Raw genomic sequence first — 57,671 nt, 5'->3', positions numbered from 1 at the left:
TATCCCTAATTACAATGAGTTGTGTGACAAGCATAACATTACAGGTAGTTTTTCTCAAGAATATGAGAATATCTTTGCCCATAGAGATGAATTTACTCTAAAGAATCACAATGATGAACTTCTTGAAGAATTTGAAAAATTTGCAAAGCTTAATCATGCTATAGGTAACTTTGTACTTGGACCTAAGGGTGTAAATGCCGGTGATACATATTCAAAGGCAAGCAGATACATAAGAACATGGGAAAAGTTCGACAGAATGGATTTGTTTTTACAAAGAGTAGCTGATAATGATATGTATGACAGTTGGGTAAAAATCTATGAAGATAACTTTGATGATTTTTATCTTGAATCTTATTATGAAAATGTTGTTAGAAATGAGAACGGTACAGTCGATTTCGGTAAGTCAAAGTTAAAGTCACTTGATACAGATACATTGACAGAAAGGGTTAAGTTGACAAAACAAATCATTATTGACAGAGGTCAAAAAATGGTTGCTGACTTACAGCAGTTCGTAGAAAGTTTATAAGAAAATCAAATCATAGGAGGAAATAAGTATGGCTAAATTAACTGAAAAGCAACTTGAAGATTTAACATTTGAAGTTATTGAGTTCCTTCAAAAGTGGGGCTTATGGGATGGTAATTTTTATAGAGAAGATAGTGATGTTTGTATCTATGTAAATAACAAAAGATATTCATCCTGTAAAAAAGAGGGCAGTGAATTGATTGATTTTCGTGGACTAAAGAATGTCTATTTTAAGGATAATTTTGATCCACAAAGTATCACTTATTTCCGTACTAAGTATAACTGGAATTTTGAAACTGAAATTTGTTTTGAGCCCTTGTTTGGTGATAACAAAATTTTTAATATGGAATTTGAAGATTCTCTCTCTACTACAATATACCAAGGACAATTTGCCGGTGAACTAAAACCTAATACTAAACTTTCTGATGCAGAAAAAGAATTCTTTGAAAACCATCTAGAGGACATATATTATCTTTGTCAATTAGGTCCTTATAATGAAAATGATCCTATAGATTACGAAGATTATGTAGAAAGGTATCTTCCTCAGTTTGGTGATGAGCAATTTCAGTCTTATGATGAATACCTTGAGCTTACTGATTGGTGTGATCCAAAGGATTGGAAATCCGGTGAATCCTCATGGAAAGAATGGTTACATAATAAAGTGTTTTATTGTATTAAAAGGTTTGGAATTAGTGAGAGCACTTTTAAAGAGACTGAAGAAGTTAGTCGTGCATTAGCTGGTTTAATTTATAATGAATTAGATGATATTTTCCGAAAATACGGACTATGGTTTGAATTTCAAAACGAATATGCTTTTTATTGTGAATATATTTAAAAAGGAGAGAACAATATGAGTAAAAAATTAATATCAATTCTTTTTTCTGTTGCTATGGTAGTTACAGTTTTCTCAACTTTACCGGTAGCTTCAGCTTTAGAAACAAGTAGTAATTCTACTGAAAACACAGAAACAAAGTATGTTACTAATTTAGGGGGAACTTATACAGGACCTATAAAGAATAAATCTAAAAGATATTATTTTGCTATGCCAAAAGAATGGTGTACATTTAGCAATGCAACTGCTTGTGCATATTGGTGGGATGGTGAAGATAGATGTGCTGATTGGCAAAATTCCTATGAAATGAGACCGACTACTATTAATACTGATGATGGTTCAAAAGTTTACTATATTGATATTGATGAAAATATAACTTCAATTCTATTTAATAATGGTATAGACCTAGGACAAAAATCTGAGGATGATGAATTACCACCAAATTATGGCAAAGCTTGTCAGACAAATGCAATTAACTTACAAGGTTATGATCCCGGTGAAACTATGATTTATCCGGATGGACTTGATTCAATGGATAATATGATTTATGTTTCTGATGATATTGAGTATGAATTATCAGGTTCTAAAGTTTATCGTGGTGAATGGTACTACTTGCATAGTGATGGTAAATGGGATGCAGAAAAAGGTTCTGTATATGAAACTAAAGATGTTAATGTTAAACTTAATAAAAGAAAAGATACAGTTAATATAGGTGACTCAATCCAACTAAATGCCACTTTTGAAAATTTGTCTCCTGATGCCAAAATTACTTGGAGTTCAAGCGACACTAATGTTGCTACCGTTGAAGATAATGGTACAGTATATGGTGTTGATGAAGGCACAGCTAAAATCAAGATTTCAGTACAAAATCCGGGGGAAGCTACACCTTTATGTACTTATTGTACAGTAGAAGTAAAAAGTGTGTTACTAGGTATAAAAATCACTAAATTACCTAGCATAACTACATATTATGAGGGCGAAGAACTTGACGCTGATATAATTACAAAGGGAATAGAAGTTGTGGCTATATATAGTGGTAATCGTAAAGTTGTACTTAATAGTGCTTTTTATGATGAAGATAATCATGATGGTTATATTGTAGCAGAACCTAGATATGAAGTGGGAAAGAACACTGTAACTATTAAGTATGGTGGTTTTACTGATACATTTGAAATTACTATATTGTCAAAACAAATTAAGAGAATAACTGTTTATCCACCTGAAAAATTAACTTATGTTGTAGGTGAAGAACTGGACCTTACAGGTATGGATGTAATAGCTGATTATGCAGATGGTACATTTGGCAATGTTTATGATTACTCAATAGGTGACTATGATTTTTCTACTGTCGGTGAGAAAATTATTGTGGTTACTTGTAGAGGTCAAAAAGGACATTTTATGGTTTATGTTGAACCAAAAGATATTGATGAAATTTTAGTTTCATTATCACCTGACAGAACCGATTATTATGTAGGTGATGAGATTGATTCATCAGATATTGAAGTTTTCATTCAATATGCAGATGATTCTTTAGAAGAAACAAAAGATTATTATTTAAATTATGATTTTTCTACAGCAGGTAAGAAAATTGTAACAGTATCATATCATAACTATAGAAAGAGTTTTATTGTTAATGTTAAATCAAAAACTGAACCTACCACTACAAAGCCAACAGTAAAGAAGGTTACTAAAGTTGAAGTAGGTAAGAAATCAGTTGCTTTATTAAATGGTAGAAGTACAACTGTTAAAGTTAAGGTTAGTCCAACTAATGCAACAAATAAAAAATTAAAGTGGACAACTTCTAATGCTAAAGTAGCAACAGTAAACCAAAGTGGTAAAATCACTGCAAAGGGCAGAGGTAAAGCAACAATTAAAGTAATGGCACTTGATGGTAGCAATAAATACGCTACTGTAAAGGTAACAGTAAAGCAACCTGTAACATCTGTTAAATTAAACAGAAAGTCAGCTAACCTAAAAGTAAAGGGCAAGGCTAAACAGAAAACAGTTACACTAAAAGCTACTGTTTATCCAAAAAATGCAAATAATAAGGCAGTTTCTTGGAAATCCTCAAATACAAAAATTGCAACAGTTAATAGAAAAGGTAAAGTAATTGCAAAGAAAAAAGGCACTTGCTATATTACAGCTACTGCAAAAGATGGTAGTAAAAAGTCAGCAAAGTGTAAAATTGTAGTAAAATAAATCTATAAAAATAATATCTGAAATTGTGTTGAATCCCTTGTTTTGCAAGGGATTCAATACTCTCTAAAATTAATTTAAAAAGGTGGGATTAAATGAGTACATATGTTATCGGAGATATTCACGGAGAATTTAATCAGCTTTTAGAATTATTAAATTCAATGGATTTTTCTTCTAAGGATTGGCTATATGTAATGGGTGATGTTGTGGATAAAGGTGAACATCCTATCAAATCATTGCAGTTGCTTATGGGTTTGCCTAATTGTACTTGTCTTATGGGAAATCATGAGTTAATGATGCTGAATAATAGAGATATGATATATAATCTAGATAATCTTTCTACGGAATTTATAGAAAACAATTGTTTTGATATTTTAGATTGGCTTAATAATGGTGCCGAGTCTACATTATGTGAACTTTCTGAATTGTCTTTAGATGAAAGAAATAAGATTTTGGATTATGTAGAAAAGTTTAAGCCTTATGTTGAACTGAATATTAACAGTGTTGATTATTTGTTGGTACATGGAGGACTAGGAAATTTTTCAGTTGAAAAATCTATTGCCGATTATTCATTAGAAGAATTAGTTTGGGATAGACCTGACTATAGCAAAAAATATTTCAGTAACAAGATTTTAGTAACCGGTCATACACCTACTCAGCGTATAAAAGAAAATACCTTGCCCGGTTATATTTTTATCGGCAATAATCATATTGCACTTGATTGTGGTGCTTTTTCTCCTAAAGGCAAATTAGCCGGTATTTGCCTTGAAACTATGGAAGAATTTTATTCCAGATAAATTTTTCTATAATAATTTTAAAAACTTTACTAATATTGTAATTTGAGATAATTATTATGTATATACTTGAATAAAATGTTAGAATTATGTATAATTTTATTATACGAATGGGAGGTAAATTGTTATGAAGTGTCCAAAATGCGGTTTTGAAAATGATGATAATGCATATTTTTGTGAAGGTTGTGGAAACAAGCTAAAGGATAATACCGGTGTAGAGAATAATCAAGCTGATAATGCAAAATTTGAGCTGGATAAGGATTTGGGCTTTGATAGTGATATGAATTACGGAACTATTAACAAGTCAAATTTAGAGGATAATTCAAGCTTCGATTATTATGATGATTTTAATAAAAATGTATCATATGAAAATCCACAGAATAATTATCCTAAACCACCTAAAAACAATAAAAACTTGTTAATCACAGTTATTGTGGTTAGTGCTATAGCTGTTATAGCAATATGTGTTTGCGTATTTCTAATTTTCTTTAATGACAAAGACAGTAATTCCGATACCTCTGCATCGGAAACAGTAACATCAACTGTTACCGAAACAACTGCTATAACTACTACAACTCAAACAACAGAACCTACAACAGAGGCAACAGTATCAAAGATAATGCCAAATGTTGTTGGATTGAGGAAAGAAGAGGCTAGTAGAATTTTAAGACAACAAAATATTTCTATTAGATATGAGGAGGAAAATAATAACATATATTCTGAAGGTGTTGTATCTAGCCAAAGTATTCCTAGTGGTGAAACAGTTAGAGATGGTGAAATGGTTACACTGTATGTTTCATTAGGTTCGGATGAAGATACTTATTATAATGGTGATTATATACTTCCTGACTCAGATACTGAATATATTTCAGAAAGTGAAATTGAAAATATGAGTAAGGAAGAATTAACTCTTGCATTAAATGAGATTTATGCAAGATATGGTTTAATGTTTAATACCACAAGTATTCAGCAGTATTTTAATTCTAAGGATTGGTATGTACCTTCAATAAATCCCGGTCATTTTGATGACTCACAATTTAACGATTACGAAAGACATAATGTAGATACTATCGTTAATTATATGAAAGAAAAAGGATATAGATAATCATATATGTAATAAAAATAAGGCATTTGTAAATTTTCACAGACTCAGTGATTTAATTACTGATTGCTAAAATGATTGATGAAAGTAAATTAGTCATATTAGATTAGTTTTACATTTTGAATTTCATTTAAGAAAAGGTGTATTCCAATGAAGTTGATTAAGTTATATTAAGACTTGTTTTATAAATTTGTTTTATATATTATTTTCCACAATGTAATAACCCCTAAAACAAAAGCTGACACTTTTTATAGTGCCAGCTTTTGCTTATGTAAAATTAACTTTTTATATTATTATGTAGAATTTCTAAAATTCCCGGAATATCGTATTTTATTGATATGCAACTGTTTTATGCAATTATTGCGTAAAGTTTTAAAATAATATACGCAAAAGTTGCATATTACTTTTGATATTTTTACGCAATTCTTGCATAAAATATATTACCTAATATGCATATTATAAGTTTATAAATATTGTATGATGATTAATTTACCATATACAAAAGCTGACATTACATTGTGTAGTGTCAGCTTTTAAAGTAATAATCATTATTCCTAGTTAATACTAAAAAATAGCCACTACAATTTGTAGTGACTATTTTGTATATTATATTAATTTTTTTATTCAACAATTTTCCATTTATCAACATCAAAAACACCTTTAGTAGTGATTCTAAGTGATGGGATAACAGGTAAGCTGATAAATGAAAGTGTCATAAACGGGTCAATATTTTTGCTAACACCTAAGCTATAAGCAGAGGCTTTTGCTTTTTCAAGTTTATCATTAACTACTTTTAATGGTTCTTCCGACATTAAACCGGCAATAGGTAATTCCAGTAATGCTTTGATTTCACCATTTTCAACCACAACAATACCACCGTTATTATCCTTAATTGCGTTAACTGCAATTGCAATATCAGAGTCACTACAACCTACTGTAATAATGTTGTGTGAGTCGTGAGCAATAGAAGTAGCAACTGCACCTGACTTTAAGGAATAACCCTTAACATATCCTACGCCAATGTGGTTTGTGTTTTTGTGTCGTTCAACACAAGCAATTTTTAGTATATCATTTTCAACATCAATATGGTTAGCAGTACCGAGATTTTTTGTTAGCAGTTCACCACTGATTAAACCTATCAATCCTAAATCACCTTTAATATCAAAACTTTCAGGTGTAACTTTGTCAAGGTGGAAAGTTTTGTGGCATTTCTCTACTAATCTACTTTCAATAGTAGGAGTAGGGAAGTCAATAACCTTTTTACCGTCAAATACTAGTTTACCTCTTTTATAAACTTGCTGAATGTCAAAGTCCCTAATGTTGTTTACCACTACTATATCAGCTAAGTAACCTGAGGCAATAGCACCTTTATTGTTAAGTAAAAAGTATCTTGCTGCATGATGGGTTGCAACCTTTAGTGCAATAATAGGATTAGCACCATTTCTGATTGCCTCTTTAACTATGTAGTCAATGTGGCCACCATATAATAAATCATTTGGGTGCTTGTCATCAGTAGCAAACATACACCTTGCATAGTATTTGTTATTAAGTAAAGGCATTAGTGCTTTTAGGTTGTGAGCAGCAGTACCTTCTCTAATCATAATGAATTGACCTTTTTGTAATTTCTCAAGAGCATTTTCAAAGGTTGAACATTCATGGTCAGAATATACACCTGCTGAAATATATGCATTAAGGTCATTACCGGAAAGCTCAGGTGCATGACCATCAATTTTTTTGTGGTGTGCTTGAGATGTAATAATCTTTGAAACTACTTTACTGTCACCATTTATAACACCAACATAGTTCATCATTTCAGCAAGACCAAGAACTTTTTTGTGTTCAAAATATTTATCAATGTCATTGTATTCAAGAACTGCACCACTTTCATCAATTTCAGTAGCCGGTACACAAGACGGCAACATAAAGTGAAAATCTAAAGGCAAATTACTTGTAGCCTCAATCATATATTCAATGCCATCAGTTCCCATAACATTTGCAATTTCATGTGGGTCAGTAATAACAGTAGTTGTACCGTGAGAGATAACAGCCTTTGCAAATTCGGTAGGAGATACCATTGAGCTTTCTAGGTGAATATGTGCATCAATAAATCCGGGTAATACAATTTTGCCCCTAACATCAACTTCAACTTTACCGTTATATTTTCCAATACCGGCAATTAGACCGTTAGAAACTGCAATGTCACCTACTAAAAATTCATTAGAAAATACATTTAGATATGTTGCATTTTTCAGTACAAGGTCAGCTTTTTCTCTGCCGGATGCAACTGCAATAACTTGTTGCTTAACTTTCAATTTTCTTTCAATCTTTTGTTCATATGTTTCTGCCATAATAGCACCACCTTTCAAAGATAAATCTTTAAATTAATTATATCATTGTACCTTGTATAATTAAAGTACTTTTACATTAAATAAAGTTTATATTTATGTTTTTTTCTGTACGGTATTTATAGTGATTGTATATTTTTAGCAAATTTATTACTAAATAAATTAGTTGGACATATATACTATTCGACATATCTATATTTTAATTATGATATATTGATATTTAAAACAAACAATATGGAAATGTTTTGTACAACTTTTTGATAAATAAAAGATTGCAAAATAAAAATGTACATAAATCTATAAGTGAATTGAAATAAATATAGTGTTTATTATAGAAAAGTTTATTTTTGCTCAATTTTAGTTGTAAAAAGTTCGAAAACGTACTATAATTGATTGTGAAATTTGTATAAAAACAAATTCTAAAATGTAGCAAAAGCTACAAATGGGAGGAAGAAAATTGAGAAAACAAACAATGAAAGCGTTATCTGTATTGTTATGTGTATTGATGACAGTGTCAAGTTTTTCAGTTCTAACTGCATTTGCAACTGAAAATAAAACAAATAATACACAAGCTACAGATGTCAACAAAAATTCAACAGTAGTTGATGTTGATGGTCAAAAGTTCGGTACAGGTGACCTAGGTAAAAGTGATGATGATAATGCTCCTACAATTAGTAGCGAAAATCAGTATTATTCAATTGTTGCTAAGGAAGAAGGTACAACAAAGGCTAAAGCTAAGGCTCAGGCACTTGATGGTGACAGTGATTTACCTTCAAAGGTGGATAATAGCCAAAGTAAGTATTTCCCACCAATTAAGAGCCAAGGCAGTGTAGGTTCTTGTGTTGCATGGGCAGAAACATACTATCAGTTTAGTTATACTCAAAATAAAAAACTTAACAGAACTGCTACTTATGAAAATAGCTTTTCACCTTTATGGACATATAATTTCACTAACTTTAGTGATGATATTGGTTCATATGATAGTGCTACATATAGTGTTTTAAGAAATATTGGTGCACCTACAATTAAAAATTCACCCAATATTACAGATCCTGCAAAATGGACAGTTACAAAAGAGGCTTTTGACGAAGCACAGAAATATAAGTTAAGTAGTTATAGTTATATTTCAACAGGTGATGGTGAAACACCTATTACAAATTCTAAAAGTAGCAATCTAGACACAGTTAAGACTGCACTTATTAATGGGGAAGTACTTACTTTTTCAACACATGCATCATACGGATTTACTTATGGAATAATTCAAAAGAATAGTCAAGTACCGGAAAATACAAAGTATGCCGGACAGTATATAGTACCTTATCTTGTGTCAACAAGAGGTGGTCATCGTATGACTATTGTTGGTTATGATGATGACATTTGGTATGATATTAATGAAGATGGTAAGGTACAAGAAGGCGAAAAGGGTGCTTTCAAGGTAGCAAACTCTTGGGGTGATGATTGGATGAATAACGGATATATTTGGATTTCTTATGATTCAATCAATAGAACTTCATCAGTAAATAATAGTACAGTTTTATCAAATAGAGTAAGAGCTAATTGTATTAATGATATAGCAAGAATATCTGTAAAGCCGGTATCTGATTGTTCAAATATTAATTTAGAATATACACTAAGTTCAAAGAGCCGTAATGATATAGAAATTAAAATTACTGCTAAAAACAAAAACTCTGGTGTTACTTATTCATCTTATGCTGAACCATTTGAAACATATAGTAATTATTATGTAAATAATGATTACTCCTTTGATGGTACAAAAACAGAAGCTAAGGGTACATTTACATACGATTTAAACAGTATAGTTGAAAACTTGAATTCTAATAATGTAGAGGATTATACTTGGACATTTAGTTTTCAGGACACAGATAATAATGACAGTACACTATCTGTATCAGATGTTAAGATTGTAGATAATAACAATAATAAAACATATAAGTCAGATTTAAACGGTACAGTAAAATTAAATGGTAATTCAAAAGATATTACTGTAAATGGTGGCGGTACTACTCCTGATAAGAATGCAGTAACAATTTACTACAAAGGTTACTCATCACCATATATCCATTATCAGGTAGGTGATGGTAACTGGACTACAGTACCGGGTAAAGCAATGACACCTGATACAACAGTTGATGGTTACACACATACATATACAATTGACCTAGGTACATCAGACTATGCTAATGTTTGTTTCAATGATGGTAATAATAATTGGGATAGTAAAAACGGTCAAAACTATAAGTTTAAAAAGGGCACATATACATTTAAAAATGGTGTAATTACACCAATTGAAGTTGATAATAATTTTGGCATTAAGTCATTCGATATTACTCCGGCAGATGGTAAAATTGAAGCAGGTGATTATGTTTCAATGAAAGTAACACTTAAGAATGCTACTTCCGGTGCTGTAAGTAAATTCACATATTTAGATTCAAACAATAAAGAATATACAATTTATGACTATGCGAGTGTCAGTGGTTGTTCATGGCAGTTTAACAAATCCGGTACTTATAGGGTTAGAGTTTATTCAAAAGAAAGCTATGGCTCAACTAGTTATGTAATGGCTGAAAAGACCGTATTTGTAGCAGAAAAGAAACTTAAGATTGAGTCATTTGATCTAACTCCTGAAGATGGCAACATTACTGCTGGTGACTCAGTAGAAATGAAGGTTAAACTAAAGAATGCTACTTCCGGTGCTGTAAGTAAATTCACATATTTAGATTCAAACAATAAAGAATATACAATTTATGACTATGCGAGTGTCAGTGGTTGTTCATGGCAGACTAGTGAAGCCGGTGCTTATAAAGTTAGAGTTTATTCAAAAGAAAGTTATAATGCAAAAGATTATGTAATGGCTGAAAAGACTGTTATAGTTTCACCAAAGAAAGAATTTAAAATCGATAATGCAGAAGTGTCACCTAGTGATTCAACATGTGTAAACGGTTATGTTAGTTGCTATATTACAGCATCTGGTGGTAAAACTCCATATACATATGAGTTTGGTTACACTCAAGACGGTAATACAAAGACAGAAAAAACTACTAACTCTTCTTATTACTTCTATGCAAAAAAGGGTGGTGATATCACAGTATTTGCTAAGGTAACAGATGCTGATGGTAAGACTCTAACAAAAACATTTAAGCCAATTAAGGTAAATACATTAACAATCAAAAATATTGTTACTTCACCAACTTCTCCACAGTATGTTGGTACAAAGATTAATATTAAGGCAGATATTGAATATTCTCAATCAAAGTATGGCAGATATAATTATCTGAAATATGAGATTAAGAAAGATGGAAATGTTGTAGAAACTCTGGAAGATCCATACAATGCTTCAGTAGATTGGACACCAACTGAAGCCGGTAATTATACAATCACTTGTAATATGGGTGATATGTCCGGTCAGTCTGCAACAAAGACAGTGAACTATGTTGTTAATAAGAAAGACACAACTGATAATCTAGTTGTAATTTACTATGTTGGTTATTATTCTCCATACATTCACTATCAGGTAGAAAATGGTTCTTGGACTAACGCACCGGGTTACAAAATGATTGCAACTAACGAAAAAGACGGTTATTCACATAAGTACGTAATTAACCTTGGCGATAAGAATTACGCAAATGTATGTTTCAATGACGGCAACGGTAATTGGGACAGCAACAATGGTAGAAACTATCGTTTCAACAAGGGTACATACACGTTTAAGAATGGTGTAATTACTCCGGTAGAAGATGATAAATTCGGTATTGAATCATTTGATATTACTCCGGCTGATGGAAAAATCACTGTTGGTGATTTTATAGATATGAAAGTTAAATTAAAAAATGCTACTTCCAATGCTGTAAGTAAATTCACATATTTAGATTCAAACAATCACGAAGTTACAATTTATGACTATGCAGGTGCCAGTAGTTGTTTATGGCAGTTTAACAAATCCGGTACTTATAGGGTTAGAGTTTATTCAAAAGAAAGCTATGGCTCAACTAATTATGTAATGGCTGAAAAAACTGTTACAGTTGCAGAGAAACAACCTCTAAAGATAAACCAATTTAACATTAATTCAAACACAGGTTCAGTTCCTTTCTGTGATAATGTTAATATGTCAGTTAATGTATCAGGTGGTAAAGCACCATATCAGTATGAATTTGCAATGAACCAGTACAATACAAGAACTGTTTTACAGCCATTTTCAACTAAGAATACTTTTACAGTTATTCCTGAATATATTGGTAACTATAACTATGAAGTAACAGTTAAGGACGCTACCGGTGCAACAGTAACCGTTACAAAAAGTATTTATGTTGCTCAAGCTTGTATTGATAATTTAAATATTAGCAGTAGTACAGTAAAAGTAAATGATATAGTTAAATTTAGTGCTGATATTAAGAATCTATCATCACTTGTTACATATCACGATTATACTTATACGGTAACTAAAGATAACAAGACAGAAACACTTACAACAAATAGCGACAGAACTGCTAACTGGACACCTAAGGAAGCAGGAAAATATACAATGCTATTACAAATTAAGCACAATGGTAAGTATATTGCCGGCAGATCAATTGAAGTTACAGTAGACAAAGCTTCAGAAAATGTAGTAACAATCTACTACAAGGGTTACTCAACTCCATATATTCATTATCAGGTAGGTAATGGCTCTTGGACTGATGCTCCTGGTAACAAAATGACTTCAACTAACGAAAAGACAGGTTATACTCATAAGTATACAATTGACCTAGGTACTTCAACTTATGCAAATGTTTGCTTTAACAACGGTAACGGTAGTTGGGATAGCAGAAACGGTCAGAACTATCATTTTGAAAAAGGTACATATACTTTCTCAAATGGTAATATGACTAAGATTGCAGACTAATACTTTTTTACATTCCTCATATAAAACAGAATATATACAATTAAGAAATCAGATGGTGATTATATTGCCATCTGATTTTCTTTTACTATTAAAAAATAGTTCAAAAAGTTTAAGCATATTGCATAAATCATTATAAGAATGTTGGTGTATTATTATTGTAGAACAAGTTTTTATATTATGGTAAAATATAACTATATTAATGTAGGAGGGCTACATATGAGAATAAATAAATTCTTTAGTGTGTTTTTATCATTATTAATGGTATGTTCAATTTTTAGTGGGCTATCAGTATCAGCTACTACAATTGATAAGACTCATACTTATACAGTTGTAGGTGATGCACCGTTTTTAGGTGCAAAATGGGATCCAACAACTGTAGCTGATGATATGGTGATTCAGTCGGACGGTACTTACAAGAAAACATATACAAATGTTTCTAAGTCAGATTGTTACTCAATCAAGGTTACAGAAGATCATGATTGGAGTGTTAATTTCGGTTCAAATCTTGGTGAGAATAACCCACAAGATATTGAATTTTCCGTACCAATGGATAATTCAACAGTTGATATTATTTTAACTTTGAAGGGTACCAGAAACAAAGACGGTAAAGTAATTACAGATGGCTTTGTAAAAGTGCTTGTTGATGGTGTAGATGCACCGGGTAAAGTTGTACCAACAGAAACTACCCATTATGTTGCAGGTGAAGCCGGTCTTTGTAACGGTATTGATTGGGAAAAAGATAATGAAATAAATAAGATGACAAAGAACCAAGATGGTTCTTATGAGATTACATTAAAAGGCGTAAACCCTAAGACAGACGGTACACCATATGAATTTTATGTAACTACTAATGGTCAATGGGAACCTGGCTATGTTTATTATGGTGAGAAAGATCCCGGTTCTGAAAATGCTTTACTAACAATCACAGAACCTAATTCAACAGTAAAAATTGTTTTAACTGCAAAGCTAAAGGTTAGAGTTTATGTAAATGATAAAAAAGTAACACCTGAAATGAGAAAATCTAAATTTGTTACAAGTTTAGGTGGTACTTATACAGGTCCTATAAACAATAAGTCAAAGAGATATTTCTTTGCGATGCCAGAAAAGTGGTTTAATTTTAGCAATGCAACTGCTTGTGCTTTTTGGTGGAGTGGTGAAGATGCTTGTTACGACCAGCAACATTCTTACATAATGAGACCTACTTCTATTAAAACAGATGATGATTCTGTTGTTTATTACATTGATGTTGCAGAGAATGTACATAATATTATATTTACCAACGGTATTGAGGGTTCTGAAAAAAGACCACTAGGTAACGATTATGACCCTAATTATAACAAGAACTTACAAACTTTTAGTATTAATCTGGATAGATACAAAGCAGGAGAGTGTGACCTTTATCCGGATGGTGTTGATAACTTTGACAATATGATTTATGTTGTTAACAGTAATAGTAGAATTTCAGTTGACCCATCGGGTTATTTATACAAAGGTAATTGGTACTATCTACATTCTGACGGTAAGTGGGATACATCAAAAGGTTCTACATACGAAATTCACAATACTAATGTAAAACTTAACACAAGAAGTGCTAACCTTACAGTTGACAATTTTGTTTACTTAGTTCCTACATTTGAAAATGTTAGAACAGAAGCAGAGATTAAGTGGACTTCAAGTAATCCGGAAGTTGCAACTGTGGATAATGACGGTAAAGTAACTGCTAAAAGTGTTGGTGATGCAACAATTTCAATTTCAGTACAAAATCCTGATGATAAAGAACCTGTTGTAACAACTTGTAAAATAAAGGTCAATAATATTGATAGAATTGCAGTAACAAAGCTACCTAATAAAACAGAATATACTGAAGGTGAAGGTTTAGATATTTCAGGTCTTGAAGTTACTGTTTATTACAAGGATGGTACTTCCAAAGTAGTAGAAAACTATACATTAGATTATGACCTTACTAGAGTAGGTGAGAGAACTGTAACTGTACAGCATTATGACTATATAGATACATTTAAAGTAAAGGTGAATCCTAAAGCCGAACCTACTAATCCAACAAAACCAACAGTAAAGAAAGTTACTAAAGTTTCATTAAGTAAGAAATCTGTTACATTATTAAATGGCAGAAGTGCAACTGTTAAAGTTAAGGTTAGTCCAACTAATGCAACTAACAAAAAGCTAAAGTGGACAACTTCTAACTCAAAGATAGCAACAGTAAACCAAAGTGGTAAAATTACTGCAAAGGGTAGAGGTTATGCTACAATTAAAGTAATGGCACTTGATGGCAGCAATAAATACGCAACTATTAAGGTAACAGTAAAGCAATCTGTAACATCTGTTAAATTAAGCAGAAATTCAGCTATCCTAAAAGTAAAGGGCAAAGCTAAACAGAAAACAGTTACACTAAAAGCTACTGCTTATCCAAAGAATGCTAATGTTAAGTCAGTAAAATGGACAACATCAAAATCTAAGATTGCTACAGTTAATAGCAAAGGTAAAGTAACTGCAAAGAAAAAAGGTACTTGTTTTATTTACGCTACTGCAAAAGACGGCAGTAAAAAATCTGCTAAGTGCAAAATTACAGTTAAATAATCGGTTCAAGAAAACATTTAAAGGCTATCCGTATTGGATGGCCTTTACTTTTGCTTTAATTGGTTATATTAAATTTACTTATGTATATTTGTGATTATGCACAATAAAACTAAATTTTATTTGTATAGTGTTAATCTAGAAATATTTTATATATAATGTTAAAATATACCTATATAAGAATATAAATTTTATTGATTTTATTTGGAGTGTGATGAAATGAAAAAATCATTAAGCGTGATTTTGTCGATACTAATGATACTAAGTTCATTCAGTATTATAACTACAGTATCAGCAAAAGAGACAAATGTAGTTTTAACAGGTGATATTTATTCTGATAAAACCGGTGATTGCACATGGTCTTTTGATGAGGATACATGTACTTTCACTATTTCAGGTCAAGGTCAAATGGAGTCTTATAAAGATGCTTGGAATATTCCTTGGAAAGATTATTTGTCTTTAATAAAAACAGTTAAGATTGAAGATGGTGTTACCAACATTGGTAATTATTCATTTGAAAATTGTGGAAATTTAGAGAAGTTAATAATAGCAGATAGTGTAACAATAATAGGTGATTATGCATTTAATAAATGCAAGAATTTAACACAGGTAATTTTGTCTAATTCGTTAACAGAGATAGGTAGATCTGCATTTAAAGGATGTACAAGTTTAACAAGTATAGCAATTCCTAATAGTGTTACAAATATAGTAACCGGTGCATTTTCAGGATGTTCAAGTCTGGTAGATATAAATATGTCAGAAAATCTAACTCATATTGGACAATCTATTATATCTGCTACTGGCTATTGGAATGATAAAAATAATTGGGATAATGATGTATTGTATTTGGATAATTATCTAATAAAGGCAAAGGACCTTACAGGTGATTATACTATTAAAGATGGTACAAAATTATTATCCGATGGTGCTTTTTATGAATGTAAGGATTTAAATAAAGTAACAATTCCAAATAGTATGAGTAAAATTAGTAGTTTTGCTTTTGACTATTGTGAAGGTCTTACAAGTGTAGTACTTCCTGATAGTATTACTTTAATTGGTGGATCTGCATTTGGCAATTGCTATAATTTAAAAAGTATTACATTACCTAAAAGTTTAAAAACATTAGAAGTGAATTGTTTTGATAATTGTAAAAGTTTAACCGAAGTGACTATACCTGAGGGAGTAACTTATATTGGTAGTGATGCTTTTATGTATTGTACTAATCTTAAAGATATATCATTACCTAGTGGTATAACAAGAATTGGGCAAAATGCATTTTATCATACTGCTTATTATAATGATGAAAATAATTGGGATAATGGAGTAATGTACATAGGTAACTATCTATTAGAAACAAGGGAAAGTGTTACAGGTTCTTATTCTATTAAAGATGGTACAGAATTAATTGCAGATTATGCTTTTTTAGCTAGAAAAATAACAGAAATAAATATTCCTGATAGTGTAAATGTTATAGGTGGTTTTGTATTTTCACTTTGTACAGAATTGACTAAGGTAACAATACCTAATTCTGTAACTAAAATATATGAATGTGCTTTCACAGGTAGCTATAGAATACAGAGTATAGTATTACCTGATAATTTAGATACCGTTAGTTGGAGAATGTTTGATTTATGTGGAGGTCTAACTAACATTACAATACCGGATAAGGTAGAATTTATCGATGGATATGCTTTTAAAGATTGTAACAGTTTAAAGAGTATAACAATTCCAAGTAGTGTAACCCATATAGATTGTTGTGCTTTTGAAAATTGTAATGATTTGAAAGATATTTATTTTACCGGTACTGAAAGTCAATGGAAATCTATTAAATTTGATAATACAGATGATGCCAGTGATTCATTTTTAAATGCTAATGTGCATTATTCTGTAAATACTTTCAAGGTATCTTCAATGTTAGAAAATGTAGTTACTAACAATGTTGAAAATAAAGTTGCAGAATGTAACACATATGCATCAGTATTAACTCCGGTAGAGGGTTATAAAATTGATAGTGTAAAAGTTAAAATGGGTGATAATGATTTCACAGTACCATTTACAGAAGGTGAATGTGCAATTAATATTCCGGAAGTAAATGGAGATATTTCTATCATAGCAGTAGCAACAAGTATCCACAAACAAGAATTAGAAAATTTGTTGAAACAATATTCCGGTGACTTTGATTATACTCCTGAGTATTGGTATAACATTTATACTAAAGATAGCTATGATAACTATCTAAATGCCAAGAAAAAAGCAGAAAACCTTTTAGCAGATGAAAATACTACTGATGCTGAATTCAAAGATATGATAGATGAATTTAGTAATGCAAGAAATAATTTAGTGAAGGTAAGTGAAACCAGTACTACAGAACCAACAACTGTAACCACAGAGCCTACTACTTCAACAACTTTACCAACAACAGTTTCTACAACAGAACCTACAACTGTAACTACAGATTCAACTACAGTTACAACAGTTCCTACAACTACAAAACCTACTGTAAAGAAAGTTACTAAAGTTTCATTAAGTAAGAAATCTGTTACATTATTAAATGGCAGAAGTGCAACTGTTAAAGTTAAGGTTAGTCCAACTAATGCAACTAACAAAAAGTTAAAGTGGACAACTTCTAACTCAAAGATAGCAACAGTAAACCAAAGTGGTAAAATTACTGCAAAGGGTAGAGGTAATGCTACAATTAAAGTAATGGCACTTGATGGTAGCAATAAATACGCTACTGTTAAGGTAACAGTAAAGCAACCTGTAACATCTGTTAAATTAAACAGAAATTCAGCTATCCTAAAAGTAAAGGGCAAAGCTAAACAGAAAACAGTTACACTAAAAGCTACTGTAAATCCTAAGAATGCAAATGTTAAGTCAGTAAAATGGACAACATCAAAATCTAAGATTGCTACAGTTAATAGCAAAGGTAAAGTAACTGCAAAGAAAAAAGGTACTTGTTTTATTTACGCAACTGCAAAAGACGGCAGTAAAAAATCTGCTAAGTGCAAAATTACAGTAAAATAATTAATCAAATAATATTAAAAAAGCTGACATTACAAAAGTAGTGTCAGCATAATTATTCTATTCTTTCTAATATTAATTCTTGCTAAAACTTAATAAATAATATATAATAGTATTGTAAAAACACTAATTTTTTATTTATTATTATGATAGAATTATATAAGGTGATTATATGAAAAGGTTAGTTTTAAGAAATATACTTATGTATGTTATTTCATTTGCATTATTTATTGTACCATTGTTTTTCTTTGATTATTTTTCACCACTTTATTTACAATGGATAGCACCACTGTTTTTGATTTATGCAAATGTATCTTGTGATTTAAAGCAAAAGTCATTAATTAATATATGGAGAGTTGTACCTACCTGTGCAGTAATTGTAGGTGCATACTTTTTAGATAATTCATATACAGAATGGTATTATTTAAAAGTTACAAATGACCTACCTGACCCATTTACATATCTTTTGGGTAAGTATTTTTACCTTGCATCATTTATATTGGTTGTTGGTTTTATGTGTGTATATCAGTTATATAAAATTGCAGTTGAAATGTATAATAGACATAAAAAATTGAATGTTTAAAATTAGTTAATTTAGGAGTATGCTTTGAACCCTTGGTTATCAGAAGATTGGCAAGAATATTTTAGTGGAAAAGATAATATTCCAAATGGAATATATTTAAGGATAGAAAAGAATGTAAATGATGATGTAAAAAAATCATTGAAAAAGTTTGCTAAATGGTTAAGAAAGAATTATAAATTTCCTATTATGTTGCCTATCTATGTAAAAGCAACTGACTATGTAAAAACTAAAGATGGTGACTATGTAGTAGGTAGCTTTTTTGAACCTAATGATTATTTTACAGAACCTTATATTAAAATTTCTACAGGTGATTATGAAGATTTGTTAAACGAGATAGGTAAGGATAACGCATTAGCAAGTTTTATTTATACATTATCTCATGAAATTACGCACTATTATCAATGGATAAATAGAGTAGAAAAGTCTGTTGATGATAGAGAAATTGAAGCAGATTATTACGGTGACTATATTCTTCAGCAATATGCTGATTGTGTTGAGTCACCACAATGAACAACATATAAATATAGTGATTAAGCCTCTCTTTTGAGAGGTTTTTTCTTTGTAAAATAAATCCGTTATGTATCACAAAATTATTATAAAAATTTCTAATTATAAGCAATAGAAAAATAATTATTTAATGTGATATTATGATAATGTGAAATTATTTAAGAAAGGGAAATGAAAATGAAAGTCAAAAAGTTTTCTGCAGTATTAGTTGCTTTTTTAGTGGCAGTAACTTCAATGGTATTGCCATTGTCAGATACTTTTAACAGTGTTATAAAAACAACCGGTTCAGCTAAAGCAGTAACTAAAAACAGTGCAGTAAAAATGCCTAGTGATGCTATTTTGTTTGACAGTAGTGAAGAAAAATTTAAGGAGATACAGTCACCGGAAAAGGGTGGTTTCTATTACTACAACAGTTATTACAATAGAAGTATAAATTTCTATGATGTTAATAACAACACAGTAAGAAAGATTAAGGACTACAAAGATAAGGCTGTTTATGATGTTTTTGCAACTGACTCAAAGTTTTATGTTGTATATAGAGATGGTGGAAATCCTAACCCTATAATTTACTATGTTGATGAATTGAATATAGAAACTGAAAAGGTAGAGTCAACTCACAATGTAACAGAATTTGTTGCTGATAATTATAATTCTTATATCAGAACAATAGGTGTTGACAGTAAAGGTAGAATTTATCTAACTACTTTTGACGGTTTAAAAAGTGAAAAGAAATATACAATTCACTTACTATCAAAAGATTATAAGGAACTTTCTTCTGCTGATATGGAAGATGATTGTTTTGAATATTATGGTTTTGACAGTAGTAACGGCAATTTCTATTTTGAAAGTTATAAAACTGCAAAAAGTCAATGGGGTTCTTCAAGTGGTTATAGAACATTGGCTTTCGGTAATGTAACAAATAATAAGATAACCGTAAGTGATGAAATTCTAGATATTCTTTACGCAAAGTATGTTCAGTATCATTACAGTAGTGCAATTATGTTGACTGAGGGTACACTAGCTTGGACTTCATCATATAATTCAACAGTTAATGTTCTAGACTCTAGCAAGTTTGATACAAAAAATCCTAACAACCCACCATTGCTAGGTAGCTTATCAAGAATAGGTTATGAGGGTGATGATAAATTTTATAGTAACATAGGTGCTAGAGCAGTACATAACAACCTGAACAATTCTACTGTAATTTATATGAATGATAATAGGCTTATGGAGTTTGACAGTAACTATAAGCATATTTCTACAATCAATACTGAGTACCCTGTATTTGCACTATTAAATTACGGTGATGATATTCTTGCTATTGAAAAAGATACTGACAGTAATTATTATGTAGAAAAATTTACTTGGGAATTTCCAACAGAAATTAATTTGTCACAAACTTCTGCTACTATAAAGGTAGGGAAAAGCCTTTCACTTTCAGCAACAAGTAATGCTTTAGCAACATATTCTTACAGTTGGTCAAGTAGCAATGACAAGATAGCCTCTGTTACAAGTGAAGGTAAAGTTTACGGTAATAGTGTGGGTACAGCAGTAATCACTGCAAAAACCACTAACGGTGTTACTGCTCAATGTACTGTAACAGTTGAGAAAAATTCTTCTGCACCGGCAGTTGATAAGGTAAAATTGTCAGGAAAAACTTCTTCAAATATTTCAAAGAATGATTATTATAAGTGGTCCTCAGTTATTACTTCAAATTTAAGTGGAAATGCTGACGGTACACTTAACAGAGTTGAAAGTACATCAAATGGTGTGTTAGTTGAAAAATATTCAAGTGATGGCAAAACTCTCCTTTCTACAAAAACAGTTAAGAATGAACTAAGCAAATTCGGTGGCTATTTCTGTGGTGAAGATAATAACTACATAGTTTTCGGTGAAAATAACACTTCAGAAAATGATTCTAAAGAAGTAGTCAGAGTTGTAAAGTATTCAAAAGATTGGACAAAGATTAGTGAGTGTAAAATTAACGGTTCAAACACTACAAAGCCATTTGAAGTCGGTTCACTCAGAATGACAGAGCTTGACGGCAAACTATATATACATACTTGTCATGAAATGTATGCTGACGAGAATAAAATAAACCACCAAGCAAATATGTTATTTACCATTGATGAAAGTACAATGAAAACTACCGACTCAATGTATGATGTGTTAAACCTAATGAATGGTTATGTCAGCCACTCATTTAATCAGTTTATAAAGACTGACGGCAACTATATTTATAGAGTTGACCACTCTGAATCAAATAACTTTTCCTTTGGTGACCAATATCTTTCTGTAAATGGTATCACCCTTACAAGATACTACAAGAATGATAAATCAACTTCTGTAACAGTAACTGTACCGGAAAAATTTGATGTGAATATTAGCAACTATACCGGTGCAACAGTAGGTGGCTTTGAAGTTGGTAGTGGTAATTGCTTAATAGCATTTACAAGAGATATTTCAAAGGATAACAAAAACAGAAATGTTTATTTAACTGTAACCGATAAGCTATTTAATAACACAAAGAAAATAGCTTTAACTAATTATAAGGCAAGTAATAAAGTAACTTGTGGTAATCCTCAGCTGGTAAAAATTAATGATAACTTTTTCTTAGTTATGTGGGAAGAAAAAAACACTACTACAAATAAAGTTACAACTAAGGCAATGACAGTTGATGCTAGTGGCAATACCATTTCAGCTAAAAAGACAATGCCTGTTAGATTGTCCGATTGTGAGCCTATTGTATGTAGTGATGGTACAGTTAAGTGGTATGTAACTGATGACAGTACACCTACATTGTATAGTGTCAATCCTTATGAAATAGAAAATATCCATGAGCATAACTACACATCCTCAGTAACTAAAGAACCTACTTGTACAGAAAATGGTGTGAAAACTTATGTATGCAAAGGTTGTGGAGATACTTATACCGAAACTATAAAGGCAAAAGGTCATTCGTATGTAACTACAATAACACCTGCTACAATGAAGAGTAACGGTAGAAAAATCAGTAAGTGTTCAATTTGTAACAATGTGCAGTATGACAATGTAATCAGCAAGATTTCATTAGTAAGTATTTCAAAAACTACTTTCACATATAACGGTAAAACTCAAACTCCTACTGTTACAGTAAAAGACAGTAAAAATAAAATCTTGAAGAATAAAACCGATTATACAGTTACATATTCTAATGGTAGAAAGAATGTAGGCAGATATTCTGTAAAGGTTAAGTTTAAAGGTAATTATAGTGGGGAAAAGACTTTCTATTATAATATTGTACCTAAAGCAACTTCTGTTAAGTCAGTAAAAGGACTTTCAAAGGGTATGCAAGTTAATTTAAAACTACAGAAAACTCAAACTACAGGTTATCAAATTCAGTACAGTACATTTAAGAATTTCAAAAAAGCAAAAACCGTTACTGTAAAGAATACTGTTTCTGCTAAAAAGATAACTAAGTTAAAGGCTAAGAAAAAATATTTTGTCAGAGTCCGTACTTACAAAACAACAAAATTCTCCGGCAAAAATTATAATATCTATTCTTCATGGTCATCAGCAAAAACAGTTGTAACAAAGTAGTGTAAAACAGAATTCTACTATTCATATTAATTCCTTAAAGATAATCCTCATCATTATATGGTGGGGATTATTGCTTTTTTTATTTTAGAGCATAAAAAACACCTATCGGTAAGTAAACCGATAGGTGTAATTTTTGAATTTAATTAAAAGGTTATGCTTAATTTGTTAATATCTACCTAAATATGATATTAACAAATTTTGAAATATAATAAAATTTTAATAAGTACTGAAACAACCTATGAGTATTTACTTATAGGTTGGTTTTTGTATACTCAAAAAGTATAGCCACAATTTATTTAGAACTTTGATTTATATATTGCAATAAACATTTCTGAAATATAAATCAATAACAAAAACCAAAGTCCCCAATATGGGACTTATCTTTTATGAAACACTATAATTTTTCTTTTTCTATTGTGTTTCTAAAAATAAGTATGATATAATGCATAATATACAGAAACAAATAATAATAATTAATTATTTTATATAAATTTAATTATTTAAGGAGGATATTATGGATTATCAAGAAATTATGAGAGATATTGCAAGTGGTTTAACCGGTGAAAATGAAAAAGATATACAGTACTTAATGGAACAAATGGAAAAGTACAAAGACCATGAATTTGGAAAAGAGATTATCAGGGCTTGTGGTAGGCTGATAAGTGGAATGTTGCCTGAAGAAAAGGTCAATGAATTTGCTAATGCTTTTGAGAAAGATAATGCAGAAATAGAAAATGAACTTGATGATTTGTTTTCTACCATACAATCAGGTGATTATAATTTGGCACTTGATAAAGTTGAAAAATTAGTTGAAAAGGCTGAAGAATTAATTTCTGCCGGTATGTATCAGAATGATTCAGTCAGTGATTATTTTTGTTTCATTAACCCTATGCAAGAATTACTTTATGGTTATAGACATAGAGATAGTGAGAAAGATATTAGACCATCTAATTTTCCATTTGCTACAGTATATTTCTTTTATGGAAATATATTGTTTGAACTAGGTCGCTATACAGAAGCAAATGTTGCCCTTGAAAAAGCAAAAAGATGGAATCCTATGGATGCAGATATTGCCTTTGAATATGCAGAAACATACAAGGCTATGGGGGACATTGAAACATTCTTTGATTATACAATCGAAATCTTCAATTTTGCTTATAAATCTGAGGATTTAGCCCGTTGTTATAGAAATCTTGGTTATTACTTTATTGAAAAGAAAATGTGGCAAGAGGCTATTGCTTGTGAAGATTATAGTTTGAATTTTGATTCTAATACTGATGCTGCTTATGGTGAGTTGTTTTATATTGAACAAACCACACATTTGGAAATAAAACCTGCACCTATTGAAACAATGAAGAAGTTTAGTAGGAAATACGGCTTTCCATTAGAGCCTAATGAGGATGTTGTAGGATTAGCTATAGCTTATGGCGAGAATAGTGCAGAAAATGGCAATGATGAATTTGCAAAATATTTTCTTAATATTGCCTATGACTTAACCCACTTTGATGAAGTGAAACAACTTCTTAATGAATTAGAAAGGAAAGATAATGTACCATACGAACAGTAAGAGTAACGGGTAAAGGAAAAATATCAGTAAAGCCTGATACTATTCGATTGATTATGACTGTTAAAGGTACAAACAAGGTTTATGATAAGGCAGTAAAGGAGTCTGCTGAAAAGACTGAGAAAATCAAGGATATGTTTGAAAATCTTGGATTTGAAAGGGATAAAGTAAAGACTTTATATTTTAATGTTGAAGCTGAATTTGAAAATTTTCAAATCAGCAGAACTTGGAAGAAACGATTTAAAGACTATAAATATACCCACAGAACAAAGATTGAATTTCCGGTTGATAACGAAATGTTGGGTAAAGTTTTGTATGCATTAAGTCGTTCATTGATTCACCCTGAATTTGATATTGATTATACAGTTGCTGACCCTGAGAAACCAAAAAATCAGTTGTTAGAAAAGGCAATCAAAGATTCTATGGAAAAAGCTCAAGTGTTGGCTAAAGCATCAGGAGTTAAACTAGGAAATATCTTGAATATTGATTATTCATGGGGAGAGGTGGATTTTGTCAGCCGTCCTATGAGAACTTCAATGTATGCCTCTGGTGTAGCATTACCTTGTGTAGCTGTTTCAACCGAGTCTTACGATATTGACATTGCCCCTGATGATATTGATGTTTCAGATACAGTAACAGTTGTTTGGAGTATTGAATAATACTTTTATCTTTGTTTTGTATGTGATAAGGTTGATAAGTAAATATTAATCGAAAAATATCTATGAAAATTGCAAAGTGTATTTGTTATTATTAATATACCTATTGTTTTTTTATAGTTGTATGTGTTAAAATGCCGATATAGACAGAATTATATTATAAAAAATTTGAAATATTAAAGGTGTTATATGAACGATAAAGAAATTATTAAAGAACTAAAGAGTGTAATGACCGGTGACTTAGAGAAAGATACTGAGTTCCTAGATAGTATAATTGAAAAATTCGAGGGCAGTAAAGAGGATAAGGATACACTTTACGCAATAGGGTTGCTTATTAGTGAAGCTATTCCTTTTGCTGAAAAAGAAAAACTTGTGCAATCTTTTGAAAAAGAAGTTCCCAGAATAAGTGAAGAACTAGATAGGATTGCAAATATTATTGGAAACGGTGACTATGATATAGCACTTTCATTAGCTGAAAAGTTGATTGAAGAAGGGGAAGGCTATATCAATGATGGTACATTTAAAGAAAATTCCAAAATGGTATTTTTCAGCTTTGAAGAATCTATGCAAGAGGTACTTTACCGTTCTTTGCATAGAAAAGAAAGAAGAGAAATATATGCAGTACCATTTCCGTATGCAACAATATATTTTATGTATGGTTCTGTACTATGGAATTTAGAAGAATTTGAAGAAGCTCAAACAGCCTTTGAAAAAGCAAGAAAATGGAATCCTGTATCAGCAACCATCACATTACAATATGCTGAAACTTTAAGTATTAATGGTAATATTAGTGGGAAAAAATGTTTAAAGCTTTTTAATGAAGTTTTTAAATATACTTTTGAACCAAAGGAATTAGCTTATGTTTACAGAACATTAGGAAAGTTTTTTTCTGAAAATGAATTGTGGAAAGAGGCTTATATTTGTTACAATACCAGCCTAAAGTATGATGACAATTCCGGAGACGCTTACAATGAACTTGAGTTTATTCAGGATGAAAGTGGTATAACTGAAAATGATATTTCATTTGGTGATGAGATGAAGTTTACTAATAATTATGGTATCTCACTAAAGCCAAATCAAAAAATTATAAAATTAGCAGTTGATTGTGGCGAAGAGGCTTATGCTGAAGAAGATTTTGAAATGGCAAAGTATTTCTTGGATATTGCTTATAATCTATCTCCTAAAGCTGAAATCAAGAACCTGTTGGATGAAATCGAAAAAGAATTAAACTCTTGATTAAAACTTAATAAGTATAGAACCAACCTATGAGTAGTTACTTGTAGGTTGTTTTATATTTAAAATTAGAATCAATTATGCACAAATTCATAAAAATGTACATTGTATTATTAAGGTAACTGTGCTAACATCATGCTATAAGAAAGAATCAAAATCGAATAAATTGTATTAGAATATAAGAACTGAATTAATCGAACAAAATAAAATAGCATTTGCTAAAGGCTTTATAGCAGTAAAGAAGTTAGCAAATATTATTTGTCAAATTAAATACTATAGTTCTTTATAGGAAATAAATTTTTGTAAAGAATAAAAATTTAACTCCATTTTGTTTGATAATTCAGTGAAACGAAGATACAGATTATTCGTTTTTGATTTAATATAACAAAAAGGAGTTTTTTATTATGAAAAAAACTAAAAATTTAATTGAAAAGTCAGAAAATAAAGAAGATATTGTATTAACAATTCCTGCATTGTTAGAATTGCAAAAACAGATTGAAGAAATATCTCGTAACATTAATAATCAAGTAGTTAATAACTTGTTCTTTAATATTGAAGATGTCATGAAGATGACCGGCTGGTCTAGGAAAACAGTAGAGGAGTTGTTTCGACATCCTGAATTTCCTTCTACAGATTTAGGCAAAAAACAACTTGTACTAAAAACTGCTTTCATTAATTTCTTTTCAGTAAAGAGAAAAAGTAGTGAAAGAAATACTTGGATTAATAATCAATAAGAGGTGTTTTTTATGGCAAATAAACCTAAGAGAAAAGGTAACGGCGAAGGCACAATTTTCTATGATAAAAGTCGTAAGAGATGGAGATGCCAAATAAGTTATCAAAAGTATAGTGGAGAAATAGCAAGAAAAAGTTTATCAGCATCAACTAAAACAGAACTTATTAAAAAGAGAAATCAATTATTAAAAGATATTATGGAGCAAAAAATTTGTGAAACTACAGATGCTACAATAGTTGATTTGCTTAAGGAAGATGCAGAGTATGACCACAATATGAATAGAATACAAGATTCTGCTTATAACAGAAGACTGCTGACTGTTCGAATTATAGAAAAAGGAAGTCTGGCTAAAATTCCAATTACAAAGATACAAACAAATCAAATTAATGATTTTTTATTTTCGATAAAGCACTATTCTAATAGTGTAATTGATAAAGTGTATTCTTCAATGTCTAAAGCTTATAACCTTGCCATACATAAAAGATTAATGGGATATAACTTGATGGATAGTCCGTTTATTAGAAAGCCAAAGTCAGATAAACCCACTAAGAAAGTAGTAGCCTTTACTGTTGAAGAAGAAAATGATTTTCTTAATTATCTTAAAGATATGAAAATCAATAAAAATGCTATTGATTACAGACCTATGTTTTACATTGAACTTTTTGCCGGACTTAGAATGGGAGAAATTTGTGCTTTGACTGCTAAGGATATTGATTTGAGAAATAGACTTATACATGTTAGAAATACCGTTACAAGAGGTATAAATTATGCAATAAAAGTAGGGGACAGAACAAAAACTCAAAAAGGTTATCGTGATGTACCAATTCAAGATTGTTTAGTGCCTATCCTAAAGGAAGTTTTGACAAACTATAAAGAGAATGATAACGGACTACTGTTTTATAATTTTAAAAGCAATAGACCAATATCCACCTCACAAGTGAATAGTTCGTTTACCAGAATATGTAAGAAGCTAAATATAGAAATCAGTGGTGGTCAGCATCTTCTAAGACATACCTTTGCAACTAGAGTTATTGAGTCAGGAATATCGGCAGAAGTTTTGAAAAACTGGATGGGACATACCGATATTTCTGTAACTATAAATACATATTGTGATGTTTTTGATAGACTAAATAACCCTGCAATGGAACAGTTTAATACCTATTGTCAGCAGAATTTAAGTATATAAAATTTAATGAAAATCTTTTGCTACTGCACCAGAACTGCACCAGAGAAATTTTTTCACAAGAAAATGCCTAGTTTTTTAAGAAATTACTAGGCATTTTTTATGCTATAAAAGAAAAATAATCAGTTGGAATTTATAATCAATAGATATTTATAAAATACTTTTTTATCGCCCAAACCTCATTAATAGGCTGTTTTTGGGGCGATTTTCTGTGTTTTTATCACTTTTTAAATATTTTTGCAAAAAAGTGTTGACTTTTAGGACATCATAAGATATAATAAATATCGTTGTTGAGAGACAGCAAAACGCAAAATAAAATATATGCGGGTGTGGCGGAATTGGCAGACGCGCTAGATTTAGGTTCTAGTGTTCACCGACGTGCAGGTTCAAGTCCTGTCACCCGCACCATAAAAATAGACAACACGTTAGTGTTGTCTATTTTTATTATACCAGCAAAGCGGTGACAGGACTTGAAGGTGACCGTTAAGAAAACAGTCCGGTGGACTGTTTTTAGGGAGGGCGTAGATGCCTCTATCCTTTCGTATTTGTGCTTAATAAGCGAGGTAGACAGTAGTGAAAGAAGAAAGTATGTCACCCGCACCAAGAAAAAGAGAAGTACATTAGTACTTCTCTTTTTCTTTATACAACAAGCCCTAGGGTGACAGGACTTGAAAGTGTGACGAGAACGACTGCTGCCGGTGGCAGAAGAAAGGAGTTCGAGGAAGAGCTACAACAGGGAGTTTGAGGAAGTGCATTTATGCACAACGCTAAACGACCATGTTGTACTTGGAGTTAAGAAAACAATTCTATAAATTGTTTTTAGGGAGGGCGTAGATGCCTCTATCCTTTCGTATTTGTGCTTAATAAGCGAGGTAGGCAGTAGTGAAAGAAGAAAGTATGTCACCCATAAACCATAATGGCTCTATAATAAATGTTGGGGTAAGAAAAATAGAGCCTGCCAATCTTCTAAACTTATGGTGGTGACAATAACCTATCATATAACCAAATCAAAGAATATGTGCAGAAGTAATTTAACTTAATACCTAAATCTAAGCCTACTTAACTTTTGTTGAGTAGGCTTTTTGTAGCAAGAATTTTCTTTTTGTGGTACAATTAAAATAAATTTTAGGAATAATTAAACTATAAAAATATCGTGTGGGGTGTGTAGAAATGAATTTAGTAACACTTATGAATAGTTTTATGAAACTTATATTAGAAGAAAAAATTGAAGTTTATAATGAATTTAGTTTACAACACGAATTGGGGATTTTTCTTCGTAATGAACTAACAAATTATAAAATACAATTTGAAAGAAATACTAAATTTTTTAATATTACTAAAACAATAAAGCATGAGATGGATATTGTTATATATAATGAAAGTGAGAAGTATGCCATAGAATTAAAATATCCTCAAAACGGTCAATACCCGGAGCAAATGTTTTCTTGTGTAAAAGATATAAAATTTATGGAATAACTCAGGGAAAGAGGTTTCAAAGGCACTTATTGTTTAACATTAGTTAGTAACAAGAATTTTTATTCCGGCAATAAGCAAGATGGTATATATTCATTTTTCAGAGGACAGAAATTAATTCAAGGAACAATAAAAAAACCTACCGGTAGGAAAAATGAAGAAATACTAATCAATAATTGTTATAAAGTTACTTGGATAGGTAATAACAATTTGAAGTATTACATAATTAAATTGTAATAATTGATTTATGAAATTTGGATAGTTTTTACCTATACTTATTTTATTGCATTACTCATAATTTATTGATATAGAGTCATTTTGTTGAGTAGGTTTTTTGTAGCAAGAACTTTCTTTTTGTGGTACAATTAAAATAAATTTTAGGAATAATTAAACCAAATATGAAAGGAAAATATAATGACAAAGATAATGTTTGTGTGCCATGGTAATATTTGCAGGTCACCAATGGCAGAGTTTATATTTAAAGATATGATAAAGAAGAAAGGTCTTGAAGGTGACTTTGTTGTTACTTCGTCAGCTACCAGCACAGAAGAAATATGGAATGGCGTTGGTAATCCTGTATATCCACCGGCAAAAGAAATTTTAAATTTACACAACATTGATTGCAATGGAAAAAGGGCAGTACAGATTAAAAAATCCGACTATGATAAATATGATTTGTTAATTCCTATGGATAGTAACAATGTACGCAATATGAGCAGAATTTTAAAGGGTGATCCGAATAATAAAATTCACAAGCTAATGAGTTATGCAGGTAGTGACAGAGATGTGTCTGACCCATGGTATACCGGAGATTTTGAAAAATGCTACAATGATATTTATAATGGTTGTAAAGCATTGCTAGAATATTTAACTAAATAATAAAATAAAGCTAGGTTAATTCTAAATTAGCCTAGCTTTTGTGATGTACGGGTTCAAGTCCCATTACTCAGTAAAAAATTAGGAGCAACTTTAGCAGTTGCTCCTTTTTATATGGATAAATAAAAAATTAAATTTCTTTACCAAGTGCTTTAAGTTCTTTCATAGCACTTTCATTTTTTAGTAGGTCATCTTTTTCACTTGCAAAGAAAGATTTGTGAAATTTAATATCCCAATCTAAGTAATCACCAATACATTGAAACTGCTTTTCAATCAGTTCATACTGAACATTAGTTGTAGGTGAACCACCGATTGCAATAACTCCAACTTTCTTATTCTTTAGCAAAGCACCTTTGCAGTAGCATTTGTCAATTACTAACTTTATCTGTGCAGTAATTCCCCACCAATATACAGGTGTGGCAAATATTATCATATCAGCATTTACTAATTTATCAACAGTAGGGTTACTGTCATCTTTTGCTACACAACCCTTGTAACATTCACAAGTACCACAAGCTACACAAGGACTAATCTTTAGCTTGTATGAGTCGATAACTTCAATGTCGTTGTTATCCTTTGCACCTTCAACAAATGCGTTAATAGCTGAGTAGGTGTTGCCTTTTCTTGGACTGCCGTTTACTATTACAATTTTCATATCTTTTCTCCTTAATATGAATATTATTTCTTTTTCTTGTTAAAATTTTTAACTCTTTCAGATAGAGCAGTAAGTTCTTCCTTTGATAATTCAGACAGTCTTTCTAGGTCATCAAGAAACTTTGCACTACTTTCTTTTTCCCTTAATTTTGTACTTTCTATGTAGTAACTGGTGATAATACCCGGTACTACTGCAATAATCAGTATTGAACATATTGAAAGGAAAATTGAGAGAATTCTACCTATTAAAGTAACTGCAGTTATGTCGCCAAAGCCAATAGTTGTTGCTACACTAAATGAATACCATAGACTGTCAATAAGTCTGTTTATGTTAGGTTCAACAATCATAATGCCAATGCTTACTGCAACAAAAACTACAATATAAGAACATAGTAGTTTGAATGCACCTGTCCTTTTTAGAACGATTTTCAGTAACCTAGTTTTCTTCATAAAACCACCTCATTATCTAATAAAATTATATCAACAGAAAAATTATTAGTCAATGAAATATAACTTTTTCCTAAAGAAAAACAACCTATACTTTTTTGTATAGGTTGTTGGGTTAACTTTTATCCTGCCGGTTCAAAAGGTGTAATTGTAGAAATCTTTTTAGCCAGATACTTTTGAATTGCAACTGCATTTTTAACTGTCAATGTTTCTTCACAACCCTTTACCGAACAGTTGTAAAGTTGTAAATCATTTAGCTTAACTTTCTTAAGTAGATACTTTTGAATCAGTGATGAATCCTTAACATTAATATAACCGTCAAGGTTAACATCACCTCTCTTAGGATTAGTAATGTTAAAGTTGTATTTTGTTGTAATAGGTTTATTTTTGCTTAAATCATTAAAAGTAAAACCGTTTTTCTTAGCATAATTTTTTACTGCATCAGTATATCCATTGATGATTACTTTAGGAAGTCTTACTGTTCTGTAATTTTCCCATGGAATACTTAGGTTAGTATATCCTATTGAATCAATACCAATCTTAGTAACATTTTCACCTAATGTATAGTTTGTGATACCGGTTTGTTGGAATGCGTTTTCACCAATTTTCTTTAGTGAATTTGGCAATATAATTGACTTTAAGTTTGAGTCACCTAAGAATGCAGAGTCACCGATTTCTTCAACACTTGTACCTAATTTTACTGAACGGAGATTAGCTTTGTCAGAAAAAGCTGAGTAAGGTATAACCTTAATACCATTACCTATTGTTACTGTTTGTAAACTACTTAACTGCACAAAACAGTCATTACCTATGAATGTGTAGCTATCAGGAATTGTAAGGTTTTGTATATCATATGTGAATTCACTATTTTCAAAAATTCCATCCTCAGTACCAACAATTTTTTCACCACAAATATTTTCAGGTAATGCAAAGTTGATTGTTGAGTCTTTAAGCTTAACTTGTTTTAGTGTAGCCTGTCTGGTTTTTAAATCAACCCTATATAGATATGCTGACTCTTCTTTACTGTAGTTAGTTGTTACATTAACACCTGTTCTAGCACTGATTTCATCAATGTTAATGTAGTAGTAACCGTCATCACCTTTAGTTAAAGCCTTAGGACAATCGTCATCATTTATTGTGAAATCATCAGCATAAACCTTAATTCTTGTTTTGTTATCAGTAGTTTTTTCACAAACATAATTTTCTGAAAAAGAACTAAAGTTGATGTAAATGTCCTTTGGTTTGTCAGCATTATTGTCATATACACCTATTTCATAGTAAGATGCAATCTTGTTGTTAGAAGCATTGTTGTTTGAGTAGATACAATCATCACTGCTGTCAACTGTTTCAAATACATTATAACCATAAAATTCACAATAGGTTACAGAACAATTTACTAGGGAAGATGAGATAAAGGAATATGCAATACCTGCTGAATGTTGTTCAGTTGTATTTTTGTCTAAATTGATTTTGCAGTTACTTACTGTTACATTGTCTAACTTTGAGTTGATAATTGAGTTAGAAACAATAGAAACACTATTTGTACCATCAGCAGCAATGTTCTCAAAGTGTAGGTCTGTTACACTTGAAGACTTTAAATTACCGAAGAAACTTTGATACATATTTTTTTGTATATCAGAAAATACAGGTAATTTACCATTTTTGATTGTATGATTATTACCGATGAATTGAACAGTTAAGTTACCTAAGCAGTTAGATAAAGAATCTTTAATATAGCTGCCTTCAAAGTCAAGGTCTGTATTTAGAATAATTTTACTAGGTAAAATATTCCCTGAACGAAGCCCTTTTGTCAATTTGTTGTAGTCATCTATACTGTTAATGTGATAAACACTGTTAGCTAAGTTTTGTAATCTGTAGTTAATTAAGGCAGTAGAATTATTAAGGTCAGAAGCACATACATTTTCTTTACTTAAAAGTTCCTTGCCCTTTTCAATTTCTGTATTAAGTGCAGTAACATCTTCCTTTAGAGCTTCTTCAGGATATTTTGTATTCTCAGCCTTGTTGATGGTTTCTGAAAGTTCATTCTTTACCTTTGCATTATTATCAAGATTTTTAGTAAAGGCTTTTATTGAAGAGTAGTAAATTCCAAGTGAAGTGGTTGTAGAGTCAACCCACTTGTTGCCAACATAGTAGTAAGAATTTTTTCTACTATGTGGTTTATCTTTTATATCATCAACAGTAATATAATATTTACCTTTGCTACTGACTACAACAGAAAATTTATCACCTGCATTTACCTTTACACCACTAGGTAGGTCAATGTAGTGAATACCAATGTTGTCAGCTTTACCACTTGTTTTAGCAATTACTGTACCGTCAGTAGGTGACTTGTAATTTTTGTTTAGCTTGTAAACAGAAATATCGTAAGTGTATGAACTACTTGTGCCAAAGCTAACCTGAGTGATTTCTTCATCACTTTTAGCAGTAAATATATTTGCTGACTTATCAACATTTACTGCAGCTCCATAGTAGTAACCTAACTGATATTCATTGTCATAGGCTGAGTTGTCTTGCATTATAAATTGAAAGAATTGAGTGTCTGCACATTCATATGATAGCCAAAAATATCCTTTGTCTTGATTGTCAGTACCCCAACTGTTTTTGCAAAGCCAAGCACCGTTGTTCCTAGGCTTTACTGTACCGTCAAACTTGTCACGACTATAATTATCGTTCCAACCAACAATTGCTACAACATGAGGTTGTTCATAGCCTTTTTCGATTTCTTCTTTGCTATCACAATAAGAAAATGTATCTTTAGAGTAACAACGAGATAAATTGTAATAATATACTCCGATAGCACCGTTATTTATAATGTTGTCTTTTAATGTATTAGCATCATTGCTAAGCTGATTATATTCTTTTAGGTGATAATCAGAATAATATTTAAGTGTATCGGAATATCCAAGAAGTGAATTTTCATAAGGCATCAATGTTTCAGGATAAGTACCGAAACCACAGTTTAGTCCTTGTGCAACATAAACAGGCCAACCACCATATGAACCTTTGTACTCATCATAAAAATAGTCATTATAAAAAGGTGAATTTTCATCATCAGTATTTGTCATAATGTAATAAGGTGTTGCAGTTTGTGCAATGTCAAGCTTTTCTGATGGATTGTCACCAATCTTTTTTGATAGGCTAGGGTTTGACAGAATGTTAGATTCAATAGATGCAGCAGAACCAAATGACCAACAGTAACCATCATCACCTTGATCCTTTACTTTAGTAACTCTTTTATAATCTCTTAAGTCATACTTTTTTGGATAAGTAGCTTTTGTACTTTTTGTATCATTAAGTGACTCAACAGATACTTCTCTAGTGTTATCTTTTATGTAACTGATACTGCCATCATCATTTAATTTGCTTTTTATAGTAGAAATATTTTCTTTATCAACTGTAGCCATATTTGCCGATATAGCAGTAAAAGGTAATGAAGATAAAGTTGCAGTTATTGCCAGTAATATTGACAGTAATTTTTTACTATGTTTCATTTTAAATCGCCTTTTCTATAATGTATATTATTATTTATTATATTTTATCATATGAAATTTTTGCGTTCAATTAAATATAATTTAAAAATAGTATCATAAAAGTTTAAAATAAATATACCCTTATTACGGTAGAAGTAATAAGGGTATTATGCTTATTTATCAGTCTTATTTAGTTTGAAAATTTTTGTAGGAACTACACTACCGATAAAAGCAGAAAGTAATACCCAAGGGATGACATTAACATCAAAACAAAGTAACAGTAGCATTGTAACTGCCAAAGGCTTTTTCATTGTTACACCCAGTAAACCGGCAGTAACAACAGCTGAACAAAATGCAACATCAAGACCTGTTAGCATACCGATACCAAAGCCAATACTAACACCACAGAAAATTACAGGGAAGAAGTGACCACCTTTCCAACCTGATTTTATGCAAACGTTAGTTAAAAATAATTTTAACAGTCCACTACCAATAAGTACCCAAGGTGCAAATTTTATATAGCCGTCTTTAAGTACATTGATACTTTCTTCACCTGAAAACATTGACAAAGGAAAATATGTACCAACAACACCTAGGATAATACCACCGAGAGTTGTGCTGACTATAATGCCACACTTACCTTGAATTACTTTGAAAATTTTTTCACTGAACTTTTCAGCCATTACAAATATAAAGCCGCAAATTATCCCAACAATAGAGAGAGGTATTGCAAGTAAATATTCAGCAGTAGAGATACTTTCACCACCAAGTTTAGGCAATCCCATACCACCACCGAATATTGAGTTTAGCACTAGCAAAGTACCACCGGCAAAAAGTACTGCAACAATATTTGAAATGATTTTTGTTGACTGTACAAGGTCAGGCTTGTCTTTGCTGTCAAGTCTTTCTTCACTGACAGATGCAAGACCAAATAAAGGTGCATAAAAAACTGCACTAAGGGTAGCACTGATTCCAACTTCCATAAGTTCGGGAATTTTGCTTTTTGCATCTTTCATATGACTACCTGCCCAGTAACAAAGACCCACAATAACACCGGTAAGACCGGCTTCAGGACCGATACTGCCACCAAAGACTAAAGGCAATAAAGCAGATATACATAGGAAAAGAACTCTGTTGTAAGGATAGAATTTGTCTTTCTTAACTTTCTTCATAACTTCATCAAGTTCATCAGGTATAGCGTTAGTGTATTTTTGCCATATTCCAAGAACTATACCACCTACTGTACAAACAATAAGTGTGTAAAACTTAAAGTCAATATTTTGAGGTACAACATTCCACAGTAAATGAATACCGTAGTTCATCAGCTTTAAAAATAACCATACTATAAGAGAAACTACTGCACCACTAAATCCACAAAATAAGTAGTACAGAAAATTATTAGCTATTGTGTGCTTTTTCATTCCATCTCCTCCAAACTAATTATAAAATTATTATACTATAAAACAATATATAAAATCAATATTTTTGTGCAAAAAGTATATAATTTTATTTATTCTTATTTAAATTATCAATATGGAAGATAAGTCCCATTTTTGGTACAGAGAATGTGGTATTATATTTATATAGATTAGAAAGAGTGAATTGCTATGGTTGGTTCGGATAAAAATTTTTGTCATGTTATTATAGTTTGTATGGAACGATATACAGAAAAATTAATGTATGAACTAGCAGATGGTTTGTTATCTTCTGAAAAAAGAATAAATGAAATATTAGATTTAGTTAATCAAAATCTAGATGAAAAAGAAATGATGAAAGCATTAAAAGAAATAAGATACAGAGATAATATACCGTATGAACATCAATAATTTTAATATAATTTATAAAAAGTCTTGCAAATCACAACATTTTTACTTTTATCAATGCTATAATGAAAATACAGTAACAAGTTAAGGAGAAATTCTATGAAAATAATGCACCTAAGTGACTTACATATTGGTAAGAAAGTAAATGAATATTCAATGCTACAAGACCAAATATATATCCTAAAAGAAATTTTACATATAATAGATGATGAAAAGGTAGAAACTGTCATTATTGCAGGAGATGTATATGATAGGTCACTACCACCTAATGAGGCATTAGAACTTTTTGATGAATTTTTATATCAGTTGTCCAGCAGAAATGTAAATGTATTTGTTATTAGTGGCAACCACGACAGTCCTGAACGCATATCATATGGTGGCAGAATGATGACGGAAAATAAAATTTTTCTTTCACCTGTTTATGATGGCAATGTTAAGCCTATTACATTAAATGATGATTATGGAGAAGTTAACTTTTATCTATTGCCATTTGTTAGACCGGCTGATATTAGAAGATATTTCCCTGATGAAAATATTGAAAATTATACCGATGCAGTAAAAGTTGCAATTGACAATATGAATGTAGATTTTAGTGAGAGAAATATTCTTGTTACCCATCAGTTTGTTACAGGTGTTGAACTTTCTGAGTCTGAGGATATTATAGTAGGTGGTACTGACAATGTTAGTGGTGAAGTATTTGATGGCTTTGACTATGTGGCACTTGGTCATATCCACAGAGAACAAACTGTAGGTAAAGATAACATTAGATATTGTGGCACACCACTAAAGTATTCTTTCTCAGAGGCTAAGAATATTAAGTCAGTTACTATCCTGGATTTTAATGATAAGGGAAATATAGAGTATTCCAAAATCCCACTAACACCATTTAGAGATATGAGAGAAATTCGTGGTACTTATTATGAACTAACTCTAAAGAGTAGTTATGAAAGTACAAACACAGAGGACTACCTACATATCACTTTAACTGATGAGGAGGATATTCCTGATGCAATCGGTAAGCTAAGGTCTATTTATCCCAATATTATGAAACTTGATTATGATAACCTACGAACAAGAGGTAGTGGTACTGTTGATGCTATAGAAAATATTGAAAGTAAAAGTCCCTTTGAACTTTTTGCCGATCTTTTTAAACAACAGAATAATCAAGATATGAGTGAAGAACAAGAAGAAATTATGAGAAACTTAATTGATAAGATTTGGGAGGAAAACTAATGCGACCATTAAGTATTACAATATCAGCCTTTGAGTCCTATGCAGATACAGTTACTATTGATATGGAAAGCCTAGGCAAAAGTGGACTTTACCTAATTACAGGTGACACAGGTGCAGGTAAAACCACAATCTTTGATGCTATTCATTTTGCCCTTTATGGAGATGCCAGTACAGATGGTCGTGAAAATAAAACCCTAAGGTCAAAGTATGCCGACCCTGAAACTAAAACAGAGGTTCAACTGAAATTTGAATATGGTGGTAAGGTTTATCAAATTAAGAGAAACCCTGAGTATTTGCGTCCTAAGAAAAGGGGAGATGGCTTTGTAAAAGAACCTACTAATGCTGAGCTTGTTTATCCCGATGGTAGTGTGGTTTCTTCCAAAAATGCAGTTGATACCAAGATAAAAGAAATTATCGGTTTAGATAAAAATCAGTTTTCACAGATTGTTATGTTGGCTCAAGGTGAATTCAAAAAGTTACTTACTTCCGGTACAACTGAAAAGCAGAAGATTTTTAGACATATTTTCAAAACAGAAAAATATGAAACCTTACAAAGAGCCTTATCTGCCCAAAAGAGTATTGTTGACAGTAAATTGAAACAAGAGAGGTTAAGTGTACAGCAGTATATTGACGGTACAATTTGTGAAGAAACAGAGGATAATGTTGCCTTAATTGAAAAGGCAAAAAGTGTAGTTCCAAATATAGAAGAGATTGAGAACTTTCTAACTAACCTCATTTCTAATGATGAAAAAGAATTAAAAGCATTAGAAGAAAAGAAAGAGAAATTAGAAAGCCAAAAGACTTCTCTGGATAAAAGTATTGAAAATTATAATTCTTATGTAGAATTATCTCATAAGATTAAAACTAATTCCGAAAACTTAGCTAATCTAAATACTAGTTTGAAAAGTTCAAAGGCTGAACTACTAGAAAAGAACAAAGAAAAGCGATGGACTGAACTTGGACAAGAGATTGGCAAAATCCAAAATACCTTGCCTAAGTATAAGGGACTTGACTCTCTAAGCAGTCAGTTACAGAATAAAAGCATTGAGAAAAAGAAGAATGAAAATTCTGTAAAAGAATTATCAGATAAAGCTGAAAGCCTTTCCCTAGAGGTTGAAAAGAATTCTAAGGAACTTGAAACAATGGGTAATGTTCAAGTTGAGATAGAGAAAATTTCTAATCAAAAGGAAAGCATTGAGGAAAAAGGTAATGTACTTAGAGGTATAGAAGAGGAAATTAAAAACCTACAAAAACTTCAAGAAAAATACATTACTGTCAAAACTGATTTTGAAAATAAGTTGAAGGTTGCCAATGGTTACAAGGATGAATACGACAATTTAAGTATAGCCTATCTTAATGACCAAGCCGGTGTTTTGGCTGATAGTTTGGAAGAAAATAAGCCTTGTCCTGTATGTGGTTCAACAGTCCATCCTCATAAAGCAGTTAAGTTGCCTAATGCACCAACTAAAGAAATGGTTGAGTCAGCAAAGAACAATTACGAAAGGTATCAAAAAGTTGTTGATACTGAAAGACAAAATGTTTTTAGCAAACATGGTGAATTAAAGGAAAAGGCAAATGCCCTTGAAACAAAGGTTCAAGAAATATTAGGTGATTACAAGTTGCTTGATGCTCTTGAAATTATTAAGAAAGAGGTTTCTGATTTAGCAGATAATTATGTTAAGCTAGACAAAACCTTAAAAGCATTACAAATAAAGAGTAACAGAAAGCAGGAACTTGAAAGAATTATTCCTGAAAAGAATAATGAAATCAATGAACTGAATAAGCGAATTACCGTAGTAAAGATGGCAGTAGCGTCTTGTGAAGCTGATATTACTTCTTATGAAGAGCAGTATAATTCTCTAAAGAAAGAATTACAGTTTGGTAGTGAAAGTGAAGCAGTTAAGAAGATTAACAGTATTAATGAAGTTATAAATGCTGAAAAGGCTGATTATAATTCTGTATTAGAAAAATATAATCAGTATGAAAAATTGATTTCAGCAACCGATGCATCAATCAAAGCATTAAAAGGTCAACTTGAAAAGATAGATAAGGTACCGGATATAGATAAGGTTAAAATCAAGAGAGATGAAACTGAAAAGGCTATCAGTGATTTATCTAATGAAACTAAAGCCATTAATTATAGATATTCTGCTAACACAAATGTTTTGGTTAATGTAAAGAGAGAAAATGAAAATCTTATCAAGGCTGAAAAAGAATTTAAGCTGATTTCACCACTTGCAAGTACAGCCAATGGTGGTATCGGTGTTAACAAGATGGAGCTTGAAACATTTGTACAGTTAAATTACTTTGACCGTATTCTTGCTAAAGCAAATAAACGATTAATGGAAATGACAAGTGGTCAGTATGAGTTGGTTCGCCAAACAGAGTCAAGTGATGGCAGAACTAAATTCGGACTTGACCTTAATGTATATGACCATCATTGTGGCAGTGAAAGAGCAATTAGTTCACTTTCCGGTGGTGAGTCCTTTAAGGCTGCACTTTCATTAGCTTTGGGTCTTTCTGATGAAATTCAGTCCTCAGCCGGTGGTATTAAAATTGATACAATGTTTGTTGATGAAGGCTTTGGTTCACTTGATGATGAATCATTAAGACAAGCGATGAATGTACTTATTAAACTTTCCGGCAGTAACCGACTTGTAGGTATTATTTCCCATGTAACAGAACTAAAGGATAGAATTGATAAACAGATTGTTGTTACCAAAACCCCTAATAAAGGTAGTAAAATTGAAATTATTTGTTAAATTACTGCAACACTTACAAATGGCAAGAAACTTTATTGCTATGTAACAGTTACTACTTCTCCTAAACTAAGCAGAACTACTTTGAACTTGAAGAAAGGCAAAACTGCTACAGTATAATTAACAGGTAAAGTTGCAAATATAAACAATAAGTATTACAACACTAAGGTTGCAAAGATTGTTTCAAAGGCTAACACAACTTCTATTAAGGTTAAAGCACTAAAGAAAGGCACAACTACTCTAAAGATTAGAGTTAACGGTGTAAATGTGCTAAGACTAAAAGTTAAAGTAAAGTAAAATTTTAAGTGATTTATAGAAACATACCTTAATTAGTATTAGGGTATGTTTCTTTATTTTACAGTTGACAAAATTCTACATTTAGTAGTATATTAATAGATAGGGAGTTTGCAAATTAGCAATCTGAGAGGAAGTTGACAACTTCGACCTAGTACCTGATTTGGATAATGCCAGCGTAGGGAAATAATTGACTTATTTGACGGGTATGCCTTTGGTATGCCCGTTTTTGTATGTAAAATATTTTAATTTATATGTTTGGAGGTAACAATTATGTTAGGTAATTGCCTTGATAATGTTAGAAAAAGTGTTCCACTTGTACACAACATTACTAACTATGTAACAGTAAATGATGTTGCAAATGTACTTCTTGCTTGTGGTGGCAGTCCTATTATGTCTGATGAACCTGATGATGTAGCAGATATTACATCAATCTGTGGTGGTCTAAATATTAATATCGGCACACTTAATAAGCGTTCAATTGAAGGTATGTTTATTGCCGGTAAAAAGGCAAATGAACTTAACCACAAGGTTCTTCTTGATCCGGTAGGTGCCGGTGCATCTGCACTTCGTACAAATACTGCAGTTAAGCTAATGAAAGAAATTAAGTTTGATGTTGTTCGTGGTAACATTTCAGAAATCAAAACTTTAGCCTTAGGTAGTGGCACAACTAAGGGTGTTGATGCTGATGTGGCAGATACTGTTACAGAAGATAACCTTGATTCATCAGTAAAGTTTGTAAAGAATTTTGCAAAGAGCATCAACTCAGTAGTAGCAATTACAGGTGCTATTGACCTTGTAAGTGACGGTGAAAAGTGCTATGTAATCCGTAACGGTGAAGCTGATATGAGCAAAATCACAGGTACAGGCTGTCAGCTTTCAGGTATGACAACTGCATTTATTGTAGCTAATCCTGACAATGTACTTGAAGCAGTAGCATCAGCAGTTTGTACAATGGGTCTTGCAGGTGAAATTGCAAAAACAAGAATGGTTGAGGGTGACGGTAACTCAACATACCGTAACAGAATTATTGATGCTATCTATAATATGGATGGTGAAACATTAAATAAGGGAGCAAAGTATGAATTGCGATAAGAAAGATTTACTTCTATATGCAGTAACCGATAGACATTGGTTAAATGGTGAAACTCTTTATAGCCAAGTAGAAAAGGCTCTTAAAGGTGGAGCAACATTTATTCAGCTAAGAGAAAAGAAACTTGATGAAGGTTCTTTCCTAGAAGAAGCAAAGGAAATTCAGAAACTTTGTAAGGAATACAATGTACCATTTGTGATTAATGACAATGTAGAAATTGCAAAGGAAATTAATGCTGATGGTGTCCATGTTGGTCAAAGTGATATGGAAGCACAGAATGTAAGAGAAATTCTGGGTGATGACAAAATCATCGGTGTATCAGCTCAAACAGTAGAACAAGCACTACTTGCTGAAAAGCATGGTGCTGACTACCTAGGTGTTGGTGCAGTTTTCAAAACAGGTTCAAAGGATGACGCTGAAGAAGTTTCTCACGATGAACTTGAAAGAATTTGTAAAGCAGTTTCAATTCCTGTAATTGCAATTGGTGGTATTACTCACGATAATGTAAAAGAACTTGCCGGTAGAGGTATAGTTGGTATTGCAGTTATCAGTGCAATTTTCGCTCAAAAAGATATTGAAAATGCTACAAAAGAATTAAAAGCAGAAACTTTAAAAACAGTAAACAATGATTAAGGGAGCAATATTTGATGTAGATGGCACTATATTGAATTCTATGGGTATATGGAATGATGTAGGTGCAATCTATCTTAGAAAAAAGAACAAGATTCCAAAGGAAGGTTTAGGGAAGATACTTTACTCTATGAGTTTAACTGAGGGAGCAAAGTATATGATAGACAATTACTACCTTGATAATTCTGTAGAAGAAATAATTGAAGGTGTGCTTTCTATAATAAATGACTTTTATCTTCATGAAGTACAAACTAAAAATGGAGTAGTTAATTTACTTAAATTTCTTAGAAAGAATAATATCAAAATGATTGTTGCCACTTCCAGCGACTATAACCAGATTGATAAAGCCTTTAAAAGGCTAAAGATTCGTAATTTCTTCATAGATATTCTAACTTGTGAAACAGTAGGCAAGAGTAAGTCTTATCCTGATATTTATCTAAAATGTGCAGAAATTTTAGGTACAAAACCGGAAGAAACTTTGGTATTTGAAGATGCATTATTTGCCATCAAAACGGCAGAAAAAGCAAACTTCAAAGTAGTAGGAGTATATGACCCTGCTGAAATGAAAAATAAAAATAGTATACAAAGCCTTGTAAAATATTACATACAAGACTTTAGTAAAGTGGCAGATTGGGGGCACCACCTTCTGTCACTATAAATAATTAATGCGAAAAAGGAGATTATTATGAGAACAGCATTAACAATCGCCGGTAGTGACTCCGGTGGAGGCGCCGGTATCCAAGCAGATATTAAAACAATGATTACAAATGGAGTTTTTGCCACTTGTGCAATCACTGCTTTAACTGCACAGAATACTTTAGGCGTAACAGGTATTATGGATGTGGATGATGAATTTTTGGGTAAAGAACTTGACGCAGTCTTTACAGACATTTATCCGGATGCAGTAAAGATAGGTATGGTTTCTTCATCAGCACTTATTAAGAAAATCGCAGAAAAGCTAACTTTCTACAAAGCTAAGAACATTGTTGTTGACCCGGTAATGGTGGCAACAAGTGGTTCAAAGCTAATTAGTGATGATGCTATTGAAACTCTAAAGAACAATTTGTTTTCTTTAGCTACTGTACTTACTCCAAATATCCCTGAGGCAGAGGTTATCTCTGATATGAAAATCACTAATGAGGATGAGATGATTGAGGCTTCTAAAATTATTAGCGAAAAGTACAACTGTGCTGTCCTACTAAAAGGTGGACACAAAGTAAATGATGCAAATGACTTGCTATATAGAAATGGCAGTTACAAGTGGTTCTACGGTAAAAGAATTGATAACCCTAATACTCACGGTACAGGTTGCACACTTTCAAGTGCTATTGCCTCAAACCTAGCTAAGGGTTACGACCTTGACACATCAGTTTCTCGTTCAAAGGAATATATTTCAGGTGCATTAGGTGCAATGCTTGACCTTGGAAAGGGTAGTGGACCTATGAACCATGGATTTGATATTTCAAGTGATTATGTTTTAGAGAAGGAGAATAAAGATGAATAAAAAGGGTACAAGTTTATTTGAAAATGGGTTAATCTGGTTTGGTGCAGGTGTTTCATTGGCAGAAATTCTAACAGGAACATATTTTGCACCACTGGGTTTTCAAAAAGGCATTTGGGCAATCATTATCGGACATATCATTGGATGTTTAATGTTGTTCTTTGCAGGTTTAATCGGTGGTAAAGTAAGAAAAAGCTCAATGGAAACAGTTAAGCAGAGCTTTGGCTCAAAGGGTGGCTTGCTTTTCTCAGTACTAAATGTTCTTCAGCTTGTTGGTTGGACAGCTATTATGATTTATGACGGAGCAATTTCTGCTACAAGTATTTTCAATACAGGCAGATGGGTATGGTGCTTAGTTATCGGTGCATTAATTGTGCTATGGATTTTAATTGGTATCAAGAATTTAGGTAAGGTAAATACAGTTGCTATGTCAGCACTGTTTATCCTAACAATTATTCTTTGCTTTGTTATTTTTAATGATGGTACATTTACTTCAACAATTAGTGACGAAATGACATTTGGTGCAGCAGTTGAACTTTCTGTTGCAATGCCACTATCTTGGTTACCACTAATCTCTGACTATACAAGAGAAGCTGAAAAGCCTGTTAAGGCTACAGCAGTAAGTGCTATTACATACGGTATCATCAGTTGTTGGATGTATGTAATCGGTATGAGTGCAGCTATCTTTACAGGTGAAAGTGATATTGCTCAGATTATGATTAAAGCAGGTCTTGGTATTGCAGGTCTACTAATCATTATCTTCTCAACAGTTACAACTACTTTCCTAGATGCTTATTCTGCCGGTATTTCAGCTGAGTCAATTTTCTCAAAGCTAAAGGGTAAGTATATGGCAGTTGCAGTTACCGTTATAGGTACAATCGGTGCAATTATTTTCCCAATGGACGATATTACAGATTTCCTATATTTAATCGGTTCTGTATTTGCACCTATGATTGCAATTCAAATTGCCGATTTCTTTATCTTAAAAGAAGATAGAAGTAATAAACAAGTTTCTATCGTTAACCTACTTGTATGGGTAGTTGGCTTTGTAGTTTATAGACTACTAATGCAGGTTGATATTATTGTTGGTAATACTTTACCGGATATGCTTATTACACTAATCCTATGTGTAGTGGTAAACTTAATCGTGAAAGCAGTTAAGAAGAAAAATTGATTTAATTAGTGCTTTTTTAACTTAATAAGTTGATAATTTATCCCCTAGATTTCTAGGGGATTTTCTTTTATATGATTATTTCAAAAAGAAATTTTTAGATATAGTGTTGTTTTCACACAAAAATCTATCACATTTTACATAATTAATATTGAAAATTTAATAAAGTAATAATATAATAAAGGTATACAGAAAGGATGGTCAATATGGAAAAGATAAGATTTCTACAATGTTTGTCAAAGCAATATCCCACAATAGATAGTGCAGCAACAGAAATTATTAACTTGCAGTCTATACTTAACTTGCCTAAAGGTACAGAGCATTTTTTGTCTGATATTCATGGTGAATACAGAGCTTTTTCTCATGTACTTCGCAACGGTTCAGGTGCAGTTATGAAGAAGATTGATGATGTATTTGGAGATACTCTATTTGAAGACCAAAAGGAAGATTTAGCATCTTTAATATATTACCCATCCGAAAAGCTAGATTATGTTAAGTCACAAGGAAAAGCTGATGACAGTTGGTATCGTACAACTTTATACAGATTGGTTTCTGTATGTCAGATAGTTTCTTCCAAATATACTCGTTCAAAGGTTAGAAAGGCTATGCCTGATAACTTTAGATATGTTATTGAGGAACTTATTACAGAGAAAAAGGAAGTCCTAAACAAAAAGGCCTACTATGACGAAATCATCAATACAATTATTGAAATTGGTTGTGCTGATGAATTTATCATTGAAATGTCTAACCTAATTCAGCAACTTGTAATTGACCATTTACATATTATCGGTGATATTTATGACAGAGGTTACGGTTCTCATTTTGTAATGGATAGTTTGCTTAACTACCATAGTCTTGATATTCAGTGGGGTAATCACGATGTATTGTGGATGGGTGCATCAGCAGGACAAACTGCTTGTATTGCAAATATTGTTCGTACAAGTATTTTGTATGATAACCTATCTGTACTTGAAAATGGTTACGGTATCAGTATGATGCCTCTTGTACTTTTTGCTATGGAGCAATATGCCGATGACCCTTGTGAGCAGTTTGCCATTAGGTTTAGACACAATCAAGGTATGACTACCCAAACAAAACTTGCAATGAAAATGCAAAAAGCCATTACTGTTATTCAGTTTAAGCTTGAGGGACAGCTAATTGCAAAACACCCTGAATACAAAATGGATAACAGAAGATTACTTGATAAGATTGATATTAAAAAGGGTACTGTTTTGTTAGATGGTAAGGTATATGAAATTCTGGACAAAAATTTCCCTACTATTAATTTTGACAATCCTTATGAGCTGACTAAGGAAGAACAATCTGTTATTGCAAAACTTAGAAATTCATTTATAAATTGTGGTAAACTAAAGAAACATATTAAGTTATTACTTAATAAAGGTGGACTTTATCGAGTTTATAACAACAACATTCTTTTCCATGGTTGTGTGCCAATGAATGAGGACGGTACATTTAGAAAGATAAATCTTTTTGGTGAGGATTTGTGTGGTAAGGCTCTTTATGATGAGATTGAGCGTTGTGCCAGAAAAGCATTTTTCTCAGTAAATGAAGATGAGAGAAGAACCGGTAGGGATATTCTATGGTACTTATGGAATGGTCCTGATTCTCCACTTTATGGTCGTGACAAAATGACCACATTTGAAAGATACTTTATTGAAGATGAATCAACCCATAAAGAAAAGAAGGATGTTTATTATAAACTAATTAATGATGATGAAATGGTTGACAGAATTTTTGCTGAATTTGGAGCAAAAGGTGGAAATGCCCATATTATCAACGGTCATGTTCCTATTCATCATACTGAGGGAGAAAGTCCTGTTAAGTGTAACGGTAAAGTAATTTTAATTGACGGGGGATTTAGTCAGCCTTATCATAAGGTAACAGGTATTGCCGGTTACACATTAATTTATAATTCCTATGGTTTAATGCTAACTGCCCATGAACCTTTTAAGTCTGTAGATGCTACAATTAGAAGTGGCAGAGATATGCAGACAAATCAAGTAGCAAAGGAAGTTAGCCAAAAGAGAATTCTTGTAGGTGATACTGATAACGGTAAAAGGCTAAGAGAAAATATCAAGGACCTAAAGGAACTTATCAAAGCATATAGAGACGGTACAATTCGCCAAAACCAAAAGAACTAGTGAAAGGTAGATTTTATGACTTTACAACAACTTAAATATGTTGTAGCAGTAGCAGATAAAGGCACAATCAGCAAAGCTTCAAAGGAACTTTTTGTTTCTCAACCTAGCCTTACAAATGCTATTAGAGAACTGGAAAAGGAAATGAATATTTCTATTTTTAACAGAACAAATAAGGGTACTGTTGTTTCGCAAGAAGGTGAGAAGTTCCTGCGATATGCTCGTCAAGTGCTGGAACAAGCAAGTTTACTTGAAAGTGCTTTTAAGGGCAATGTAAAGCAGAAAAAAAGCTTTTGTGTGTCAACTCAGCACTATTCCTTTGCCGTCAATGCATTTGTTGATTTAATCAAAAAGTATGGGGAAGATGAGTATGATTTTTCTTTGAGAGAAACAGAAACTTATGAGGTTATTGATGATGTTGCCAAGATGAAAAGTGAACTAGGAATTGTATATCTTAATTCTTTTAATGAAAAAGCATTGGGAAAAATCTTTAAAAGTAATAACCTAAAGTTTACAGAATTATTTACTGCCAATCCTCATATTTTTGTCAGTACAAGTAATCCATTAGCAAATAAAAAGTCAGTAAAAATGAAAGACTTAGCACCATATCCATATTTGTCATACGAACAAGGTGAGCATAATTCTTTCTACTATTCTGAAGAAATTTTCAGCATAGAAGAACGACTAAAGAATATTAGAGTAACTGATAGAGCAACTCTGTTTAACCTATTAATCGGTCTTAACGGCTATACAGTTTGCAGTGGTGTTATTGACAGTTCGTTAAACGGTGAGAATATTGTCAGTATTCCTCTTGATAAAGAGGGGGTTATGCGTGTAGGTATCTTAACTCATAATGATATTATCCAAAGCGAAATGGCTCAGTATTATATTAGTTCACTAAGTAAGTATATTAATGTAGAATAAAGATATGAAATAAAGGTTAGTTATAGTTTAAAACTATATCTAACCTTTATTTTTATGTATTTTACAACAATTATTTTACCTTGTATAATTGAAGCATAAAATGAAATGCGAGGTAATTTAAATGAGTAATTTACATATTCCTTTTAGATATGATGTTGTAGGCAGCTTTCTAAGACCTGCAAAATTAAAAGAAGCAAGAGCAAATTTTGAACAAGGCAAAATTACTGCTGATGAACTAAAAGCAGTAGAAGATAAGGCTATTATCGACCTAGTAGAAAAGCAGAAGAAAGCCGGACTAAAGGTTATCACAGACGGTGAATTCCGTAGAGCAACTTGGCATTTGGACTTTATGTGGGGATTTAATGGTGTTGAACACAAGAAAACTGAAAAGGGTGTTCAGTTCCATGGTGAACCGGCACTAATTGACGATACATGGTTAAGTGATAAAATCACAGTAGACAACCACCCATTTGTAGAACACTACAAATTTGTTAAGGCTTTAGAAGATGAAAATACTGTTGCAAAACAGACAATTCCGGCACCGGCACAGTTCTTCCAGCAGATGATTATTCCGGCAAATCTTGAAACAACAAGAAAGTTCTATCAAACAGATGAAGAACTAATTGAAGATATTGCAAAGGGCTATAGAAAGGTTATTAAAGACCTATATGATGCCGGTTGTAGAAATGTTCAGTTTGATGACTGTACATGGGGTGTATTAGTAGCAGAGGGCAGTGTTGCTCGTTACGGTGAAGGTGCTGACTTTAAGGAAATCAGCGAAAAGCTACTAAAAGTAAACAACCTAGCTATTGAAGGTAAACCTGAAGATATGGTTATTGCTACTCATGTTTGTAGAGGTAACTACCACTCAGCTTACTTTAGCAGTGGTGCTTATGATCCTGTAGCAGAACCACTATTCGGCAGAGAAAATGTGTCTGCTTATTATCTTGAATTTGATGATGAACGCTCAGGTTCATTTGAACCATTAAAGTATGTTTCAGGTGACAAGAAAGTTGTTCTTGGTCTTATCACTTCTAAGTCACCTAAGTTGGAAGACAAGAAGGTAGTAATTGACAGAATTAAGGAAGCATCAAAGTATGTTCCACTTGACAGATTATACCTAAGTCCTCAGTGTGGTTTTGCATCATGTGAAATCGGTAACAAACTTACTGAAGAAGAACAGTGGGCAAAGATTGCTCTTGTTAAGGAAATAGCAGAAGAAGTTTGGGGCTAATCTAAATATAAAACAAAGGTTCAGCAGAATGTGCTGAACCTTTTTGTATATATAAAGAATAATTATACATAAATTACGGTTTTGTCTGTTAAAAAAAGTAAAAAGAATGTTAATACTTTCACAAGATTGTTAAAATTTCGTCAATATGCACAAGGTATTGTTAAAATATTATCAAAAACTGTATTCTTTTAAAGAATAATATTTGTTGACTTTGCATAATTATAATATATATCTTTTGTACAAACCTAAACAAACTTCAAATTTTCGTTGTGTTATTATACAAAAATATTTTTTAATCTTCTGTTATTATTACACTATACGCACAAAAAATAAAGTTGTATAATATAACCAAAGCAAAAGAGCTTTAGGTGTTAAAATCAAATTTGAAAGGATGAATTTTATGAAATTTGAGAAAGTTTTAGCTGAAAGAAAAGACAAAGTCATTTACAAAGACGGCGACAAGTGTATCAAAGTTTTTGATGAAAATTATAAAAAATCAGATATTCTGAATGAAGCTCTTAATCAGGCTCGTGTAGAAGAAACCGGTCTTAACATACCAAAGATTCACGAAGTTACAAAGATTGACGGTAAGTGGGCAATCGTAACTGACTTTATTGAGGGCAAGACACTTGCTCAGTTAATGGAAGAAAACCCTGACAAGGAAGATGAATATCTAAATCAGTTTGTTGATATTCAACTTGAAATTCTTGGCAAGAAAGCTCCTCTACTAACTAAGCTATGGGACAAAATGTCCAGAAAGATTGACGAAACAACTCTTGATGCAACAACAAGATTTGAACTTCAAGCTAGAGTTTCCGGTATGAAGCGTCATCACAAGGTTTGCCATGGTGACTTTAACCCAAGTAACATTATTATCACACCTGATGGTGTTCCATATGTACTTGACTGGTCACACGCAACTCAGGGTAATGCATCTGCTGATGCAGCAAGAACTTACCTAATCTTTACTTTAGCCGGTAATGAAGAACTAGCTAAGAAGTATCTAAAGCTATTTAGCAAGAAAGCTGATATTCCAATTCAGCTAGTACAAGAATGGATGCCTGTTGTTGCAGCATCTCAGTCAGTTAAGGGCAACCCTGAAGAGAGAGAACTACTTCTATCTTGGGCAGATGTTGCTTCTTACGAATAATTAATAATAGTTAATAATCTATTTCCTTTTTTATAAAATCTGACCTAAGTAAAGGGACTACCAATGGTAGTCCCTTTATGTTGCAATTATATGTATTTTCTAAATTAGAATTATAAATCAATATCAAGTTCAACAGGACAATGGTCACTCCCCATAATGTCTGTGTGAATTTTACTATCAATTATTTTGTCTTTGATAGAGTCTGATGTGATAAAGTAGTCAATACGCCATCCGGCATTGTTCTTTCTGGCATTGAAGCGATAACTCCACCAACTGTAAATTCCTTCTTTATCAGGATATAAATAACGGAAAGAATCACTAAAACCTGAATTAAGCAGTTTGGTCATTTTTTCTCTTTCTTCATCAGAGAAACCTGCATTCTTTCTGTTTGTTTTAGGGTTCTTTAGGTCAATTTCGTTGTGTGCAACATTAAGGTCACCACAGAGAATAACAGGCTTTTTCTTGTTAAGTCTCAGTAAATATTCCCTAAAATCATCCTCCCACTTCATTCGGTAATCAAGTCTTTTTAACTCATTTTGTGAGTTAGGAGTGTAACAAGTAACAAAGAAAAAGTCCTCAAATTCAAGGGTAATTACTCTGCCCTCAGTGTTATGCTCATCAATTCCTATGCCATTAGTAACTGCTAATGGTTCTTTTTTTGTGAAAATTGCAGTGCCTGAGTAACCCTTTTTCTCAGCATAATTCCAGTATTGATAGTATCCCTCAAGTGGTAAATCAATCTGTCCTTCTTGTAATTTTGTTTCTTGTAAGCAGAAAATATCTGCATCAAGCTTATTAAAAATATCAACAAAGCCTTTAGTAACACAGGCTCTTAATCCATTAACATTCCATGAAACCATTTTCATAACAATCATTCCTTTCTATATAGAAAAAACTTTGGCAAATAAAAACCAAAGTTTTTTATTTTATTAAGTTATTAGTACCTTTCTTTTTGCTTTTTGGTTTGTCAAAGAGAGGATTAACCTTTTTAATTCTAACCTGTAAAGACCTATCAATACTTGTTGATACACTAGGAAGTTGCACCTTGTTTTTGTCACTTCTAACAACAAGATTTTTGTCAATGCTAGGGAAAATCTTGATGATATGTGATTTTTTAATTTTCTTAGTTCCTTTCTTTTCTTCCTTAGGTGCTAATTTCTTTGTGTTGTCATTAGGCTTAGATTCTTCAGCTTGGTTAATATTTTTAGAAATTTCTTTAGAAAGAATAGGTAGCTTAATTTTTACACCACAAGTGTATTTTTCTAAATTAGAAAAATACCACTTAGGCTGCAATGTACTGTCAATACTTCTCTTAATATTGCCAATCTGTAAAATAGGTTCAACACTTCTTTTAATTTCTCTAAAAGAAAAAATATTGTGCTTTTTATGAAAAGCATTTTCTTTGTGAGAATTAATATCACTTTTAATTTGTGAAATATCCTTGATTTTAATATTGTGCTGAATAGCAATTTTTTCCGGAATACGAACATAAACTTCCGGTGGTACATCATATTCAGTAATAACCGGCTTAGGAGTTGCAACAGTTAGGTAGTATTTTTCATAGTCCTTTATAGCACTTGTATTATTTTTTAAAGGAATTTCAGCCACTTTATCAACAGTAAAACCGGCATTGTCCAGTAAAAATTCTTCACTGCAACTTTTTTTGTTACCACATTTGCTCAGGGTAATAACTTTTCCATCAGTAGCAACAAGCCTTTTAATTTCAGAAAGAATGTGAGTTCTCTTTTTGCCACTTTCCATTGTGTATAGTGGACCCAGTAGCAGAATTACATCAGCTTTATTCTTTGTAGGAATTTTCCTACTGTCGTTTATAAAGTTGTTGTAAGCCACAAATGGATTTTCATGGTCAATATGTTCCAAATCTTTAGGGGATAGAGGAACAATTTTTCCTAAGTTATTCTCCCTAATCCATTTAGAAAAGTAGTCATAACCACACCTTAAGTCCATAACCCTTGTATCTTTTGATAGATATTGGGATATTATATTTTGAATGTGACAATACTCGTTTTTGTCCATAAGTAAATATCCCCTTTCATCAAAATATACAATATCATTATAACAAAAGTATGGTGTATTAGCAAGACAAATAAACATATATACTTGCTTATTTGTAAAATTGTTGTTAATTATTACTTATTAATCTCATTGACTGTAGATTATAGTTTTAAATTTAGACTATTGAATATAATTTGTTGTTGAAAAAGAAAGTGATATATGATAACATAATCAGGATAAATCTTGTGTGGTAAATTTATAAGAAAGCAAGGTAAATGCAATGACAAAGTCAATATTGATGATTGGTCAATCCAATATGGCAGGTAGAGGATTTGTCAATGAAGTTCCTATGATTTGTAACGAAAGAATACAAATGCTAAGAAACGGTAGATGGCAAACTATGACAGAACCTATTAATTATGACCGTCCTGTTTCCGGAATTAGCCTGGTAGGTTCATTTTCTGCAATGTGGTGTATGAAAAATGAAAATGATAACTTAGGACTTATTCCTTGTGCTGAAGGTGGCAGTGTAATTGATGATTGGTCTGTTGATAAGGTGTTATTTCAACACGCTATAAGCGAGGCTAAATTTGCACTAAGAGACAGTGAACTTATAGGTATATTGTGGCATCATGGTGAAAGTGACAGTTATGGTGGCAGTTACAAAACTTATTATGAAAAGTTGAAAGTAATTATTGACACATTAAGGGAAGAACTTAATGCTGAGAATATTCCATTAATTATTGGTGGATTAGGGGACTATCTTGGTAAATCCGGTTTTGGTACAATGTGTACTGAATATAATTTGATTAATAATGAATTAAAGAAGTTTGCTGAAAATGAAAATAACTGTTACTTTGTTACTGCTAAAGGTCTTGATTGTAACCCTGACGGTATTCACATTAATGCAGTATCTCAGAGAAAATTCGGTATAAGATACTATGAGGCTTTTGCTAAAAAAGAAAGTGTATTTTCTCCATTAGAAAATGAAGAAGAATTGCTCGATAAATGTATCAACAATAAGGAACTTACCAAAAATGAAAAGTCATACTTGAATATGATGGATTTTGCACTTGGCAAAATTGACTATGAAGAATTTATGAAAAGATTTAGTATGTAGAATTTATTAACCTAAACAAAAAACTACTCTCATGATTTGAGAGTAGTTTTTCTTTTAAGGAATTATAATTTCAGATTATATTAAAATAGCACTTACATTTTTCAGTAAGTGCTATAAATTTACTTTCGGTTTCTCTTTGAAAAAATACAACCACAATAATTTTGCCTGTAAAGTTCAAACTCCTTTGAAAGTTCAATACTTCTCTTGTAGCCTTCCTTTTTCTTAAAGTCAGTACATAAGTACTGTGATTTACATTTTATATTTTTGCCTATTTCGTTTATTAAGTGTGCATTCTTTAGTGGACTTAAGGTTAATGTAGTAGCAAAATAATCTGCACCTATTTGCTCAGCAATTTTACCTGTGTAATTAAGTCTTAATGCAAAACAGATTGCACATCTTTTGCCTCTTTCAGGTTCATTTTCAAAACCGTTTACTGCATCATAAAAGTCCTGAGGGTTGTAGTCACCATCAATAAACTTTACTTCATATTTAGTTTTCATTTTAGAGATTAACTTCTTTTGTTCATCTCTTCTTTTTAAGTATTCTGACTTTTCACCAATATTAGGGTTAAAGTACAGTACAGTAATCCTAAAGTAGTTTGATAGGTATTCTATACAATAGCTACTGCAGGGTGCACAACAAGAATGCAAAAGTAGGGTAGGCACTTCACCCTTACTTTGATGATAGGCAATAAGCCTATCCAACTTTTTTTGATAATTTATTTTCATAGTGAAAATTTCTCCAAAAATTCATCTGCATTGTCAATAACAACATCAGCACCGGCTTCTTCAAGCTCTTTTCTGCCTCTAAATCCCCAGCTAACACCACAACACTTTACACCGGCATTCTGTGCAGTATAGCAGTCAACATTACTGTCACCAACATAAATACATTCTTCTTTTTTTATGTTAAGTTCTTTTAGCATTGCATATAGTGCATCAGGACTAGGCTTAATATCAAATTCAGGCTTTTTGCCCCAAGCAAAAGCAAATTTGTGATTAGGGAAAATCTTTGCCAAAATCTTTGCAACAAATTCATCAGGCTTATTGGAAAGTACAGCAGTCTTAATACCCTTTTCTTCAAGGTCATTAAGTAACTTTTCTGTACCTTCATATGGTGTTGTTTTGTCTATTGAATGAGCATTGTAGTAATAGTCAAAGCCACCCTTTACAATGTCAAAAATCTTTTCATCAGTTTCAGGTGACATTGCTCTCTTTACTAGGTTTACAATACCACTACCTACCAACTGTTTGTAATCTTCAACAGGATATGTCTTTAGTCCTGCCTTTTCAAGTCCGTAGTTAGTAGCATTTGCAAGGTCCTCAAGTGTATTTGCTAAAGTTCCGTCTAAATCAAAAACAACTAGTTTATACATAATATCCACCTTCTATATATTATTCTACTTACATTATACACCACATTATTTATATGTCAAAAGAGTTTTACAAAGAAAAATAAGAAATTTGTAACTAATATACTTCTAAAAATCTTGACATAATTCTAGTTAAATAGTAGTATTAAAGGGTAAGTCTTTAACTATAATATGGAGGCACAAGATGGATAACAAAGCTAAAAAGATTGAAATGAAAGATTTGGTAGATTACTGTAATAATTACGGCTTTATTTTTCAGGGCAGTGAAATTTATGGTGGTCTTGCAAACACATGGGACTACGGCCCACTAGGTTCAAGACTAAAGAATACTATCAAAGATGCTTGGAGATATTTCTTCATTCAGAAGAGAGATAACGCATATGAAGTTGATGCTGACATTCTTATGAACCCTAGAGTATGGGAAGCAAGTGGTCATGTTCAGAGTTTCTCTGACCCACTGGTTGACTGTAAAGAATGTAAGACTCGTCACAGAGCAGATAACCTAATTGATGATTTTGACGAAAATGCTCATGCTGATGGTATGACTCAGGAAGAAATGATGAACTACATTAAGGAACACAATGTTCCTTGCCCAAATTGTGGTAAGTCTAACTTTACTGATATTCGTCAGTTTAACCTAATGTTCGCTACTCAGAGAGGTGTTACAAATGACTCTGCTAACACTGTTTATCTAAGACCTGAAAATGCACAGGGTGAATATGTAAACTTCCTAAATGTACTAAGAACAACAAGAACAAAGCTACCTTTCTCAATCGGTCAGATTGGTAAGGCTTTCAGAAACGAAATTACACCTGGTAACTTCACATTCAGAACAATTGAATTTGAACAGATGGAATTCCAGACATTCTGTAAGCATGGTGATGATGAAGATATTTATGAATACTTCAAGAACTATGGTATTGAATTTTTCAATATGCTAGGTCTTCCAAGTGAAAAGCTTCGTCACCACGACCATGAAAAGTTAGCTCATTATGCAAAGGCAGCTTGTGATATTGAATATCTATTCCCATTTGGTTGGGGTGAAATCAATGGTACTCACAACAGAACTGACTTTGACCTTTCAAGACATGCTGAATTCAGTGGTAAGAAGCAGGAATACTGTAACCAGACAACAGGTGAAAAGTTCACACCATACATTATTGAATCAACATATGGTCTTGACAGAATTACTCTTGCAGTTCTATTTGAAGCATATAGAATTGAAGAACTTGAAAATGGTGACACAAGAGAACTACTAAAGATTTCTCCTGCACTTGCTCCAATTAAACTAAACATCTGTCCTATTAAGAAGAAGTTCCATAGTGAAAAGGCTAAGGAAATTCTTGCAATGTGCAAAAAGCACTTTATGACAAGCTATGATGAATCAGGTTCAATCGGTAAGAGATACAGAAGAGCTGATGCTATCGGTACACCATGGCAGATTAGTGTTGACGAAAAGACAGTTGAAGAAAACATTGTTACTCTTCGTGACAGAGATACTATGGAACAAATTGAACTAAAGGTTGAAGAACTTGTACCATATATCGAAGAAAGAATTCAGTTTGAAAAGTAATTTTTAATAACTATTTTTGTTTCGATTTGTTGAGTGTTAAATTTATTCAGTAAATGTACTTAGTAATGAATTTATTTAGTGATGCATTTACCAAGTGGTATATTACTGAGTGACATATTTAATTTGTTCATCAATCAATAAACATAAATTTAAGGGAATGGTTAGTACCATTCCCTTTTTCGCTTTTATATTTGTTTTCAATATAAATTAGTTTTATAAATTAGGGTTTGTAGTGATAAATGTAAAGTGTTAAATTTCAGCAAATAAGGCTCCCTTGTGTAAAGGGAGCTGTCGCTTGTAAATTGGAAGAATGACAATTTACTCTTAAAGAGCGA

General features: G+C 31.8%; 41 protein-coding genes, 1 tRNA gene and 1 riboswitch (1 of these 43 running past the window's edge). Of the genes, 33 read left to right on the top strand and 9 right to left on the bottom strand.

The window, feature by feature from the left end; all coding sequences use genetic code 11:
* The 5 genes from WMO18_RS02875 to WMO18_RS02855 form a co-directional block, all read left to right on the top strand.
* A protein-coding gene (locus tag WMO18_RS02875; RefSeq protein ID WP_211148363.1) for a hypothetical protein crosses the window boundary here: on the top strand, positions 1–526 show its 3' portion. It extends 326 nt beyond the left edge of the window; only the last 526 of its 852 coding nucleotides appear in the window; its start codon lies beyond the left edge, outside the window; it ends in the stop codon at positions 524–526.
* Between the two features lie 28 nt (positions 527–554).
* Positions 555–1,358, top strand: a complete 804-nt coding sequence (locus tag WMO18_RS02870; RefSeq protein ID WP_211148364.1) for a hypothetical protein — start codon at positions 555–557, stop codon at positions 1,356–1,358.
* A gap of 15 nt (positions 1,359–1,373) precedes the next feature.
* Positions 1,374–3,554: an Ig-like domain-containing protein gene (locus WMO18_RS02865; protein WP_211148365.1), complete on the top strand. Its 2,181-nt coding sequence runs from the start codon at positions 1,374–1,376 to the stop codon at positions 3,552–3,554.
* Positions 3,555–3,646: 92 nt separating this feature from the next.
* On the top strand, positions 3,647–4,348 hold the full coding sequence (locus WMO18_RS02860) for a metallophosphoesterase (RefSeq protein WP_211148366.1): 702 nt from the start codon (positions 3,647–3,649) through the stop codon (positions 4,346–4,348).
* Between the two features lie 124 nt (positions 4,349–4,472).
* Positions 4,473–5,450 carry a YARHG domain-containing protein gene (locus WMO18_RS02855; RefSeq protein WP_367286295.1) on the top strand — a complete coding sequence of 326 codons (978 nt, stop codon included), beginning with the start codon at positions 4,473–4,475 and terminating at the stop codon, positions 5,448–5,450.
* 617 nt (positions 5,451–6,067) lie between these two features.
* On the opposite strand, the gene ade is transcribed toward WMO18_RS02855, so the two are convergent.
* Positions 6,068–7,795 carry an adenine deaminase gene (gene ade, locus WMO18_RS02850; RefSeq protein WP_211148181.1) on the bottom strand — a complete coding sequence of 576 codons (1,728 nt, stop codon included), beginning with the start codon at positions 7,793–7,795 and terminating at the stop codon, positions 6,068–6,070.
* Between the two features lie 454 nt (positions 7,796–8,249).
* Between ade and WMO18_RS02845 the strand changes: the two genes are divergently transcribed.
* The 14 genes from WMO18_RS02845 to WMO18_RS02780 all read left to right on the top strand — a co-directional run bounded on the left by WMO18_RS02845 (position 8,250) and on the right by WMO18_RS02780 (position 30,695).
* On the top strand, positions 8,250–12,692 hold the full coding sequence (locus WMO18_RS02845; protein WP_211148180.1) for a carbohydrate binding domain-containing protein: 4,443 nt from the start codon (positions 8,250–8,252) through the stop codon (positions 12,690–12,692).
* Positions 12,693–12,908: 216 nt separating this feature from the next.
* A complete protein-coding gene (locus WMO18_RS02840; RefSeq protein ID WP_211148179.1) occupies positions 12,909–15,287 on the top strand; it encodes an Ig-like domain-containing protein in 2,379 nt (792 codons plus the stop codon).
* Between the two features lie 216 nt (positions 15,288–15,503).
* On the top strand, positions 15,504–18,308 hold the full coding sequence (locus WMO18_RS02835; protein ID WP_367286294.1) for a leucine-rich repeat protein: 2,805 nt from the start codon (positions 15,504–15,506) through the stop codon (positions 18,306–18,308).
* A 169-nt stretch (positions 18,309–18,477) separates the two neighbouring features.
* The gene (locus WMO18_RS02830) at positions 18,478–18,888 is read left to right on the top strand and encodes a hypothetical protein (RefSeq protein WP_022505921.1); all 411 of its coding nucleotides are present in this window, start codon (positions 18,478–18,480) and stop codon (positions 18,886–18,888) included.
* A 24-nt stretch (positions 18,889–18,912) separates the two neighbouring features.
* Positions 18,913–19,398, top strand: coding sequence for a hypothetical protein (locus tag WMO18_RS02825; protein ID WP_022505920.1), 486 nt, complete (start codon positions 18,913–18,915; stop codon positions 19,396–19,398).
* Between the two features lie 174 nt (positions 19,399–19,572).
* Complete coding sequence (locus WMO18_RS02820; protein ID WP_367286293.1) at positions 19,573–22,974, top strand: Ig-like domain-containing protein; 3,402 nt, start codon at positions 19,573–19,575, stop codon at positions 22,972–22,974.
* A 514-nt stretch (positions 22,975–23,488) separates the two neighbouring features.
* Entirely contained in the window at positions 23,489–24,541 is a 1,053-nt protein-coding gene (locus tag WMO18_RS02815; protein WP_211148551.1) for a tetratricopeptide repeat protein, read from the top strand.
* Between the two features lie 53 nt (positions 24,542–24,594).
* Positions 24,595–25,197 (top strand): SIMPL domain-containing protein, encoded by a 603-nt coding sequence (locus tag WMO18_RS02810; protein ID WP_248004761.1) that lies wholly within the window; start codon positions 24,595–24,597, stop codon positions 25,195–25,197.
* Between the two features lie 186 nt (positions 25,198–25,383).
* Positions 25,384–26,430 carry a tetratricopeptide repeat protein gene (locus WMO18_RS02805; RefSeq protein ID WP_367286292.1) on the top strand — a complete coding sequence of 349 codons (1,047 nt, stop codon included), beginning with the start codon at positions 25,384–25,386 and terminating at the stop codon, positions 26,428–26,430.
* Positions 26,431–26,831: 401 nt separating this feature from the next.
* On the top strand, positions 26,832–27,161 hold the full coding sequence (locus WMO18_RS02800; RefSeq protein WP_138157284.1) for a helix-turn-helix domain-containing protein: 330 nt from the start codon (positions 26,832–26,834) through the stop codon (positions 27,159–27,161).
* Between the two features lie 12 nt (positions 27,162–27,173).
* On the top strand, positions 27,174–28,346 hold the full coding sequence (locus tag WMO18_RS02795; protein ID WP_329980289.1) for a tyrosine-type recombinase/integrase: 1,173 nt from the start codon (positions 27,174–27,176) through the stop codon (positions 28,344–28,346).
* Positions 28,347–28,666: 320 nt separating this feature from the next.
* Positions 28,667–28,751, top strand: a tRNA-Leu gene (locus WMO18_RS02790).
* 762 nt (positions 28,752–29,513) lie between these two features.
* On the top strand, positions 29,514–29,819 hold the full coding sequence (locus tag WMO18_RS02785; RefSeq protein ID WP_367286291.1) for a hypothetical protein: 306 nt from the start codon (positions 29,514–29,516) through the stop codon (positions 29,817–29,819).
* Positions 29,820–30,230: 411 nt separating this feature from the next.
* Complete coding sequence (locus tag WMO18_RS02780; protein WP_211148425.1) at positions 30,231–30,695, top strand: low molecular weight protein-tyrosine-phosphatase; 465 nt, start codon at positions 30,231–30,233, stop codon at positions 30,693–30,695.
* Between the two features lie 127 nt (positions 30,696–30,822).
* Here the strand turns inward: WMO18_RS02780 and WMO18_RS02775 are convergent, their stop codons facing one another.
* The 4 genes from WMO18_RS02775 to WMO18_RS02760 form a co-directional block, all read right to left on the bottom strand.
* Positions 30,823–31,347, bottom strand: coding sequence for a flavodoxin family protein (locus tag WMO18_RS02775; RefSeq protein ID WP_211148426.1), 525 nt, complete (start codon positions 31,345–31,347; stop codon positions 30,823–30,825).
* 23 nt (positions 31,348–31,370) lie between these two features.
* On the bottom strand, positions 31,371–31,796 hold the full coding sequence (locus WMO18_RS02770; RefSeq protein ID WP_211148427.1) for a potassium channel family protein: 426 nt from the start codon (positions 31,794–31,796) through the stop codon (positions 31,371–31,373).
* 119 nt (positions 31,797–31,915) lie between these two features.
* Positions 31,916–35,305, bottom strand: a complete 3,390-nt coding sequence (locus WMO18_RS02765; RefSeq protein WP_367286290.1) for a leucine-rich repeat protein — start codon at positions 35,303–35,305, stop codon at positions 31,916–31,918.
* Between the two features lie 152 nt (positions 35,306–35,457).
* Entirely contained in the window at positions 35,458–36,705 is a 1,248-nt protein-coding gene (locus tag WMO18_RS02760) for a chloride channel protein (protein WP_211148538.1), read from the bottom strand.
* 186 nt (positions 36,706–36,891) lie between these two features.
* On the opposite strand from WMO18_RS02760, the gene WMO18_RS02755 reads away from it, so the two are divergent.
* The 12 genes from WMO18_RS02755 to WMO18_RS02700 all read left to right on the top strand — a co-directional run bounded on the left by WMO18_RS02755 (position 36,892) and on the right by WMO18_RS02700 (position 51,255).
* Complete coding sequence (locus WMO18_RS02755) at positions 36,892–37,110, top strand: hypothetical protein (RefSeq protein ID WP_367286289.1); 219 nt, start codon at positions 36,892–36,894, stop codon at positions 37,108–37,110.
* Between the two features lie 96 nt (positions 37,111–37,206).
* Positions 37,207–38,340 (top strand): exonuclease SbcCD subunit D, encoded by a 1,134-nt coding sequence (locus WMO18_RS02750; protein ID WP_211147765.1) that lies wholly within the window; start codon positions 37,207–37,209, stop codon positions 38,338–38,340.
* On the top strand, positions 38,340–41,102 hold the full coding sequence (locus WMO18_RS02745; RefSeq protein ID WP_211147766.1) for an AAA family ATPase: 2,763 nt from the start codon (positions 38,340–38,342) through the stop codon (positions 41,100–41,102). The genes WMO18_RS02750 and WMO18_RS02745 overlap by 1 nt, the downstream gene beginning before the upstream one ends.
* A 384-nt stretch (positions 41,103–41,486) precedes the next feature.
* A riboswitch (TPP riboswitch) is annotated at positions 41,487–41,595 on the top strand.
* 71 nt (positions 41,596–41,666) lie between these two features.
* A complete protein-coding gene (gene thiM / locus WMO18_RS02740; RefSeq protein WP_294672276.1) occupies positions 41,667–42,488 on the top strand; it encodes a hydroxyethylthiazole kinase in 822 nt (273 codons plus the stop codon).
* The gene (gene thiE, locus WMO18_RS02735; RefSeq protein ID WP_211147768.1) at positions 42,475–43,119 is read left to right on the top strand and encodes a thiamine phosphate synthase; all 645 of its coding nucleotides are present in this window, start codon (positions 42,475–42,477) and stop codon (positions 43,117–43,119) included. Before thiM ends, thiE begins: the two co-directional genes overlap by 14 nt.
* Positions 43,112–43,774, top strand: coding sequence for an HAD family hydrolase (locus tag WMO18_RS02730; protein WP_022505384.1), 663 nt, complete (start codon positions 43,112–43,114; stop codon positions 43,772–43,774). The genes thiE and WMO18_RS02730 overlap by 8 nt, the downstream gene beginning before the upstream one ends.
* A 27-nt stretch (positions 43,775–43,801) precedes the next feature.
* The gene (gene thiD, locus WMO18_RS02725; protein WP_211147769.1) at positions 43,802–44,620 is read left to right on the top strand and encodes a bifunctional hydroxymethylpyrimidine kinase/phosphomethylpyrimidine kinase; all 819 of its coding nucleotides are present in this window, start codon (positions 43,802–43,804) and stop codon (positions 44,618–44,620) included.
* On the top strand, positions 44,613–45,791 hold the full coding sequence (cytX, locus tag WMO18_RS02720) for a putative hydroxymethylpyrimidine transporter CytX (protein WP_022505386.1): 1,179 nt from the start codon (positions 44,613–44,615) through the stop codon (positions 45,789–45,791). The genes thiD and cytX overlap by 8 nt, the downstream gene beginning before the upstream one ends.
* 194 nt (positions 45,792–45,985) lie before the next feature.
* The gene (locus WMO18_RS02715) at positions 45,986–47,950 is read left to right on the top strand and encodes a fructose-1,6-bisphosphatase (RefSeq protein WP_211147770.1); all 1,965 of its coding nucleotides are present in this window, start codon (positions 45,986–45,988) and stop codon (positions 47,948–47,950) included.
* 15 nt (positions 47,951–47,965) lie between these two features.
* Positions 47,966–48,871 (top strand): LysR family transcriptional regulator, encoded by a 906-nt coding sequence (locus WMO18_RS02710; protein ID WP_211147771.1) that lies wholly within the window; start codon positions 47,966–47,968, stop codon positions 48,869–48,871.
* Between the two features lie 121 nt (positions 48,872–48,992).
* Positions 48,993–50,105, top strand: a complete 1,113-nt coding sequence (locus WMO18_RS02705) for a 5-methyltetrahydropteroyltriglutamate--homocysteine S-methyltransferase (protein ID WP_211147772.1) — start codon at positions 48,993–48,995, stop codon at positions 50,103–50,105.
* A gap of 400 nt (positions 50,106–50,505) precedes the next feature.
* Positions 50,506–51,255, top strand: a complete 750-nt coding sequence (locus tag WMO18_RS02700; RefSeq protein WP_211147773.1) for a phosphotransferase — start codon at positions 50,506–50,508, stop codon at positions 51,253–51,255.
* Between the two features lie 110 nt (positions 51,256–51,365).
* On the opposite strand, the gene WMO18_RS02695 is transcribed toward WMO18_RS02700, so the two are convergent.
* Together WMO18_RS02695 and WMO18_RS02690 are read right to left on the bottom strand one after the other, a co-directional pair.
* A complete protein-coding gene (locus tag WMO18_RS02695; protein WP_211147774.1) occupies positions 51,366–52,121 on the bottom strand; it encodes an exodeoxyribonuclease III in 756 nt (251 codons plus the stop codon).
* 55 nt (positions 52,122–52,176) lie between these two features.
* Positions 52,177–53,292, bottom strand: coding sequence for a hypothetical protein (locus tag WMO18_RS02690; RefSeq protein ID WP_211147775.1), 1,116 nt, complete (start codon positions 53,290–53,292; stop codon positions 52,177–52,179).
* 259 nt (positions 53,293–53,551) lie between these two features.
* Here WMO18_RS02690 and WMO18_RS02685 point away from each other — a divergent pair, with 259 nt between their 5' ends.
* The gene (locus tag WMO18_RS02685) at positions 53,552–54,391 is read left to right on the top strand and encodes a sialate O-acetylesterase (RefSeq protein ID WP_211147776.1); all 840 of its coding nucleotides are present in this window, start codon (positions 53,552–53,554) and stop codon (positions 54,389–54,391) included.
* A 119-nt stretch (positions 54,392–54,510) separates the two neighbouring features.
* Here WMO18_RS02685 and WMO18_RS02680 read toward each other — a convergent pair whose 3' ends face one another.
* Both WMO18_RS02680 and WMO18_RS02675 read right to left on the bottom strand, forming a co-directional pair.
* Positions 54,511–55,119 (bottom strand): epoxyqueuosine reductase QueH, encoded by a 609-nt coding sequence (locus WMO18_RS02680; RefSeq protein WP_211147777.1) that lies wholly within the window; start codon positions 55,117–55,119, stop codon positions 54,511–54,513.
* Positions 55,116–55,766 carry an HAD family hydrolase gene (locus WMO18_RS02675; RefSeq protein WP_022505394.1) on the bottom strand — a complete coding sequence of 217 codons (651 nt, stop codon included), beginning with the start codon at positions 55,764–55,766 and terminating at the stop codon, positions 55,116–55,118. Before WMO18_RS02675 ends, WMO18_RS02680 begins: the two co-directional genes overlap by 4 nt.
* A 181-nt stretch (positions 55,767–55,947) precedes the next feature.
* Here WMO18_RS02675 and WMO18_RS02670 point away from each other — a divergent pair, with 181 nt between their 5' ends.
* Positions 55,948–57,336 carry a glycine--tRNA ligase gene (locus WMO18_RS02670; protein ID WP_211147778.1) on the top strand — a complete coding sequence of 463 codons (1,389 nt, stop codon included), beginning with the start codon at positions 55,948–55,950 and terminating at the stop codon, positions 57,334–57,336.
* Positions 57,337–57,671: the final 335 nt, after the last annotated feature.

Origin of the sequence: Ruminococcoides intestinihominis, assembly GCF_040096285.1 — a bacterium.
GTDB classification, from domain to species: Bacteria; Bacillota; Clostridia; order Oscillospirales; family Acutalibacteraceae; genus Ruminococcoides; species Ruminococcoides intestinihominis.
This window is presented reverse-complemented; position numbering and strand designations above follow the sequence as displayed.

What these genes read in the sequence shown, in the direction of transcription:
- WMO18_RS02690 (WP_211147775.1), bottom strand. Translation starts at nt 53,292, where the DNA reads ATGGACAAAAACGAGTATTGTCACATTCAAAATATAATATCCCAATAT.
- WMO18_RS02755 (WP_367286289.1), top strand. Translation starts at nt 36,892, where the DNA reads ATGGTTGGTTCGGATAAAAATTTTTGTCATGTTATTATAGTTTGTATG.
- WMO18_RS02705 (WP_211147772.1), top strand. Translation starts at nt 48,993, where the DNA reads ATGAGTAATTTACATATTCCTTTTAGATATGATGTTGTAGGCAGCTTT.
- WMO18_RS02675 (WP_022505394.1), bottom strand. Translation starts at nt 55,766, where the DNA reads ATGTATAAACTAGTTGTTTTTGATTTAGACGGAACTTTAGCAAATACA.
- WMO18_RS02835 (WP_367286294.1), top strand. Translation starts at nt 15,504, where the DNA reads ATGAAAAAATCATTAAGCGTGATTTTGTCGATACTAATGATACTAAGT.
- WMO18_RS02865 (WP_211148365.1), top strand. Translation starts at nt 1,374, where the DNA reads ATGAGTAAAAAATTAATATCAATTCTTTTTTCTGTTGCTATGGTAGTT.
- WMO18_RS02785 (WP_367286291.1), top strand. Translation starts at nt 29,514, where the DNA reads ATGAATTTAGTAACACTTATGAATAGTTTTATGAAACTTATATTAGAA.
- cytX (WP_022505386.1), top strand. Translation starts at nt 44,613, where the DNA reads ATGAATAAAAAGGGTACAAGTTTATTTGAAAATGGGTTAATCTGGTTT.
- WMO18_RS02770 (WP_211148427.1), bottom strand. Translation starts at nt 31,796, where the DNA reads ATGAAGAAAACTAGGTTACTGAAAATCGTTCTAAAAAGGACAGGTGCA.
- WMO18_RS02775 (WP_211148426.1), bottom strand. Translation starts at nt 31,347, where the DNA reads ATGAAAATTGTAATAGTAAACGGCAGTCCAAGAAAAGGCAACACCTAC.
- WMO18_RS02730 (WP_022505384.1), top strand. Translation starts at nt 43,112, where the DNA reads ATGATTAAGGGAGCAATATTTGATGTAGATGGCACTATATTGAATTCT.
- thiD (WP_211147769.1), top strand. Translation starts at nt 43,802, where the DNA reads ATGAGAACAGCATTAACAATCGCCGGTAGTGACTCCGGTGGAGGCGCC.
- WMO18_RS02870 (WP_211148364.1), top strand. Translation starts at nt 555, where the DNA reads ATGGCTAAATTAACTGAAAAGCAACTTGAAGATTTAACATTTGAAGTT.
- WMO18_RS02805 (WP_367286292.1), top strand. Translation starts at nt 25,384, where the DNA reads ATGAACGATAAAGAAATTATTAAAGAACTAAAGAGTGTAATGACCGGT.
- WMO18_RS02815 (WP_211148551.1), top strand. Translation starts at nt 23,489, where the DNA reads ATGGATTATCAAGAAATTATGAGAGATATTGCAAGTGGTTTAACCGGT.
- WMO18_RS02695 (WP_211147774.1), bottom strand. Translation starts at nt 52,121, where the DNA reads ATGAAAATGGTTTCATGGAATGTTAATGGATTAAGAGCCTGTGTTACT.
- WMO18_RS02795 (WP_329980289.1), top strand. Translation starts at nt 27,174, where the DNA reads ATGGCAAATAAACCTAAGAGAAAAGGTAACGGCGAAGGCACAATTTTC.
- WMO18_RS02715 (WP_211147770.1), top strand. Translation starts at nt 45,986, where the DNA reads ATGGTCAATATGGAAAAGATAAGATTTCTACAATGTTTGTCAAAGCAA.
- WMO18_RS02765 (WP_367286290.1), bottom strand. Translation starts at nt 35,305, where the DNA reads ATGAAACATAGTAAAAAATTACTGTCAATATTACTGGCAATAACTGCA.
- WMO18_RS02810 (WP_248004761.1), top strand. Translation starts at nt 24,595, where the DNA reads ATGACTGTTAAAGGTACAAACAAGGTTTATGATAAGGCAGTAAAGGAG.
- WMO18_RS02700 (WP_211147773.1), top strand. Translation starts at nt 50,506, where the DNA reads ATGAAATTTGAGAAAGTTTTAGCTGAAAGAAAAGACAAAGTCATTTAC.
- ade (WP_211148181.1), bottom strand. Translation starts at nt 7,795, where the DNA reads ATGGCAGAAACATATGAACAAAAGATTGAAAGAAAATTGAAAGTTAAG.
- WMO18_RS02855 (WP_367286295.1), top strand. Translation starts at nt 4,473, where the DNA reads ATGAAGTGTCCAAAATGCGGTTTTGAAAATGATGATAATGCATATTTT.
- WMO18_RS02780 (WP_211148425.1), top strand. Translation starts at nt 30,231, where the DNA reads ATGACAAAGATAATGTTTGTGTGCCATGGTAATATTTGCAGGTCACCA.
- thiE (WP_211147768.1), top strand. Translation starts at nt 42,475, where the DNA reads ATGAATTGCGATAAGAAAGATTTACTTCTATATGCAGTAACCGATAGA.
- WMO18_RS02760 (WP_211148538.1), bottom strand. Translation starts at nt 36,705, where the DNA reads ATGAAAAAGCACACAATAGCTAATAATTTTCTGTACTACTTATTTTGT.
- WMO18_RS02750 (WP_211147765.1), top strand. Translation starts at nt 37,207, where the DNA reads ATGAAAATAATGCACCTAAGTGACTTACATATTGGTAAGAAAGTAAAT.
- WMO18_RS02685 (WP_211147776.1), top strand. Translation starts at nt 53,552, where the DNA reads ATGACAAAGTCAATATTGATGATTGGTCAATCCAATATGGCAGGTAGA.
- WMO18_RS02830 (WP_022505921.1), top strand. Translation starts at nt 18,478, where the DNA reads ATGAAAAGGTTAGTTTTAAGAAATATACTTATGTATGTTATTTCATTT.
- WMO18_RS02840 (WP_211148179.1), top strand. Translation starts at nt 12,909, where the DNA reads ATGAGAATAAATAAATTCTTTAGTGTGTTTTTATCATTATTAATGGTA.
- WMO18_RS02680 (WP_211147777.1), bottom strand. Translation starts at nt 55,119, where the DNA reads ATGAAAATAAATTATCAAAAAAAGTTGGATAGGCTTATTGCCTATCAT.
- WMO18_RS02820 (WP_367286293.1), top strand. Translation starts at nt 19,573, where the DNA reads ATGAAAGTCAAAAAGTTTTCTGCAGTATTAGTTGCTTTTTTAGTGGCA.
- WMO18_RS02670 (WP_211147778.1), top strand. Translation starts at nt 55,948, where the DNA reads ATGGATAACAAAGCTAAAAAGATTGAAATGAAAGATTTGGTAGATTAC.
- thiM (WP_294672276.1), top strand. Translation starts at nt 41,667, where the DNA reads ATGTTAGGTAATTGCCTTGATAATGTTAGAAAAAGTGTTCCACTTGTA.
- WMO18_RS02710 (WP_211147771.1), top strand. Translation starts at nt 47,966, where the DNA reads ATGACTTTACAACAACTTAAATATGTTGTAGCAGTAGCAGATAAAGGC.
- WMO18_RS02860 (WP_211148366.1), top strand. Translation starts at nt 3,647, where the DNA reads ATGAGTACATATGTTATCGGAGATATTCACGGAGAATTTAATCAGCTT.
- WMO18_RS02800 (WP_138157284.1), top strand. Translation starts at nt 26,832, where the DNA reads ATGAAAAAAACTAAAAATTTAATTGAAAAGTCAGAAAATAAAGAAGAT.
- WMO18_RS02745 (WP_211147766.1), top strand. Translation starts at nt 38,340, where the DNA reads ATGCGACCATTAAGTATTACAATATCAGCCTTTGAGTCCTATGCAGAT.